Here is a 57,671-nt window from a genome sequence, read left to right as displayed (position 1 = left end):
CGGCGGCGGATGGCGTCGGCGCGCGAACGTCGGCCACGAAGTCGCTGATCGAGACGTCGGTTTCATGGCCAACGGCGCTGACAATGGGCGTCACGCAGGCATCCACGGCGCGGGCCACGGCTTCTTCGTTAAAGCACCAGAGGTCTTCCAGCGAGCCACCGCCCCGGGCCAGGATCAACGCGTCGAAGCCACGGGCATCCGCCAGCTTCAGGGCGCGGACAATCTGTGCCGTCGCTTCGCGGCCCTGTACGGCGGTGGGAATCAGCGTCAGTTGCACTTGCGGCGCACGGCGGCGGAATACGCTGATGATGTCGCGGATCACCGCTCCGGTCGGCGAGCTGATGATGCCAATACGTTGCGGGTGCGCCGGCAATGGCACTTTACGTTCGGCACTGAACAAGCCTTCGGCGCTGAGTTTTTCCTTCAAGGCATCGAAGGCCAGGCGCAGCGCGCCGTCACCCGCTGGCTCCACGGTGTCGAGTATCAGCTGGTAATCGCCGCGTCCTTCGAACAACGAAACTTTGCCGCGCACCTTGACCGCCAGGCCGTCCTTCAACGCTTGGCGCACTCGCGCGGCGTTCTGCCGGAACAGCGCGCAACGCACTTGGGCGCCGCTGTCCTTGAGGGTGAAGTAGACGTGGCCGGAGGCAGGACGGGCGAGGTTGGAGATTTCGCCTTCGACCCAGATGTTGCTGAACACATCTTCGAGCAACACCCGCGCGCGGCCGTTGAGCTGGCTGACGGTGAGGACTTCGCGGTCCAGGCCGAGTCTTGCAAAGGGATCTTTAATCATGGGGCGCAGTTTAAAGGCATTTGGTGGGCAATCTCCATGATCCGGCATAAATCCGTTGTGGAAGGTTTTTTTGTGGCAGCGAGTTGGCTCGCACAGGGTTAAAGTCGTCAGCGGTAATCAAGGATGACAAGGGGAATGAGCGTGGTTGAGTTGTTGACCCAATGGCCATTCGGCGCCATGGACTGGTTGATCATCGGCGCGGGCATCGCCCTGGCCTACATCGTATTCGGCATCGCCGGTTTCGGTACGGCGCTGGTCGCCGGGCCGATTCTGATTCTGTTCATGCCATTGTCGAAAATCGTGCCGCTGTTGGTGTTGCTGGATTTTGTCGCGGCGTTCGGCAACCTGTTGCCCTCGCGACGGGATGTGGCGAAACCGGAGTTGCTGCGGTTGCTGCCGTGCATGGCGCTGGGCTGCACCCTCGGGGTGATTTTCCTGCTGAACCTGAAATCCGATCTGTTGCTGCTGCTGATGGGGGTGTTCATCAGCGCCTACGCGGTCTACAGCCTGTGGATAAAAGTCCGACCGGAACAGTTGTCCGCCGCGTGGGCGGCGCCGATGGGGACAGTGGGCGGGATGTTCGGCGCGTTGTTTGGCAGTGGCGGTTTCTTGTATGCGATCTACCTGAACAGTCGGCTGCCCAAGGATGAAGCGCGGGCGACGCAAAGCGCGCTGATCAGTTGCAGCACCGTGGTGCGCTTGAGTCTGTTTGCGGTCGCAGGCGTGTATGCCGAACTGCCATTGCTGGTGTTGGCGCTGTGTCTGCTACCGGCAATGGCGCTGGGGTTGTGGATTGGCCGACGGCTGACCAAGCGCTTGTCCCGCGAGGCGTTCGTGCGGTTGGTGACCTGGTTGGTGCTGGCCAGCGGGATTGCCTTGATCGGGCGTTACCTCAGCACCTGATGCGCGGCGCTCTTGTAGGAGCATGGCTTGCCCGCGATAGCGATCTCACGGACGCCATCGCGGGCAAGCCTTGCTCCTACAGGAAAGCAACATGTGTCAGCTCAGTATCAATCGTTGTACTGGCTTAGCAACCGCTCAAGCCGCGCGCTAAGGCGTCGTTTGATTTCGGTTTCGATGTGCGGTGCGAAGTCGTCGATCACGTCTTGCATGATCAGTTGCGCGGCGGCGCGCAGTTCGCTGTCGAGGTACAGCAGCGCATCGCCGTTCTTCTCGGCACTTGGCGCTGGTTGAGCGGCGGGCCTGGGGGGAGGTGTCGGTGCGATGGTCGGCGCAGGTTCGCTGACGGTGTCGAACAACATTGGGATCTGTTCCTGGTCACCGTCCTCGACCGTGTCGGTCAGCAGCGGTGGTTGCAGGTTGTCATCGCCGAGCAATTGGCGGATCGACTCAAGGTCGTCCAGCAGATGCGCGGACTTTTGCAGCGGTTTTGGAGTGTCCATCGGAATGCTCAGAGTCGCTGTAAACGGTGATCTTGCAGAGGATAGCCCTGTTCGCGGTAGAAACGGAAACTCTCCCGCGCGGCCGCTTTGATCGTCGGATCTTCAACCACCACTTCCGCCACGCGGGCGAAGCGCTGGGCAAAGGCCGGGACTTTCAGGTCGAGGTTGACCAGCAGGTCCTGATGCTGACCGCAGTCGTCACCCAGACCCAGGACAATCAAACCGTCCGATTCACTTTCAGCAGGGCCGTGGGGCACAAAGCTTTCGCCCTTGAAGGCCCACAGGCGTGCATCGAGATCATCACGCTGGGCGGCGTCGCTGCAATGCAGGTAGACGCGGTGGCCCATGCGCCAGGCTTTTTCGGTGAGCTTGCAGGCGAAGTCCAGGCGTGCCGAAGGATCGGCACTGGGCAGGATGTAAAAGTCGACTTTGGTCATTGCGGTTCCTGAGCCGGGGCGGCGTCAGCCGAAGCGACGCCGCCCAGGTTCATTGGTTTCAGGCTTTGGCGCGATCCAGCAGGTATTGGGTCAGCAGTGGAACCGGGCGGCCAGTGGCGCCCTTGTCCTTGCCGCCGCTGGTCCAGGCTGTGCCGGCGATGTCCAGGTGTGCCCAGTTGAGGTTCTTGGTGAAGCGCGACAGGAAGCAGGCCGCGGTGATGGTGCCGGCTTTCGGGCCGCCAATGTTGGCGATGTCGGCAAACGGGCTGTCCAGTTGTTCCTGGTATTCATCGAACAGCGGCAGTTGCCAGGCGCGGTCGTCGGCAGCCTGGCCGGCGCTCAGCAGTTGGCCGATCAATTCGTCGTTGTTGCCCAGCAGGCCCGAGGTATGGGAGCCCAGGGCAACCACGCAGGCGCCGGTCAGGGTGGCGATGTCGATCACCGCTTGCGGCTTGAAACGCTCGGAGTAGGTCAGGGCATCGCACAGCACCAGACGGCCTTCGGCGTCGGTGTTGAGGATTTCCACGGTCTGGCCGCTCATGGTGGTGACGATGTCGCCCGGACGCGACGCGTTGCCGCTCGGCATGTTCTCGGCGCACGCCAGGATGCACACCAGGTTGATCGGCAGCTTCAGTTCGAGCACGGCACGCAGGGTGCCGAACACGCTGGCGGCGCCGCCCATGTCGTACTTCATTTCATCCATGCCGGCACCTGGCTTGAGGCTGATGCCGCCGGTGTCGAAGGTGATGCCTTTACCGACCAGCGCATATGGCTTCTCGGATTTCTTGCCGCCGTTGTATTGCATGACGATCAGGCGTGGCGGCTGGGCGCTGCCCTGGCCTACGGCGTAGAACGAACCCATGCCCAGGGCCTTGATCTTCTTCTCGTCGAGGACTTCGACTTTCAGATCCTTGAATTCCTTGCCGAGGTTTTTCGCCTGCTCGCCGAGGAAGGTCGGGTGGCAGATGTTCGGTGGCAGGTTGCCCAGGTTACGGGTGAAGGCCATGCCGTTGGCGATTGCGGTGGCGTGGGTCACGGCGCGCTGGACTTCAGCCTGGGCGGCCTTGATGGTCAGCAGGGTGATTTTCTTCAGGGCACGCGGTTCGGCTTTCTGGCTCTTGAACTGATCGAACTGATATTCGCCGTCCACCAGGGTTTCGGCCAGCAGACGGGTCTTGCCGTAGCTGTCGCGGCCCTTGACCACAACTTCGTCCAGGGCCAGCACGGCGTCGCTGCCGCCCAGGCCTTTGAGGGTGTTGAGGATGCCGGCGATGGTTTTGCGGAACGGACGGTCGCCCAGCTCTTCATCCTTGCCCACGCCCACCAGCAGCACGCGTTCGGCTTTGAGGTTCGGCAGGCTGTGCAGCAACAGGCTTTGGCCAACTTTGCCCGCCAGGTCGCCGCGCTTCAGAACGGCGCTGATGGCGCCACCGCTGAGTTCGTCGAGTTGTTTGGCGACGGCGCCGAGCTTGCGGCCTTCGCTGACGGCAACCACCAGGGTGGCGGTCTTCAACGTTTCCGGGTTAACGCTTTTTACAACCAGTTCCATGTCCGGGTCCCTGAATTTGATAGTCAACACGCAAGCGCTCGACAAGTGTGTATGTCGCTCGCCTATAAATAGAAAGGCGCCGGTCGTGACCGGCGACGAAGGCCGCAGTTTGAACCTCGCTACCGGCGCCTGACAACCCTCGGTTGTACGATCTTCAGCGCTTTGACAGCCTGCTCGCGCGGTGCGAAGTGACAGGCGCGATCAATCACAGGATAATGCGCCATCTTTTTTTCGGCGGCTCTGCATTAGAGCTGTCTGATATGTTTGCTTGTTTGGCCGCCTTAGCCTGACAACCCTGGAGTGTCTGGTTTGATCGTCTTCCGTTATCTATCCCGCGAAGTCCTGTTGACCTTGAGCGCCGTCAGCGCCGTGCTGCTGGTCATCATCATGAGTGGGCGCTTCATCAAATACCTCGCCCAAGCCGCTTCGGGTCAACTGGATCCGGGGTCGCTGTTCCTGATCATGGGCTTTCGCCTGCCGGGCTTCCTTCAACTGATCCTGCCATTGGGCCTGTTCCTCGGGATTCTGCTCTCTTACGGTCGCCTGTACCTCGAGAGTGAAATGACCGTGCTTTCGGCCACCGGCATGAGTCAGCAGCGCCTGTTCCGCATGACCCTGTTTCCAGCCACGCTGGTGGCGCTGGTCGTGGCATGGTTGAGCCTGAGCCTGGCGCCACAGGGTGCCAATCAGTTTCAACTGTTGCTCAACAAACAGGACGCCCTGACCGAGTTCGATACCCTGGAGCCGGGCCGTTTCCAGGCGCTGCGTGACGGCACCCGGGTGACCTACACCGAACAGTTGTCGGATGACCGCATCAACTTGGGCGGCGTCTTCATTTCGCAGAAAAACATCAGTTCCGACAAGAAGGATCGCGGGATCTCCGTGCTGGTGGCTGAGAAGGGCCGCCAGGAAATTCGCCCCGACGGGAACCGTTACCTGATTCTCGACAATGGCTATCGCTACGACGGTAACCCAGGGCAGGCCGATTACCGGGCGATCAAGTACGACGAGTACGGTGTGTTGCTGCCCAAGCCGGATGTCAGTGACGAAGTGACCGACCGCGACGCGATGACCACCACCTCGTTGCTCGGCAGTGACGACATTCGCTCCCGTACCGAACTGCAATGGCGCCTGTCCCTGCCATTGCTGGTGTTTATCGTGACCTTGATGGCGGTGCCGTTGTCGCGGGTCAATCCGCGCCAGGGTCGTTTCCTCAAGTTGTTGCCGGCGATTCTTCTGTATATGGCTTACCTGACCATCCTGATTGCCGCTCGCGGCGCGCTCGAAAAGGGCAAGATTCCACCTGCGCTGGGCTTGTGGTGGGTGCACGGGATATTCCTGGCCATTGGCCTGGGCCTGCTTTATTGGGAGCCTCTGCGCTTGAAGATGGCGAGTCGCCGCAGCGCGCTGGAGGTGGCCCGTGGTTAAGCTCGATCGCTACATCGGTAGCAGCGTATTCATGGCGATCCTTGCGGTATTGGGGATCATTCTTGGCCTGGCAACCCTGTTTGCGTTCATTGACGAGATGAGCGATGTCAGCGATACCTACACCCTGGTCGACGTGCTCAGCTATGTGTTGCTGACGGCGCCGCGGCGTCTGTATGACATGTTGCCGATGGCGGCACTGATCGGCTGCCTGATCGGCCTCGGCAGCCTGGCCAGCAACAGTGAACTGACCATCATGCGCGCGGCTGGCGTATCGATCGGGCGGATCGTTTGGGCGGTCATGAAGCCGATGCTGGTACTGATGCTGGTGGGGCTGCTGATTGGCGAGTACGTCGCGCCGGCAACCGAAAGCACCGCTCAGGCCAACCGTTCGCTGGCTCAGGGCAGTGGCGATGCGCAGAGTGCCAAGCATGGCCTGTGGCACCGTCAGGGTGACGAGTTCATTCACGTCAACTCCGTGCAGCCCAACGGCTTGCTGTATGGCGTGACCCGCTATCGCTTCGATGATCAGCGCCACATGCTGTCTTCCAGCTTCGCCAAGCGTGCGGAGTTCGACAAGGATCACTGGCAGCTGAGCGACGTCACCACCACACTGTTCCACGAAAAGAGCACGGAAGTGGTCAGTACGCCGGTCGAGCGCTGGGATGTGGCGTTGAGCCCGCAGCTGCTGAGCACCGTGGTCATGGCGCCCGACTCGCTGTCGATCACCGGCCTGTGGGGTTACATCCACTATCTGGCGGACCAGGGCCTGAACAATGGTCGCTACTGGCTGGCATTTTGGGTCAAGGTGTTGCAGCCACTGGTCACCGCCGCCCTGGTATTGATGGCCATCTCTTTCATCTTCGGCCCATTGCGCTCGGTGACCCTCGGTCAGCGAGTGTTCACCGGTGTACTGGTGGGGTTCACCTTCCGCATCGCCCAGGATTTGCTGGGGCCTTCGAGCCTGGTGTTCGGTTTCTCGCCGCTGTTTGCGGTGCTGGTGCCGGCCAGTGTCTGTGCCCTGGCCGGGCTCTGGCTGTTGCGTCGCGCCGGTTGATGGCAGCCTCTTGCTGATCTCGCTGATGATAAAAAACGCCCCTGTCGCAAGACCGGGGCGTTTTTGTACAGGCCGTCCGGCCTGCAAACGTGACGCTTGCACCGGGGATCAGGTACAATTCCCGGCTATTTTTCGGCGGGCTATGCCTGCAGCCTTTTTGAGTGTTGATCCGTGAGTGATTTGAGTCATATCCGCAATTTCTCCATCATCGCCCACATTGACCATGGCAAGTCGACGCTGGCCGATCGCTTCATCCAGATGTGCGGCGGCCTGGCCGAGCGTGAAATGGAAGCCCAGGTACTGGATTCCATGGATCTTGAGCGTGAGCGCGGGATCACGATCAAGGCCCACAGCGTTACTCTGTATTACAAAGCCCGCGATGGCATCACCTATCAGCTGAACTTCATTGATACCCCGGGCCACGTTGACTTCACCTACGAAGTCAGCCGCTCGCTGGCAGCCTGTGAAGGCGCACTGCTGGTGGTCGATGCCGGTCAAGGCGTTGAAGCGCAGTCGGTTGCCAACTGCTACACGGCCATCGAACAGGGCCTGGAAGTGATGCCGGTGCTGAACAAGATCGACCTGCCACAGGCCGATCCGGACCGTGTCAAAGAAGAAATCGAAAAAATCATCGGCATTGATGCCACCGACGCGGTCACTTGCTCTGCCAAGACCGGTCTGGGCGTCGATGAAGTGCTTGAGCGTCTGGTCACCACCATTCCTGCGCCGACCGGCAACATCGAAGATCCGCTGCAAGCGTTGATCATCGATTCCTGGTTCGACAACTACCTGGGCGTTGTCTCCCTGGTGCGTGTGCGTCACGGCCGGGTGAAGAAGGGCGACAAGATTCTGGTCAAGTCCACCGGCAAGATCCACCTGGTGGACAGCGTCGGCGTATTCAACCCGAAACACACCGCTACCGTTGACCTGAAGGCCGGCGAAGTAGGCTTCATCATCGCCGGGATCAAGGACATTCACGGCGCGCCAGTGGGCGATACCCTGACCTTGAGCTCGACGCCGGACGTCGACGTACTGCCAGGTTTCAAGCGCATCCAGCCGCAGGTCTACGCCGGTCTGTTCCCGGTCAGCTCCGACGACTTCGAAGATTTCCGCGAAGCGCTGCAAAAGCTCACCCTGAACGACTCGTCGCTGCAGTACACCCCGGAAAGCTCCGACGCCCTGGGCTTCGGCTTCCGTTGCGGCTTCCTCGGCATGCTGCACATGGAGATCATCCAGGAGCGCCTGGAGCGCGAGTATGACCTGGACCTGATCACCACCGCACCGACAGTAATCTTCGAGCTGCTGCTCAAGACCGGTGAGACGATCTACGTCGATAACCCGTCGAAACTGCCGGACTTGTCTTCGATCGAAGACATGCGCGAGCCGATCGTGCGTGCCAACATTCTTGTGCCGCAAGAGCACCTGGGTAACGTCATTACCCTGTGCATCGAAAAACGCGGCGTGCAGGTCGACATGCTGTTCCTCGGCACCCAGGTTCAAGTGACCTACGACCTGCCGATGAACGAAGTGGTGCTGGACTTCTTCGATCGCCTGAAATCCACCAGCCGCGGCTATGCTTCGCTGGATTATCATTTCGATCGTTACCAATCGGCTAGTCTGGTGAAACTGGACGTGCTGATCAACGGCGACAAGGTCGATGCCCTGGCGTTGATCGTGCACCGTGACAATGCGCACTACAAAGGTCGCCAGTTGACCGAGAAGATGAAAGAACTGATTCCGCGGCAGATGTTCGACGTGGCAATCCAGGCCGCCATTGGCGGGCAGATTGTGGCGCGGACAACCGTCAAGGCGCTCAGAAAGAACGTATTGGCCAAATGCTACGGTGGTGACGTCAGCCGTAAGAAAAAGCTGCTGGAAAAGCAAAAGGCCGGTAAAAAACGCATGAAGCAGGTCGGTAACGTGGAAATTCCACAAGAAGCCTTCCTTGCCGTGCTCAGGTTGGATAGTTAGGTCCTATGTCACTAAATTTCCCGCTGTTGCTGGTCATCGCCGTGTTCGTCTGCGGCCTGTTGGCGTTGCTTGATCTGTTGATCCTGGCGCCGCGTCGGCGTGCCGCCATTGCCTCCTATCAGGGCAGCGTCAGCCAGCCGGACAGGGTGGTTGTCGAAAAGCTGAACAAAGAACCGCTGCTGGTTGAATACGGCAAGTCGTTCTTCCCGGTGTTGTTCATCGTGCTGGTGCTGCGTTCGTTCCTGGTGGAACCGTTCCAGATTCCTTCCGGTTCGATGAAGCCGACCCTGGACGTTGGCGACTTCATTCTGGTGAGCAAGTTTTCCTACGGGATCCGCCTGCCGGTGATCGACAAGAAAATCATCGAAGTCGGCGAGCCGCAGCGCGGCGATGTGATGGTGTTCCGCTATCCGAGCGATCCGAACGTCAACTACATCAAGCGTGTAGTGGGCCTGCCGGGGGATGTAGTGCGTTACACCGCCGACAAGCGCTTGTTCGTCAACGGCCAGTCGATTGCCGAGCAATTGGTCGGCTCCGAGCCGGGCACGCTGGGCAGTGCCGAGCTCTACAAGGAAAAACTCGGCATCGCCGAGCACCTGATCCGCAAGGAAATGAGCCGCTACCGCGCCGCACCGGATCGTTCCTGGACGGTGCCTGCCGGGCACTACTTCATGATGGGCGACAACCGCGACAACTCGAACGACAGTCGCTACTGGGATGATCCGAGCATTCCCAAGGATCTGCTGGGCATGGTTCCCGACAAGAACATTGTCGGCAAGGCCTTTGCAGTCTGGATGAGCTGGCCGGAACCCAAACTCAGTCACCTGCCGAATTTCTCGCGGGTTGGCCTGATCAAGTAATCAAACACGGCGCTGTTGAACACAGCGCCGAATGCATTTCTGGAACCGGCACAATCGGCGCCAGATGCATGAAGCCAATGATATTCAGGACGTTATTTTTGAACACAGCGTTAATTGTCCCAGGCCTGCGCCAAATTCCGGCGATGGCGGTGGAATCCAACCACGAACTCAGCGTGGGTAAACCGTGAGCGTCTCCTTAAGCCGTCTCGAGCGTCAGCTCGGCTACACCTTCAAGGATCAGGAACTGATGGTCCTGGCCCTGACTCATCGCAGCTTTGCCGGGCGCAACAATGAGCGCCTGGAATTCCTCGGTGATGCCATCCTCAATTTCGTTGCAGGCGAAGCGCTGTTCGATCGCTTCCCGCTGGCCCGCGAAGGTCAATTGTCGCGTTTGCGCGCGCGTTTGGTGAAAGGTGAGACCCTGGCCGTACTGGCTCGTGGTTTCGATCTGGGCGAGTACCTGCGCCTGGGTTCCGGTGAGCTGAAGAGTGGCGGATTCCGTCGCGAATCGATTCTGGCCGATGCCCTGGAAGCACTGATCGGTGCGATCTATCTGGATGCCGGCATGGAAGTGGCGCGCGAGCGCGTGCTGGCCTGGCTGGCTGGAGAATTCGAAGGCCTGACGCTGGTCGACACCAACAAAGACCCGAAAACCCGCCTGCAGGAGTTCCTGCAGTCCCGTGGTTGCGAACTGCCGCGTTACGAAGTGGTGGATATCCAGGGTGAACCGCATTGCCGGACGTTCTTCGTCGAATGCGAAATCATCTTACTGAATGAAAAAAGCCGAGGTCAGGGTGTGAGTCGTCGTATTGCCGAACAGGTAGCGGCCGCCGCAGCACTGATTGCCCTGGGTGTGGAGAATGGCAATGACTGATACAAACGCAACTCGCTGTGGCTATGTTGCCATCGTCGGCCGTCCCAACGTGGGCAAGTCCACGCTGCTGAACCACATCCTGGGTCAGAAGCTGGCGATCACTTCGCGCAAACCGCAAACCACCCGCCACAACATGCTCGGTATCAAGACCGAAGGTGACGTGCAAGCGATCTACGTCGACACCCCGGGCATGCACAAGGGTGGCGAGAAGGCCCTGAACCGCTACATGAACAAGACCGCTTCGGCGGCGTTGAAAGACGTCGACGTGGTGATCTTCGTGGTCGACCGCACCAAGTGGACCGACGAAGACCAGATGGTCCTCGAGCGCGTGCAGTACGTCACCGGCCCGCTGATCGTGGCGCTGAACAAGACTGACCGCATCGAAGACAAGGCCGAGCTGATGCCGCACCTGTCCTGGTTGCAGGAACAGCTGCCGAACGCTCAGATCATTCCTATCTCGGCCCAGCACGGTCATAACCTTGATGCCCTGGAGCGCGTGATCGCCGATCACCTGCCGGAAAACGATCACTTCTTCCCGGAAGATCAGATCACCGACCGCAGCAGCCGTTTCCTCGCCGCCGAACTGGTACGCGAGAAAATCATGCGCCAGATGGGCGCCGAGCTGCCGTACCAGATCACCGTCGAAATCGAAGAGTTCAAGCAGCAGGGCAAGACTCTGCACATCCATGCCTTGATCCTCGTCGAACGTGACGGCCAGAAGAAAATCATCATTGGCGACAAGGGCGAGCGCATCAAGCGTATCGGCACCGAGGCGCGCAAGGACATGGAGCTGTTGTTCGACTCCAAGATCATGCTCAACCTGTGGGTCAAGGTGAAGGGTGGTTGGTCCGATGACGAGCGCGCTTTGCGTTCGCTGGGTTACGGCGACTTGTAAATCAACACGGGGCGACTGTGGGAGCGGGGCCTCTGTGGCGAGGGCGCTTGCTCCCGCTCGACTGCGAAGCAGTTGTAATCCCTGCCATTGTGTTTTCCCTGAAACACTGAGGTGCACGGTTTTGGGGCCGCTTCGCAGCCCAGCGGCAGCAAGCTCCCTCGCCACAGTGGATCTCCAGAGTTTCGAAAACTGATGTCAAGCAGCCCGCCTCCCGCCCAACCCGCCTACGTCTTGCACTCCCGCGCCTACCGCGAAAGCAGCGCGTTGGTCGACTTCCTCACGCCGCAAGGTCGGTTGCGGGCGGTGTTGCGCAGTGCGCGGGGCAAGGCCGGGACATTGGCGCGGCCGTTCGTGCCGCTGGAAGTCGAGTTCCGGGGCAGGGGCGAGCTGAAGAATGTCGGGCGCATGGAGAGTGCCGGTGTCTCCACCTGGCTCAATGGTGAAGCGCTGTTCAGCGGCCTTTATCTCAATGAATTGCTGATTCGTCTGCTGCCCGCCGAAGACCCGCATCCCGGCGTTTTCGAACACTACGCCGCGACCTTGCTGGCCCTGGCCGAAGGCCGTCCGCTAGAGCCGTTGCTGCGTTCGTTCGAATGGCGCTTGCTTGATGATCTCGGTTACGGTTTCTCGTTGAGCACGGACATCCATGGCGAGCCCATCGCTTCGGACGGCCTCTATCGGCTGCAAGTCGATGCCGGGCTGGAACGGGTCTACCTGCTGCAACCGGGGTTGTTCAATGGCGCTGAACTGCTGGCCATGGCCGAGGCCGACTGGAGTGCGCCGGGTGCTTTATCCGCAGCCAAACGCCTGATGCGTCAGGCGCTGGCCGTGCATCTGGGCGGGCGACCACTGGTTTCCCGCGAGTTGTTTCGAAAGCCGTAAATTCCCCGTGTATGCTGTGCACCGAACTTTCTCTTCTTCTGGAGCGCTTTCCGTGACCACCAGCACCCGCATTCTTCTTGGCGTGAACATCGACCACGTTGCCACCTTGCGTCAGGCCCGGGGCACTCGCTACCCCGACCCGGTCAAGGCGGCACTGGATGCGGAAGAGGCGGGCGCCGATGGCATCACCGTGCATCTGCGCGAAGACCGTCGGCACATCCAGGAACGCGACGTGCTGCTGCTCAAGGACGTGCTGCAAACTCGCATGAACTTCGAGATGGGCGTCACCGAAGAGATGATGCAGTTCGCCGAGCGTATCCGCCCGGCGCACATTTGCCTGGTGCCGGAAACCCGTCAGGAGCTGACCACCGAAGGCGGTCTGGACGTAGCGGGGCAGGAGGAGCGGATCAAGGCGGCCGTTGAGCGTCTGTCGAAGATCGGCGCTGAAGTGTCGCTGTTCATCGATGCCGACGAGCGCCAGATCGAAGCCTCGCGCCGCGTTGGCGCCCCGGCGATCGAATTGCACACCGGGCGTTATGCCGATGCCGAGACGCCGACCGAAGTGGCTGAAGAGCTCAAGCGTGTGGCCGATGGCGTGGCGTTTGGCCTGGCCCAGGGGCTGATCGTCAACGCCGGCCATGGCCTGCATTACCACAACGTCGAAGCCGTGGCGGCGATCAAGGGCATCAACGAGCTGAATATCGGCCATGCGCTGGTGGCCCATGCGTTGTTCGTCGGCTTCAAATCGGCGGTGTCGGAGATGAAGGCGCTGATTCTGGCGGCTGCTCCCAAGGCATAGGCTTACGCCTCTCGTTCCCACGCTCTGCGTGGGAATGCTGACCTTGACGCTCTGCGTCAGCTCTTGAAGCGGAACGCGGAGCGTCCCTGGCGGCATTCCCACGCGGAGCATGGGAACGATCAAATTCAGAGTGGGGCTGGCTCTTGGGCCGGTTTGGACTTGTCGATCCCCGGCACGAGCAGTTTGCCTTCGGCGACCTGATCGCCTTCAAGCTGCGGCTGCGTGACCCAGGTCAGGATGTCGTAGTAGCGACGGATGTTCGCCACGAAATGCACCGGCTCGCCGCCACGGGCGTAGCCGTAACGGGTCTTGCTGTACCACTTCTTTTCCGACAGGCGCGGCAGGATTTTCTTCACGTCCAGCCATTTGTCCGGGTTCAACCCTTCCTTGGCCGCCAGTTTGCGGGCGTCATCGAGGTGACCGCTGCCAACGTTGTAGGCCGCAAGGGCAAACCAGGTGCGGTCCGGTTCCTGGATCGAGTCGTCCAGTTGCTCCTTCATGTAAGCCAGGTATTTGGCGCCGCCCATGATGCTCTGCTTCGGATCGAGGCGGTTCGACACGCCCATGGCCTGAGCGGTGTTCTGGGTCAGCATCATCAGGCCACGTACGCCGGTCTTGGACGTAACAGCCGGTTGCCACAGTGATTCCTGATAACCGACCGCCGCCAGCAGGCGCCAGTCGACTTTCTCGATTTTGGCATAGGCCTTGAAGTGCTTTTCGTACTTGGGCAAACGTTGCTGCAAATGCTGGGCGAAGGTGGTGGCGCCCATGTAGCCGAGCACGTCGACGTGTCCGTAGTAACGGTCCTTCAGGCGTTGCAGGGTGCCGTTTTTCTGAACCTTGTCCAGATAGTCGTTGATTTCGTTGAGCAGGCTGTTGTCATCGCCTGGCGCGACAGCCCAGCTTTGGTTGCTGGCGTCACCCAGGTCGAAGGCAACCCGGATATTGGTGAAATACACCTGGTTCATCGCCACTTCGTTGGAGTCGACCAGGGTCAGGTCGATCTGGCCTTCGTCAACCATGCGCAACAGATCGACTACTTCTACCTGGTCGGACTCTTCGTATTCGATGCCGGGAAATTTCTTTTTCAGCTCGGCCAATTGCCCGGCGTGGGTGCTGCCCTTGAGCACCATGATTTTCTTGCCCACCAGGTCCTTGGCATCAGTAGGTCGCGACTGGCCGTTGCGATAAATGACCTGCGGGGTGACTTCCAGATAGGAGTGGGAGAAGCGCACCTGTTTCTTGCGCTCTTCGCTGCTGACCAGTCCGGCCGCCGCCAACACCGGGCCATTGGGCTTGCCCACCTGGTTGAACAGGTCGTCGAGGTTGTCGGCGGTCTCGATCTTCAATTCGACCCCCAGATCGTCGGCGAAGCGCTTCACCAGCTCGTATTCGAAGCCGGTTTCACCGTTGCGATCCTGAAAGTAGGTGGCGGGGCTGTTTCGGGTAACCACCCGCAGCACACCATCCTCCTTTACGCGCTCGAGCGTGTTGGGTTTATCAACACAGCCACCGAGCATCAGGAAGAGTCCGGTTGCGATCAGCCATTTGGCGTACCGCGGACGCAAAGCCGTTGGGGAAAACATCTGCGCAGTATACGCAAAGGACCACGGACGCCATATCTCGACAGCGAAGGGCTTGTCTGCTAGAGATCACAAAACCGGCCGAAACCCCGCAGGAATGGGACTTGTGTGCTTTTTGTTACAGTAAAAATAAGCGCTCGTCTCACCGCGGATTAACCTGACTTTCGAGGCAGAAACACAGATCGATACTCGAGTGCAACCGTGCGTAGCGTTTCGGGTGATGTCGCGGGCTGTTTAGGCTAGAATGCACGGCCTCAAAGCACACCCCTTCCCGAGGCTGTCCCGAAGATGTTGATCCTGCGCGGCGCTCCTGCCCTTTCCGCCTTTCGCCACAGCAAGCTCCTTGAGCAACTGAGCCAGAAGGTTCCGGCTGTCAGCGGCCTGTATGCTGAATTCGCTCACTTCGCCGAAGTTACCGGCGTCCTGACCGGCGACGAACAGCAGGTGCTCGCGCGCCTTCTGAAGTACGGTCCAAGCGTTCCGGTCCAGGAGCCGACCGGTCGTCTGTTCCTGGTGCTGCCGCGTTTCGGCACCATCTCGCCGTGGTCGAGCAAGGCCAGCGACATTGCTCGCAATTGCGGCCTGACCAAGATCCAGCGCCTGGAGCGCGGCATTGCGTTCTACGTTGCCGGCCAGTTCAGCGATGCTGAGGCGCAACTGATTGCTGACGCTCTGCACGACCGCATGACCCAGATCGTCCTGGGCAACCTTGAGCAAGCCGCCGGCCTGTTCAGCCATGCCGAGCCAAAGCCGCTGACCGCGATCGACGTGTTGGGTGGCGGCCGTGCCGCGCTGGAAAAAGCCAACACCGAGCTGGGCCTGGCCTTGGCTGAAGACGAGATCGATTACCTGGTCAACGCCTTCGTTGGCTTGAAGCGCAACCCGCACGACATCGAACTGATGATGTTCGCCCAGGCGAACTCCGAGCACTGCCGTCACAAGATCTTCAACGCCAGTTGGGACATCGACGGCGAGAGCCAGGAAAAAAGCCTGTTCGGCATGATCAAGAACACCTACGTGATGCACAGCGAAGGCGTTCTGTCGGCTTACAAGGACAACGCTTCGGTGATCGTCGGCTCCGTGGCCGGGCGTTTCTTCCCGGACCCTGAAACCCGCCAGTACGGCGCGGTGCAGGAACCGGTGCACATCCTGATGAAAGTCGAGACGCACAACCACCCGACCGCGATTGCTCCGTTCCCGGGCGCATCCACCGGTTCCGGCGGCGAGATCCGCGACGAAGGCGCAACCGGTCGTGGTGCCAAACCCAAGGCTGGCCTGACCGGTTTCACCGTCTCCAACCTGCAGATCCCTGGCTTCGAACAGCCGTGGGAAGTGCCGTACGGCAAGCCCGAGCGCATCGTTACCGCGCTGGACATCATGATCGAAGGCCCGTTGGGCGGTGCTGCGTTCAACAACGAATTCGGTCGTCCGGCCCTGACTGGCTACTTCCGTACCTTCGAACAATCGATCACCACCCCGCACGGTGACGAAGTTCGCGGTTACCACAAGCCGATCATGCTCGCAGGCGGCATGGGCAACATCCGTGAAGAGCACGTCAAGAAAGGCGAGATCGTCGTCGGCTCAAAGCTGATCGTGCTTGGCGGCCCGGCGATGTTGATCGGCCTGGGTGGCGGCGCCGCTTCCTCCATGGCCACCGGCACCAGTTCGGCAGACCTGGACTTCGCTTCCGTACAGCGTGAAAACCCTGAGATGGAGCGTCGCTGCCAGGAAGTCATCGACCGTTGCTGGCAACTGGGCGACAAAAACCCGATCAGCTTCATCCACGACGTGGGTGCGGGCGGTCTGTCCAACGCCTTCCCGGAACTGGTCAACGACGGCGACCGCGGTGGCCGTTTTGAACTGCGCAACATTCCAAACGACGAGCCGGGCATGGCCCCGCACGAAATCTGGTCCAACGAATCCCAGGAACGCTACGTTCTGGCGGTCGGCCCGGCTGATTTCGAGCGCTTCAAGGCGATCTGCGAACGTGAGCGTTGCCCGTTCGCCGTGGTCGGCGAAGCGACCGCCGAACCGCAACTGACGGTCACCGACAGCCACTTCGGCAACAGCCCGGTGGACATGCCTCTGGAAGTGCTGCTGGGCAAAGCCCCGCGCATGCACCGTTCGGTAGTACGTGAAAACGAGCTGGGCGACGATTTCGATCCGTCGACCCTCGACATCGCCAATTGCGTCGAGCGCGTCCTGCATCACCCGGCCGTCGCGAGCAAGAGCTTCCTGATCACCATCGGCGACCGCACCATCACCGGCCTCGTGGCCCGTGACCAAATGGTCGGCCCGTGGCAGGTCCCGGTGGCCGACGTGGCCGTCACCGCCACCAGCTTCGACGTCTACACCGGTGAAGCGATGGCCATGGGCGAGCGTACTCCGCTGGCTCTGCTGGACGCTCCGGCGTCGGGCCGCATGGCCATCGGCGAAACCCTGACCAACATCGCGGCCTCGCGCATCGGCAAGATCTCCGACATCAAACTGTCGGCGAACTGGATGTCGGCGGCCGGTCACCCGGGTGAAGACGCGCGCCTTTACGACACAGTGAAAGCGGTCGGCATGGAACTGTGCCCTGAGCTGGGCATTACCATTCCGGTGGGCAAGGACTCGATGTCCATGGCCACTCGCTGGAACGATGAAGGCGTCGACAAATCCGTCACTTCGCCAATGTCGCTGATCGTTACCGGTTTCGCGCCAGTGACTGACATCCGCCAGACCCTGACCCCGCAACTGCGCATGGACAAGGGCACCACCGACCTGATCCTGATCGACCTTGGCCGAGGCCAGAACCGCATGGGCGCTTCGATTCTCGCCCAGGTGCATGGCAAGCTCGGCAAGCAGGCTCCAGACGTCGATGATGCCGAAGACCTGAAAGCCTTCTTCGCGGTGATCCAGGGCCTCAATGCCGACGGTCACCTGCTGGCTTACCACGACCGTTCCGACGGTGGTCTGCTGACCAGCGTCGTGGAAATGGCGTTCGCCGGTCACTGCGGCCTGAGCCTGAACCTCGACGGCCTGGCGGAAACCTCCGCCGACATCGCTGCGATCCTGTTCAACGAAGAGCTGGGCGCGGTGATTCAGGTTCGCCAGGACGCTACCCCGGATATCCTCGCGCAGTTCAGCGCTGCCGGGCTGGGGGATTGCGTGTCGGTGATCGGTCAGCCGATCAACAACGGTCAGATCAACATCACCTTCAACGGTGACACCGTGTTCGAAGGCCAGCGTCGTCTGTTGCAACGCCAGTGGGCCGAAACCAGCTACCAGATCCAGCGCCTGCGTGACAACGCCGACTGCGCCGATCAGGAATTCGACGTGCTGCTGGAAGAAGACAACCCGGGCCTGAGCGTCAAGCTCAGCTACGACGTCAACCAGGACATCGCCGCGCCTTACATCAAGAAAGGCATTCGCCCACAGGTTGCCGTGCTGCGTGAGCAGGGCGTCAACGGTCAGGTGGAAATGGCGGCGGCGTTCGACCGTGCCGGTTTCAACGCGATCGACGTGCACATGAGTGACATTCTGGCCGGCCGTGTCGACCTGAACGAGTTCAAGGGCCTGGTCGCTTGCGGCGGCTTCTCCTACGGTGACGTATTGGGTGCCGGTGAAGGCTGGGCGAAATCGGCGCTGTTCAACAGCCGTGCCCGCGATGCGTTCCAGGGTTTTTTCGAGCGTAACGACAGCTTCACCCTCGGCGTGTGCAACGGTTGCCAGATGATGTCCAACCTGCACGAGTTGATCCCGGGCAGCGAGTTCTGGCCGCACTTCGTGCGTAACCGTTCCGAGCAGTTCGAAGCCCGTGTGGCGATGGTGCAGATCCAGGAATCGAACTCGATCTTCCTGCAGGGCATGGCCGGTTCGCGTATGCCGATCGCCATCGCTCACGGCGAAGGTCATGCCGAGTTCTCCAGCGAAGAAGCCTTGCTGGAAGCCGATCTGTCCGGTTGCGTGGCGATGCGTTTCGTCGACAACCACGGCAAGGTCACCGAAACCTACCCGGCCAACCCGAACGGTTCGCCGCGTGGCATCACCGGTTTGACCAGCCGCGACGGTCGCGTAACGATCATGATGCCGCACCCGGAGCGTGTGTTCCGTGCCGTGCAGAACTCGTGGCGTTCGGAAGACTGGAACGAAGACGCACCTTGGATGCGCATGTTCCGTAATGCTCGCGTTTGGGTGAACTAAGCGCTGTGTACAAGCTCTGCTTTTTTGTTCCTGACAGTCATGTCGAAGTGGTCAAAAGCGCCGTATTCGCCGCCGGTGGCGGACGGATCGGTGCTTACGATCACTGCGCCTGGCAGGTGTTGGGCCAAGGCCAGTTTCGTCCATTGGACGGCAGCCAGCCGTTCATTGGCGAAGCGGGGCAGGTCGAACGGGTGGAGGAATGGAAAGTTGAGCTGGTGGTGGCCGATGAGTTGATTCGCCCGGTAGTGGCGGCTCTGAAACACAGCCATCCCTACGAGACGCCGGCTTACGAGGTGTGGCGGTTGGAGGATTTTTGATTCTTCTGCTGCTCAAATGAAAAACCCGCTGAAAGTGATTTCAGCGGGTTTTTTATTGCTCAGGATGATCGTTCCCACGCTCTGCGTGGGAATACAGCCCGGGACGCTCCGCGTCCACGCCAGAGCCGAACGCGGAGCGTCCGTTGAGGCATTCCCACGCAGAGCGTGGGAACGATCAAATTTTTGCTGTGACGGTCAGGGCCCCATCGCTGGCAAGCCAGCTCCCACAAGTTTTGTGGTTACCACATTGACTGTGGATATCCCGGAACACTGTGGGAGCTGGCTTGCCAGCGATGGCGGTCTGTCCGGCAGCCCACAGCTAAACCTTGGCACTCACCTCACTGCGATTGACCAACGCCTCGAGCGCATCACTCAGGCTCGGCGCCTTGTCGCCAATCAACAGATGCCAGATGCCGCCTTCCAGCGGGCTGATTCCCTGACAGCCCAACGCTTTCAAATCACACTCCGACAACGCCTTGCCATCCGCCAGTTGCAGACGAATGCGGGTCATGGCCACGCAATCGAGTTGCAATACATTGTCGCCACCGCCCAAAGCGTTCAGCCATTGCCGGGCTTCAGATGCCGCCACCGTAGCTGCGGGCGGTGCGTCGACTGCGACTGCCGGGGTTGAGATCAGCGCGCGACCCAGCGCCGGCATGGCCAGGCGAATTTCGTCGGCAATGCTGTCGGCCATCGGCCCGACCACCACTTGCAAACTGCCACCCTTGCCCGGACGCACCACGGCCATGGCACCCAGTGCTTTCAAATCGGCGTCCGAAGCCTTGTTGCGATCAACCATGTCCAAGCGCAGCCGAGTGGTGCAGGCGCCGACGGTGATCAGGTTTTCGGCGCCGCCCAAGGCCTTGATGTAAGCCGCGGCCCGCTCGTTGTCGGCCACTGCGACCTGCGCGGCGCTCGCGAGACCTTCACGCCCCGGGGTTTTCAGGTCGAAGCGGCGGATGCAGACATCAAACACCAGGTAATAGATGACGGCATAGGCCAGGCCCACCGGGAACACCAGCCAGCCGTTGGTTGACTTGCCCCAGCCGAGGATCATGTCGATGAAGCCACCGGAGAAGGTGAACCCCAAATGGATGTTCAGCGCGTTGGTGATCGCCATCGACAGGCCGGTCAACAAGGCGTGCAGCAAAAACAGCAACGGCGCGAGGAACATGAAGGCGAATTCGATCGGCTCGGTCACGCCGGTCAAAAATGCGGTCAACGCCATTGACAGGAAGATCCCGCCCATGACTTTGCGTCGCTCGGGCAGGGCATTGCGGTACATCGCCAGGCAGGCGGCGGGCAGGCCGAAGATCATCACCGGGAACATGCCGGTCATGAATTGGCCGCCCTTCGGGTCACCGGCAAAGTAGCGCGACAGATCGCCGGTCACCAGCGCTCCGGTGGTCGGGTCGGTGAAGTTGCCGAACACGAACCACGCCATGTTGTTGAGGATGTGGTGCAGCCCGGTGACGATCAGCAGGCGGTTGAACACGCCGAAAATGAACGCGCCGAAGCTGCCGCTTTCCATCATCAGGGTGCCGAAGCCGTTGATACCCTGCTGGATCGGCGGCCAGATGTAGCCGAACACCACGCCCAACCCGACGGCGGCGAAGCCGGTGACAATCGGCACGAAGCGCCGACCGCCAAAGAACGCCAGATACTCCGGGAGCTTGATGTCCTTGAAACGGTTGTACAGCGCGCCGGCCATCAAGCCACTGACAATCCCGGCGAGCATGCCCATGTTGATGCTCGCATCCAGCACCTTGAGCGTGGAGATCATCACCAGATAACCGATGACCCCGGCAAGGCCCGCCGTGCCGTTGTTGTCCTTGGCGAAACCGACGGCGATGCCGATGGCGAAGATCATCGCCAGGTTGGCGAAAATCACTTGGCCGGCGTCATGGATGATCGCGATGTTCAGCAGATCGGTGTCGCCCAGGCGCAGCAACAAACCGGCAATCGGCAGGATCGCGATCGGCAGCATCAGCGCGCGGCCGAGGCGTTGCAAGCCTTCGATGAAAAGTTGGTACATGGCGGTTCTCCCTGGATTCTTGTTTTTTGTTGTCGAGAGCTCAGCTCAACGGCCAATGCTGATGACAGGCGTGACGCACCGCGCCGGCGCTGCTCAGTTTCAGCAGGCCCTGACTGATGCGCCGACACTCATTGGCGTCGAGGTGACGCACGCGGTCCTTGATTTCGCCGACCTGCACCGGGCTCACCGACAGTTCGCTTACGCCCAGTCCGATCAGCACCGGTGTGGCCAGCGGATCGGACGCCAATGCTCCGCACACCCCGACCCAGCGCTTGTGCTGTGCAGCACCGGCGCAGGTCTGGGCAATCAATCGCAGCAACGCCGGGTGCAGCGCATCCACGCGTGAGGCGAGGCCGGCGTGGTCGCGGTCCATGGCCAGGGTGTATTGCGACAGGTCGTTGGTGCCAATGGACAGGAAGTCCGCGTGTTCGGCCAGTTGTTCGGCCAGCAGCGCGGCGGCCGGGACTTCGATCATCACGCCCAGCTGCGGGCGTTGCGTCAGGCCCAATTCGTTGCACAGGGCATCGAGGCGCTGGCGGATGTGCAGCAGCTCATCGACCTCGGTCACCATCGGCAACAGGATGCGGCAGCGCGACAACGGTGAGACGTGCAGCAGGGCGCGCAATTGCTGGTCGAGGATTTCCGGACGGGCCTGGGCCAGGCGAATGCCGCGCAGACCGAGCACCGGATTGGCCTCGGCGGGCAGTGGCAGGTAGTCGAGCTGTTTGTCGCCGCCAACGTCGATGGTGCGGATGATCACGGATTTGTCGCCCATGGCATCCAGTACTGCTTGATAGGCGTGATGCTGTTCGTGTTCGTCCGGTGCAGTGTGGCGATCGACGAACAGAAACTCGGTACGCAACAAGCCGACGCCGTCGGCGCCGTTGGCCAGGGCGTGCGCCGCTTCCTCACTGGAAGCGACATTGGCCGCGACTTCGATGTGCAGGCCATCGAGGGTTTGCGCCGGCGTGTGCGCTTGGGCCTGTTGCTCGGAGCGACGTTGTTGCCGGTCCAATTGAACCTGGCGCACCTGCGCCAAACGCTCGGCGCTCGGTGCCAGTTCGAGGCGACCGCCATCGGCGTCCAGCACGACTTCTTGACCCTGTTGCTGAACCAGCAACGACGCGCCCAGCGCGACCATGCACGGCAAGCCTTTGCCCCGCGCAAGAATCGCCACGTGGGAGGTTGCACCGCCTCCGGCCATGCACAATCCGGCTACGCCTTGCTGGCTCAGTTGCAGCAGATCGGAGGGAGTCAGTTCATGGGCGGCAACAATGGCGCCGGGCGGCAAGTCGTAATGCCAGGCTTCACCGAGCAGGGCGCGCAACACCCTTTGCTTGAGGTCGCGCAGGTCGTTGGCGCGTTCGGCCAGCAGAGCGCTGCCCAACTGCTGGAGCACCTCACATTGCGCGTCGATCGATTGGCTCCAGGCGTGGGTCGCGGCAATGCCGAGATCGATCGCATGATGGGCGGCATCGAGCAATGCCGGGTCCTCCAGCAAGGCGAGGTGCGCGGCAAAAATGGCTTCTTCGTCGGTGTGTTTGTGTTTTCTGGCGTGGGACAGGGTGTCGGCGATTTCGCTGTGCACTTGGGCCAACGCGGTGTCGAGGGTTTGTCGCTGTTGCGCTGGATCATTGTGCCCGGCATCCGCAGGCAGGCTGATCGCGCTCAAGCGAAACAACGGCCCGCCGACCAGCCCCGGCGCTGCGCATACACCGTGCAGGACACCCGCTTCAGGCTCGCGGTTGCGCTGCGATGTCGGCACTGGCGCGGCGGCGTGGTGCTCCTCGGCCAGCGCCGTGGACAAGGCAATCAACAAGGCTTGCAGTGCGGCTTCGGCGTCCGGTCCCTGACAACTGACTTGCACTTCGTCCTGCTCGCCGATCGCCAATCCCATCAGCCCGATCAGGCTGTCGCAGTTCGCCGATTTGCCAGCGAAGTGCAGCTGCGACTTGCTCTTGAAGCCTTGCGCGGTCTGACGAATCAGCGCGGCCGGCCGTGCGTGCAGACCGCCACGGTGGGCGATATGGATGTGACCGCTCAATACTTCGCCGGCAAGTTCAGCTTCATTCAGTGCACCGGCTCCCTGGCGGCGAATGATGTGCAGCAACGGCTCACCGACCTTCACTGATTTGAGCGTGATGGGGCGCGCCTGAAAATCCTGGCTATTGGTGAGAATCAGCAAGCTGACCAGGCTTTTGCACTGTTGCGCGACTTTGTCCTGATCGTAGCGCAGCAGTGGCTGGCCGTTGGCGACCCGCGCACCTTCCTGCACCAACATGGAAAAGCCCTGGCCTTGCAGCTCGACCGTATCCAGACCCAGATGCAGCAGCAGTTCGGCACCATTGTCGGCCCGCAGGGTCACGGCGTGCCCGGTGCGTGCGACGTGCACCACAACACCGGCACACGGCGCGTGGAGGGTATCGTTCAGCGGATCGATGGCAATCCCGTCGCCCATGGCGCCGCTGGCGAACACCGCATCCGGGACTTTGGCGAGCGTGAGCACCGGGCCGCTGAGCGGGGCGCTGAGGGTCAGCTCTTTATTGTTTTTGTGCATGGCTCGGTCTCATCAGGAAGTTCAAACGTTCCCCTGTAGGAGCGAGCCTGCTCGCGATGGTCGCCAACGATTACGCTGGGAACCTGACACTGCGCGGCGTTCTCAGGTCCATCGCGAGCAGGCTCGCTCCTACAAGGAATCTCTTAATGCGTGCGCGTGACTTTGCTCAAGTGCCGCGGCTGGTCCGGGTCCATGCCGCGAGCGACGGCCAGGCTGGCGGCCATCACGTAGAAACTCTGGATCGCCAGAATCGGATCAAGGGCCGGGTGCTCTGCGCGGGTCAGGGTCAGGTCGCGTTCGAGCACGTCATCCGGCGCGGCGAGCAATACGCGGGCACCGCGTTGGCGCATGTCCGTCGCCAGGCTCAGCAAACCGGCCTGCTCGGCGCCCCGTGGGGCAAACACCAGCAGCGGGTAGTTGTCGCCGATCAACGCCATCGGGCCGTGACGCACTTCGGCGCTGCTGAAGGCTTCGGCTTGAATGGCCGAGGTTTCCTTGAACTTGAGCGCGGCTTCCTGGGCAATGGCGAAACCGGCACCACGGCCGATCACCATCAAGCGCTGACAATCGCGCAGGGCCTCAATGGCCGGGCTCCAATCCTGTCGTGCGGCATCGCGCAAGCCTTCGGGCAAGGCCTGGCCGGCGTCGAGCAATTCGCTGTCCTCTTTCCAGTGGCCGATCAACCGCGCGCTGGCGCTGAGGGTGGCGATGAAACTCTTGGTGGCGGCGACGCTGCTTTCTGTACCGGCCAACAACGGCAGGCTGAATTCGCAGGCGGCTTCCAGCGGCGAGTCTGCGGCGTTGACCATCGATACACTCAACGCGCCGCGTTTGCGCAACAGGCGCAGGCTGTTGACCAGATCGGGACTTTGTCCCGATTGCGAGAAGGCGAACGCGACCTGGCCGCTGACCTTCAACGGCGCCTGCTGCATGGTCACCACCGACATCGGCAGCGACGCCACTGGAATGCCCAGCAGTTGCATGGTCAGGTAGGCGAAATAACTGGCTGCGTGATCGGAGCTGCCGCGAGCCACGGTCATGGCCACTTGCGGCGGCTGGCGGCGCAGGCGACCGGCGATCTCGATCATTTGCGGGTCGAGTTGCTGCAGTTGGGCTTGCACGGCCTCGAACGAGGACAGCGCCTCCTCAAGCATTTTTGAAGTCAATGTCTTCTCCTTCGACCATGACGGCGGTCAGTTTCAGTGAGCGATCCAGTCGCACGCAGTCGGCCCAGGCACCCGGTTGCAAGCGCCCGCGGTCGGTGATGCCGAGGTAGTCGGCGGGGAATTGCGACAGGCGTTGCGAAGCCTCGGCGATCGGCAAGCCGATCTTCACCAGGTTGCGCAGGGCCTGATCCATGGTCAGCGTGCTGCCGGCCAGCGTGCCGTCGGGCAGGCGAACACCGCCCAGACATTTGGTCACGGTATGGCTGCCGAGCTTGTATTCGCCGTCAGGCATGCCGGCGGCGGCGGTCGAGTCGGTCACGCAATACAGGCACGGGATCGACCGCAGCGCCACGCGGATGGCGCCGGGGTGCACGTGCAGGAGATCGGGAATCAATTCGGCGTATTTGGCGTGGGCCAATGCCGCGCCGACGATCCCCGGTTCGCGGTGATGCAACGGGCTCATGGCGTTATAGAGATGGGTGAAACTGCTGGCGCCGGCTGCCAGTGCGGCGACGCCTTCCTCGTAACTGCCCAGTGTGTGGCCGATCTGCATGCGGATGCCACGGGCGCTGAGAGCTCTGATCAGCGCATCGTGACCGGCGATTTCCGGGGCGATGGTGATCACCCGGATCGGCGCCAGCGCCAGATACGCTTCGACTTCGGCCATCAGCGCGGTGTGGGCGAAATTCGGTTGCGCTCCCAGTTTGCCGGGGTTGATGTACGGGCCTTCGAGGTGCACGCCGAGGACCCGGGCGCTGCCTTCTGGCCGCTGCTCACAGAACTCGCCGACGGCTTTGAGCACGCGCAAGATTTCCTCGCTCGGCGCGGTCATGGTGGTGGCCAGCAACGATGTGGTGCCGAAACGCACATGGGTTTTGGTAATGGTTTCGAAGGCCGGCGCGCCCTCCATGATGTCTTTGCCACCACCGCCGTGTACGTGCAGGTCGATGAAACCCGGCAGCAGGTAAGCCAGGTCATTGTCTGCCGGATCGCAGGGTTCGCCTTCGATGGAGACGACCTTGCCGTGTTCGTGAACCAGCCGGCCGCGAACCCAGCCTTGGTTGGTGAGGATGTTGTCTTCGGACATGTCGGAATCTCGTTGTTTGGCGGCAGCGGTGGGTCAGCGACGCAGCTCCGCGACAAAGTCGTAGTAGTCGTTACGGCAGTAGGTGTCGGTGACTTCGATGGGCGTGTTGTCTTCGAGGTAGCCGACCCGGGTCATCAGCAACATGGCGGTGCCAGGAGCAATACCCACCAGTGCGGCGAATTCGTCCGAGGCGTTGATCGCCTGAATGTGCTGCAACGCGCGCACGATCGGTTTGCCGATGCCGTCGAGGTATTCGTAGAGGGAGGCACCCACTGCCTGCGGCTTGGGAATGATCGAGGCGGGCAGGGTGCTCATCTCGATGGCCATGACCGTGTCGTCGGCTTTGCGCAGGCGCTTGAGGCGCGCGACTTTGTCGTTGGGTGAAAGGCCGAGGCGGATCAGTTCTTCGTGGGTGGGCAGGGTGATTTCCCGTTCCAGCCATTGCGAGCCGGGTACGAAGCCCTTGAGCCGGAGCATTTCGCTGAAGCCCGACAGGCGCGACAACGGTTGTTCCAGGCGTGGTGTGATGAACGTGCCGGAACCCTGGTTGCGGCGGATCAGGCCTTGTTCGAGCAGCACTTCCAAGGCTTTGCGTGCGGTGACACGGGAAATGCCGAGCATTTCGCTGAGGTTGCGTTCCGACGGCATCGCCTGTTCGGCTTTCCACTGGCCGGCATGGATCGCCGTTTCCAGATTGCGCGCCAGTTGCAGGTACAGCGGCGTCGGTTGAGTGTCGTCGGGGCGCAGGGCCTGGAGGTCGTTCATGTTTGGCTGTCCGAAACGTATGTAGGAATTGTCGCTCGGGTGTGCCGGAAAACTAATACCACTTGCATACCATGTCAACGCACTGGCCAGGCTTTGGACGCAGCTAAGCGGGCCTGGACGGCCGAGCAGACCAGGCGTTGGTATCAAGTGGTATTAGGGGTGGGAAATGGAGAAGCAAAGATCGCAGCCTTCGGCAACTCCTGCAGGAGCAAATGGTATTCACCCTGCAGGAGTTGCCGAAGGCCGCGATCTTTTGAATTTATTTTTCGGGGGCGACCGATGGTCGTCGGAATTACGGGCGGATTTCGATCATCGTGCCGTCCGGCACCAGGTTCCAGACTTCGCGCATGTCCATGTTGCGCATGGCGATGCAGCCGTCAGTCCAGTCCAGGGTGTGGAACAGTTGTTCAGGGTTGTCTTCGGTGTCCGGAGTGCCATGGATCATGATCATGCCACCGGGATCGACACCTTCGCGTCGCGAACGGGCCGAGTCGCTGATGTTCGGGTAGGAAATGTGCATCGCCAGGTTGAATTTTTCACTGGTCTTGCGCCAGTCGAGCCAATAGAAACCCTCTGGCGTGCGTTTGTCGCCTTCCATCAGTTTCGGTCCCTTGGGACGTTTGCCCAGGGAAATGCGATAGGTCTTGATCGGCTTGCCGTCATTGATCAATTGCAATTGATGAGCGGACTTGAGAACCAGAACTTTCTCGATGACCTTGCCGTTCAGGGTTTCCACGGCAGAAGCGTGGGACACCGAGATAACCGACAAACAGAACAGGGCAAGCAACCAGCGCATTGAAACGATTCCCCAGAGAGGTGTCGCGACTATTTATTTATAGATGTTTTTGTAGGGAGCTGCCGCAGGGCACGATTTGCAGCGGCTACGAATGATACCAAAGTGGCATCAACTAATGGCAGGCTGAACAAGCGGCGGGATCGATTCGGACCGTACGGGGTAGACCTCGGTCCGCCGATCAGCGAAGAAGCATTCTAAGGTACGGCCCACCGTGCGAAAAGCCAGCTCGTCCCATGGAATGTCCGCTTCGTCGAATAGTTGCACTTCCAGGCTCTCGGGACCGGCGGCAAAGTCCAGGTCCGCCAGTTCGGCGCGGAAAAACACATGCACCTGGCTGATGTGCGGCACATCGATGAGGGTGTAGATGCTCAGGTTGCGCACCCGGGCGCAGGCTTCCTCGGCGGTTTCGCGGATGGCGGCCTGTTCGATGGTTTCACCGTTTTCCATGAAGCCGGCGGGCAGCGTCCAGTAACCGCGACGCGGCTCTATCGCGCGGCGGCAGAGCAGGACCTGGGTGCCCCAGGTCGCGACGCAGCCGGCGACGATGTTGGGGTTCTGGTAGTGAATGGCCTGACAACTGTCGCAGACAAACCGCAGGCGCGAATCGCCTTCGGGAATGCGTTGGGTCACCGGGTTGCCGCACTGACTGCAAAATTTCATGCTTGGGTTCCTGAATGCTGCGCCTATCTTGGCGTGCGGCGGTGTCTGTCGGCAAGTTGTCGTTTCGCGACACGCCACTGTCCGGGGGGTTGGGCGACCGCAGCGATTGGTGCATGATGCAGCGTAAGGCACAGATCGAGAACACTCATGCTGGACGAGCTACTGCATCGGGTAAGTAATCACACACCGCGTACGCTGGAGACTGACCTGCGTTTCCCCGAGGCCGCCGTACTGGTGCCTATCACCCGCAGTGACGAACCGGAACTGGTACTGACCCTGCGCGCCAGCGGCCTCTCGACCCATGGCGGCGAAGTCGCCTTTCCCGGCGGTCGTCGCGATCCTGAAGACCCCGACCTGATTTTCACCGCCCTGCGTGAAGCCGAGGAAGAAATTGGCCTGCCACCGGGACTGGTCGAAGTGATCGGCCCGCTGAGCCCGTTGATCTCCCTGCACGGCATCAAGGTCACGCCTTATGTCGGCGTGATCCCGGATTTCGTCGAGTACCGGGCCAACGATGCGGAAATCGCCGCGGTGTTCAGCGTGCCACTGGAGTTTTTCCGCAAGGACCCGCGCGAACACACCCATCGCATCGATTACCAGGGGCGCAGTTGGTACGTGCCGAGTTACCGCTACGGCGAGTACAAGATCTGGGGGCTGACGGCGATCATGGTCGTCGAGTTGATCAATCTGCTCTATGACGCGAAAATCAGCCTGCATCAGCCACCCAAAAGCTTCATCAATACCTGAAGCCATCGTTCGAATGGCCGGAAACGCGGCTGCCTGAGCTGTGAGGAAACCACAAATGAAATACCGCCTGGGCGACGCCCGCGTCGAAACCCATCCACAGAGCTGGGTCGCACCCAATGCCGTGCTGGTGGGCAAGGTCAAACTGGAAGAGGGCGCCAATGTCTGGTTCAACGCCGTGCTGCGCGGCGACAACGAATTGATCCTGATCGGCAAGAACAGCAACGTCCAGGACGGCACCGTGATGCACACCGACATGGGCTATCCACTGACGATCGGCACCGGCGTGACCATTGGCCACAATGCGATGTTGCATGGCTGCACCGTGGGCGATTACAGCCTGATCGGGATCAACGCGGTGATTCTCAATGGCGCGAAGATCGGCAAGAACTGCATCATCGGCGCCAATTCGCTGATCGGTGAAGGCAAGGAAATTCCCGACGGTTCGCTGGTCATGGGCTCGCCTGGCAAAGTCGTGCGCGAGCTGACCGAACCGCAGAAGAAAATGCTCGAAGCCAGTGCTGCACATTACGTGCACAACGCTCAGCGCTACGCCCGCGACCTTGTCGAGCAGGAAGAATGACGGTTAGCGAACGCCCGGTGGCATCGCCCTGCGTGAGCATCTGTGCGCTGGACGACGATGACATCTGCACCGGTTGCCAGCGCACCGTCGAAGAAATCACCCGTTGGAGCCGCATGGACAACGACGAACGCCGCAAGGTGCTGGGGTTGTGTCATGAGCGGGCCAAGGCCAGTGGATTGGTGTGGATGTTGCCGACTAAATCCGATAGCTGAATGGTGTGGGCTTTCGTGGCGAGGGAGCTTGCTCCCGCTGGGCTGCGAAGCAGCCCCAATCCATCTGGTATAGCCCGTTCATTTCAGGGCCGCTTCGCGCCCCAGCGGGAGCAAGCTCCCTCGCCACAGGTTATTTGTGTACCGAAGATGAAGTACCCTGTGCACAAAATTGACAGGTACTACTGCTCCCATGCTCTTCCTGATCGCCTACATCAGCAGCGTCGTGCTGATCAACTACGCCTTTTCCACTGCGCCACACCTGGACATCATCTGGTCGGCCTGGGGCGGGCTGGTGTTTGTGTTGCGCGACATGGTGCAAACCCGCTTCGGCCACGGCGCGATTGCGGCGATGCTGGCCGCGCTGGTGCTGTCTTATGTCACGTCCGATCCATCCATTGCACTGGCCAGCGCTACGGCGTTCGCGGTGTCCGAATGCATCGACTGGCTGGTGTTCAGCATCACCCGGCGCCCGTTGCATGATCGCCTGTGGATAAGTTCGGCCCTGAGCATTCCCCTCGATACCTTTATCTTCTTCGGCATGATCGACGCGCTGACGCCTGGGGTGATCATCACCGCGCTGGGCTCGAAGTTCGCCGGCGTCACGGCCGTGTGGCTGATCATGGCCTGGCGTCTGCGCAAACAGGCTGTCGTCAGCTGAAGTTCATGTAAAATGCCGCGCTTTCTCCCCATGGGAAGCGCGCCAGCCGTCGCATCCCTCGATGATCCGCTCCTTGAGGACCTTCAGATGACCCGTATCGGAACTCCATTGTCGCCCACCGCGACCCGCGTATTGATGTGTGGCTGTGGCGAATTGGGCAAGGAAGTGGTGATCGAGCTGCAACGCCTGGGTGTTGAAGTGATTGCCGTCGACCGTTACGCCAACGCGCCGGCCATGCAGGTGGCGCACCGCAGCCATGTGATCAATATGCTCGATGGCGCGGCCCTGCGTGCCGTGATCGAAGCCGAGAAGCCGCACTTCATCGTGCCGGAAATCGAAGCCATCGCGACCGCGACCCTGGTCGAGCTGGAATCTGAAGGTTTCACCGTGATCCCGACCGCGCGCGCCGCGCAGTTGACCATGAACCGTGAAGGCATCCGTCGCCTGGCCGCCGAAGAGCTGGACCTGCCGACCTCGCCGTACCACTTCGCCGACATCTTCGAGGATTACCGCAAGGCGGTCGAAGACCTCGGTTTCCCGTGTGTGGTCAAGCCGGTCATGAGCTCGTCGGGCAAAGGCCAGAGCCTGTTGCGCAGCGCCGATGACGTGCAGAAAGCCTGGGATTACGCCCAGGAAGGCGGGCGTGCCGGTAAAGGTCGGGTCATCATCGAAGGCTTTATCGATTTCGATTACGAAATCACGCTGCTGACCGTTCGCCACGTTGGCGGCACCACCTTCTGCGCGCCGGTCGGCCACCGTCAGGAGAAGGGCGATTACCAGGAATCCTGGCAGCCTCAAGCCATGAGCCCGATTGCCCTGGCTGAATCCGAGCGCGTTGCCAAAGCGGTGACTGAAGCCTTGGGTGGCCGTGGTCTGTTTGGCGTCGAGTTGTTCATCAAGGGCGATCAAGTGTGGTTCAGCGAAGTCTCGCCGCGCCCTCACGACACTGGTCTGGTGACTTTGATCTCTCAGGACCTGTCGCAATTTGCCTTGCACGCTCGGGCGATTCTGGGTCTGCCGATCCCGTTGATCCGTCAGTTCGGCCCATCGGCCTCGGCGGTGATTCTGGTGGAAGGGCAGTCGACCCAGACTGCTTTCGCCAACCTCGGCGCAGCGTTGAGCGAACCGGATACCGCGTTGCGTCTGTTCGGCAAGCCTGAAGTCAATGGTCAGCGCCGCATGGGCGTGGCACTGGCGCGCGACGAGTCAATCGAAACCGCTCGCGCCAAAGCAACCCGTGCTTCGCAGGCGGTGGTCGTAGAGCTGTAAAAACCGCACTCACGGGCCTATACCTTCTATGGGCTCGCCGCAATTTACTGTAGGAGTGAGCCTGCTCGCGATAGCGATTTCATAGTCGACATTGATGTTGGCAGGCACTCCGCTATCGCGAGCAGGCTCGCTCCTACAGGGGTTGTTGATCGTTTCCCCTTCATCAAAGCTCCAGGCCTGTACCCCATGAATTCGCAAAGCATCATCGTCCCGAAAATCTCCACGCTGCCGGTGCACGAGCCCCGGGCGCGGGCGATTGTGCGTTGGCTGGTGCGCAAGAACATCATCCACGAAGAACTGACCACCTGCGGTCGTACCGGCAATCGCATGGCCCATGCCATCGGCGACGGTGCGCGCGCGGTGGTGCTGCATCCGGAAGCCTTGCCGTTCGGTGAGCCGGTCAACGGCCTGGAAATCGTCACCAAGCGCTGCATCTATACGCCGGCCAAGGGTTTCCTTGAGGAAGCGGGCTGCGCCGAATGCCGCAAGGAAATTGGCGAAGCACTGTTCGAAAGCCTCGAAGACTGGATGCCAGGGCGCACCGACAACTTCACCTGCCCCGAATGCGGGCACGAAGACGATATCAACGGCTTTCTGTTTTTGCAGGAATGCGCTTTCTCCAACCTGGGTTTCATCTTCAATAACTGGGCTGAAGCCGGGTTCAAGCAGAGCTTTCTCGACGAATTCGCCGATTGGCTCGATCAGCCGGTGAGTTGGGTCAAAGTCGAACTGTAGGTGCGGTTGATCCAGCGTGCACCCTTCTGTAGGAGCAAGGCTTGCCCGCGATGGCGTCCTCAAGATCGCCATCGCGGGCAAGCCTTGATCCTACGGACAACCGTTCGGCCGAACATCGCAAGCGGCCCCGGTTCTCGGAGAATTTCGGTTCTCGAAGCCCCGTCGATCACCGCGTCGAGAATAGACAGAGTTTTACATTGAACCCGAGGGGGTGTCTGACTATAATGGCGCGCTTCCATTTTCCCGCTCGGGAGCCCCCGCGATGCTGCGTATCAGCCAAGAAGCTCTGACATTCGACGACATTCTCCTAGTGCCCGGTTATTCCGAGGTGCTTCCTAACGAAGTCAGTCTCAAGACCCGCCTTACCCGTGGCATCGAACTCAATATTCCATTGGTTTCTGCCGCCATGGACACCGTCACTGAAGCCCGTCTGGCGATTGCCATGGCTCAGGAAGGTGGTATCGGCATCATCCACAAGAACATGACCATCGAGCAGCAAGCTGCCGAAGTGCGCAAGGTCAAGCGTTACGAAGCCGGTGTGGTCAAGGACCCGATCACCATCGACGCCGACGCCACCGTGCGCGAGCTGTTCGAACTGACCCGCATGCACAACATCTCCGGCGTTCCGGTGCTGCACAATGGCGACCTGGTCGGCATTGTCACCTCCCGTGACGTGCGTTTCGAGAACCGTCTGGAAGCCACTGTCCGTGAAGTGATGACGCCTAAAGAGCGTCTGGTCACGGTCAAGGAAGGCGCCGACAAGAACGATGTGCGTGAACTGCTGCACAAGCACCGCATCGAGCGCGTGCTGATCGTCGACGACAAATTCACCCTCAAGGGCATGATGACCGTCAACGACATCGAAAAAGCCAAGGCCTACCCGCTGGCCAGCAAGGACGATCAAGGTCGTCTGCGCGTTGGCGCTGCGGTCGGCACCGGTAAAGACACCGGTGACCGCGTAGCTGCCCTGGTCAATGCCGGCGTTGACGTCGTCGTGGTCGACACGGCTCACGGTCACTCCAAAGGCGTGATCGACCGCGTTCGCTGGGTCAAACAGAACTTCCCGGAAGTGCAGGTCATCGGCGGCAACATCGCCACCGGCGCTGCCGCCAAGGCCCTGGCCGAAGCCGGCGCTGACGCAGTCAAGGTCGGTATCGGTCCTGGCTCGATCTGCACCACCCGTATCGTCGCCGGTGTCGGCGTTCCGCAAATCAGTGCCATCGCCAACGTCGCCGCTGCCCTCGAAGGCACGGGCGTGCCGTTGATCGCCGACGGCGGCATCCGTTTCTCCGGTGACCTGTCCAAGGCCATCGTGGCCGGTGCTTCCTGCGTGATGATGGGCTCGATGTTCGCCGGTACCGAAGAAGCGCCGGGCGAGATCGAACTGTTCCAGGGGCGTTCGTACAAGGCTTATCGCGGCATGGGTTCGCTGGGCGCCATGTCCCAGGCTCAAGGTTCCTCCGACCGTTACTTCCAGGACTCTTCGGCAGGCGCCGAGAAACTGGTGCCGGAAGGTATCGAAGGGCGTGTGCCTTACAAAGGCACCCTGAGCGCGATCATCCACCAACTGATGGGCGGCCTGCGTTCCTCTATGGGTTATACCGGCAGTGCCGACATCGAAGAAATGCGCACCAAGCCTGAGTTCGTGCGGATCACCGGCGCTGGCATGGCCGAGTCCCACGTTCACGACGTGCAGATCACCAAAGAAGCGCCAAACTACCGCGTAGGTTGAGCCTTCAAGCAACAAGTTAAGCAACCGGGGCTGTTTTATTCAGCCCCGAGTTGTTTCTGAATCACGACTGTTTCTGAATGACTTAGACGAGACTGAATCATGGCCCTCGATATTCACGCTCACCGTATCCTGATCCTCGACTTCGGTTCCCAGTACACCCAACTGATCGCCCGTCGCGTGCGTGAAATCGGTGTGTACTGCGAACTGCATCCGTTCGACATGGACGAGGATGCGATCCGCGAATTCGCACCTAAAGGCGTCATCCTCGCTGGCGGCCCCGAGTCGGTCCACGAAGCCAACAGCCCTCGCTGCCCGCAAGCCGTGTTCGACCTGGGCGTGCCGGTCTTCGGTATCTGCTACGGCATGCAGACCATGGCCGAGCAACTGGGCGGCAAGGTTGAAGGTTCCGAGCTGCGTGAGTTCGGTTATGCCCGTGTCGACGTGGTGGGCAAGAGCCGCCTGCTCGACGGCATCGAAGACCACATCGACGCCGATGGCCTGTTCGGCCTCGACGTGTGGATGAGCCACGGTGACAAGGTCACCAGAATGCCGGAAGACTTCCACATCCTGGCCAGCACCCCGAGCTGCCCGATCGCCGGCATGTTCAGCGATGAGCGTCGTTACTACGGCGTGCAGTTCCACCCGGAAGTGACCCACACCAAGCAGGGCGGCCGCATCCTGTCGCGCTTCATCCTCGACATCTGCGAGTGTGAAGCCCTGTGGACCCCGTCGAAAATCGCTGAAGACGCCATCGCCCAGGTTCGCGCCCAGGTGGGCACCGACAACGTATTGCTCGGTCTGTCCGGCGGTGTCGACTCCTCCGTGGTTGCCGCGCTGCTGCACAAAGCCATCGGCGACCAGCTGACCTGCGTGTTCGTCGACAACGGCCTGCTGCGTTTGCACGAAGGCGAGCAAGTGATGGCCATGTTCGCCGAGAACATGGGCGTCAAGGTGATCCGCGCCAATGCCGAGGAGCAGTTCCTCAACAACCTGGCCGGCGAAGCTGACCCGGAGAAGAAGCGCAAGATCATCGGCCGTACCTTCATCGACGTGTTCGATGCCGAATCCTGCAAGCTGGACAACATCAAGTACCTGGCGCAAGGCACCATCTACCCGGACGTGATCGAGTCGGCTGGCGCGAAAAGCGGCAAGGCGCACGTGATCAAGTCGCACCACAACGTGGGCGGCCTGCCGGAAGAGATGAACCTGAAACTGGTCGAGCCACTGCGCGAACTGTTCAAGGACGAAGTCCGTCGCCTGGGCCTCGAGCTGGGCCTGCCGTACGACATGGTCTACCGTCACCCGTTCCCGGGCCCGGGCCTGGGCGTACGGATCCTCGGTGAAGTGAAGAAGGAATACGCCGACCTGCTGCGTCGCGCCGACCACATCTTCATCGAAGAACTGCGCAAGGCCGACTGGTACCACAAGGTCAGCCAGGCATTCGTGGTGTTCCAGCCGGTGAAATCGGTTGGCGTGGTCGGCGATGGCCGTCGTTACGCCTGGGTCGTGGCCCTGCGTGCCGTGGAAACCATCGACTTCATGACCGCGCGTTGGGCACACCTGCCTTACGAACTGCTGGAAACCGTATCCGGCCGCATCATCAATGAAATCGAAGGCATCTCCCGCGTTACTTACGACGTGTCGAGCAAGCCGCCAGCGACCATTGAGTGGGAATGATCCCGCGCCGTTCTTGACGGTTTGATCGCCAGTAAAAGGCCGTGTGAACCCTGTTCGCACGGCCTTTTTGCGTTTCAGACACCGGGGAGTCGAACGGGGGCCAAGCCCATCCTATGCAGCGCTGAACTCAATCCCTCGGTAGTTGCAAAACGTCGTCCGCTGATCTCCCAGGAATCCCGTTCGATGTAATAGCCGCCTGCATCATGTTTGATGGGCGTGCGAACGAGTTTCCCCCAGGTCACGATGCCGTTGTTGGTGACGGTTCTGCTGCGATGAACCAGTATGGGTTCACCGGTACTGGTGCTGAGGGTGTACATGCCAGGCCTGGGCAGGCCATCCTCCAGTCTTTGTGCAAGCACCACGCTTGGCGGCGTCGGGATTTGCAGCAACAAGTCATTTTTGGCGAACCCGGGCGGCTGTCCCGGTCGTGGCACGTCGGACACCCCCGGGTCGACCTTGATGCCGCCGAGCTCGTCCGCGCCGACACTTTCAATACGCAGGCCGATGCTGCCCTCAAGTTCGCTGACACCCGCTACCCCGCCATAGGTATTGGCGTGGCTGTTCCCGACCAACGCCACCCAGCGATGAGCGCCTCTGGCCGCCTGGTCGGCGCTGATGACCTGTTGGGCGAAAAAATTCATCATTTTTTGCCGGAAGTGGATATCGGCCCCCTGAATGCCGGCGCTGCGGTAACTGGCCAGGCAGTCGATGGCTTGCACGCGGATACGGTTTTGTTGCGCTGCCCTGACCACCTGTTCAAACGTGAATTGTTTGCTCGGGTCGGTCGAGAAACCAGCATCAAGATCCTTGAGATAACGTTCCAGATCCTCGGACATTACCCCGGTGCGGTTGAACGCATCGAGATCCGCTTGATGGAAATCGGTGAGCAGATGCTCCATGTACAGGGTTTTGACTTTTTGTTTTCGCAGCACGCTCATGTTTTCGATCAGAAACTGTTTGCTGCCCACGCTGGAGTGACCTTCACCGATGACCAGGCTTTGTGAGCGTTTGAAAATGACTTTGATGATGTCCTTGAACCTGGCATTCGCAACGAACGACGGGATCGCCGGCCTAGGTGGCAACTGGGGTTGCGGCAGGGAATAAAACGACACGGCGTCGTCGTATAGCCTTCGGCGCAGTCTTTTGAAGGCTTCCAGCTCATCGGCCGGCTTGTTGGGATTGATAAAGCCGTCCTTCAAATCTCCCTTTGCCTCCAAACCATTGGCTGCCTTTTTGAGGGCTGGCTTGATGTCCTGTGGCACATCGTATGCCGTCGCGGGGGCATCAAAGTCCGGAAGGGCCGGCTCGGCCCTGGCGAACAGATCGGAGAACCAGCCACCACCCGCCAGACCGGGACGCGTAATCGGCACCCAAGCACCCGTTTCATCCAGGTACACCGGTATGTTGCGGTAAAAGGAGTGGGGATTGACCGGGTCAATGATTGTCCAGCCATTCAGTTCGTTGCTGTAGCGGACCTGATAGAAACTGTCATCGATGGCAATGTAATTCCCCCCTGTTTCAGGCTGATAGATACCTTGGAACTTGCCTTCTTCGCTGACGGGAGAATAGCCGTCGAGAATCTCGTTGGTTTCAAAAGGAGCCAACAGGCCGGTATCTCCCGGGGTGGGTTGGATGGATTCGATGGGCAGTTGCACCGGGGGGCTCGGCGACTTCACATCTTCCCCGGGCGTGATTGCTGCTTCTGTTTCCGCTTCGGCTTCCGCTGCTTGGGCGAACTCGCTTGCCCCTATCAGGAACGGCAGGTTGAATAGGATGTCCACGCTGCCAAGGATGGCGCCTTTCACTGCAGCCTTGCGTTCGGCCTGGGTCGTGGCGTTAATGGCTTGATCGATGTGCAGGCCGACATTGGCAATGCCCGCGCCTATGACCACCAGCGCCGCTGGCCATGCCGCTGCGGCCATCGGCCCAAAAACGCGATTGAAAGCGTTGAGATAGCCGATCCACAGCTTTTTGCGCAGCTCTGCATTGGAGTGCAGCAGGTAATCGGCGTCGCTCAACATGCGCTCATGGGTGGACTGGCTCATATGGGTGAAAGCATCGCCGTTGATTATCTCGCCACGGTAGTGAAGCAAGTGGTGGTCGTTGGCGGTGTTTTCATCCGGTAGCACGTCGTACTCATGGGTGAGGCCGACGTTTTCATATTCGGTGTTCTCCAGGAAGTGGATGATCAGGCCAACGCCGGTGAAATTGGCGAGCTTTTGCCCCAGCGACGTGGGCTTTTCCTGCTCGATGTCGCGTTCTTGCTGTTTGAAATGCATGAGCATGCGTTCACGGCCTTCGGCGTCCTTGACCTCATTGACCAGCCATTCGTGCAACGCCTCGACGTTATGGAAGGCGTGAAAACCCTGGGCTTCGCCTGGAACGTAGAGAATGTTCAGGTCACTGCCGTCAGTGATGCTGAACATGTCCGTCGACACGAACTCGTCAATGCAGAACTTGCGAATCGTCAGACCATTGCCGGCGGGTGATTCGTCCAGCAACATCTGCCGGGTCAGCGGTCTGCCCAGATTGCCGGCGCAGGCGCTGAGCACCAGGGTGAAGTGCTCACCAGACAGATGTCCGTGTTCGTAGTCTTCAATGGCCTTGGCGATGAACGTGCATTTGGCCAGCGCGCGGAAGTTGGCGCTGTGTTTTTCCCAGAACGCCGCGACGGCGGTTTTGTAGCGATCAGCGAAATTGATGTCCCAGAAGGCTTTCAGCACGTCGCTGGCATGCAGGCGCACTTCGTTGTTTTCATCGTAACTCTCGGCATCGTCACCCACCCGGTAAAAGCCGCCGTAGAGATCCAGCAGGTCGGCATTGTCCTGGTCATGGACGCTGAAGCGTTGCATGACCAATTGCGGGAAGGTCATGGATTCCTTGGGTTTTTCCAGGATGTGCTGCCAGCCGGTAAAGGCCCTGGAGCTGCTTTGGGCACCATGGAACCGGTGCCACCAGACCGTGTCCGGTGTGAGGTCGGTGATGTGATAGCGAATGAGGATGTCCTGGGCGATCTGATACGCCATGGCGTACAGGTCGGGGCAGTCGTCGACCAGTTCGGGGATCAGGGCTTGAAGCGCCAACCCGTCGGCAGAGTTGAGCAGCGTGATTTCTTGAGTATCGTCCATGATATTTTCATCGAAGAGGTGGTAAGGCCGCTCACTGTCTCAAGGAGCGGCGTTTTTCATTGTGCAGGCTGCTGGCTAGCGCTCGGCCTGCTCATGAGGGCTGTGGGCGAGCGTTTCCCAGTTTCCTTCTGAATCCAGGCGAACCGGGATCGAGTCCGAGAGCGTCGTCGGGTGTTCCGGGTCGATGATGGCCCAGTTTCCTGTGCCGCTGAGGTCCGTTTCGTAGCGTACGTAGTAAGGTTTGTCGTCCAGCATGATCGCTGTCGAAGGGACGGAGTCGAGCTGGTAAATACCCTGGTACTTTCCGGGTGTGCTTTCGGGCGTCATGCTCTCGAGCAGCTCATTGGCCTGCCAGTTGTCCGGAATGACCGTTCGTTTCGGCGCTCCAGCCACATTCGTGAAGGCTTCACTCAGCGTTGCCGCGCTCTGTGCCTCGCCTTTGAGCACCGTCTCAGTGGCGCCCGCTTGAGACAGTTCCCCGGGGCTCTCAGGGGCAGGCCAACCCATGAGCTTCATGCCTTTGGACGCCAGCCGTTGATTGAGTGTGTCGAGGCTATCGAAAGGCTGGAAATCGAAGTCCGGCCAGACAGGGGACGCCAAGGTGAATTGTCCATCAGCCATTCTCTGGAGGGTGGTTTCGGCAATTTGTGCATTGGCATCGCGATAGATAAGTTTGATGGTGCTGTTTGAGCGCTGGAACGTGTACATGCCCGATTTTGCCAGCAGTGTTTTCAGTGCTCTTGGGGGGCGATAGGCCCAAGGGGTTTCGACGGGCACACGCCATTGCGCAACCACCAGATCTTGCTCGGCTCCGGGGTCGTTCAGCCCCTCTTCGACGTTGTAGACCGGGGAATCCGGATAGTCGCTGTACTCCAGTGCCAGGCCGGGATCGGATGTTATGGCCTGCGCCGATCCCGGGACTAAATCATCTACGCGCACACTCACGGCGTCCGTCTGCTCACTGATACCTGCATAGTTTCTGAATGACGTCAGGTTTTCCCGATCGACCAATGCGATCCAACGACCGGGGCCACGCGTCGACTCATTCAGTTGAATCACTTCGCTGGCGAAAAAACTCCTCGCCATTTGTTGTTGTGGCTCCAGGTTCACATGTCCGTTGATGTTGTAAGTAATCGCACAGTCGATGGCTTGAACCCTGACCTTTTGCGCATTGGCGGCTTTGACCAGGGACAGGACATTGAATTTGCCCTCGGGGTCGTTGCCTGCCTTCAGATCAAGTGTCGTCAAGTAGGTTTCGAGATCTTGCGGCATCTGGCCTGTTCGCGCGAAGGTGTCCAGATCGATTTGATTGGCGTTAGTCAGAAGCTCTTGCAGGTAAATAGTCTTCAACCCACGCCTGGCGAGCTCCGGCATGTTTTCGATAAGAATTTGTTTGCTGCCGATACTGCCTCGTGTCTCGCCCAATACCAGGCCAGGTTTTTGTGCGAACGCCGTTTCAAACAGTTCCGTTCGGCTACCGATCACCGTGGGGGAGGACGCCCTCGCGCGGTAGGAGGCCGGGTTAGCGTGGTAGTAGCGCTCGGCATCTGCAATCAAGCGCGCTCGTGAGGTGGCCTGGCGCTGTGCGAATCGACTGACACGGACCTGCTCGCCAGCGGCATTGCGCACGGTCACATATTCATCGGGACCGCCGAGCGCCCATTCCCGCATGCCGGGTGTCTCCAGTTTTTTTACATAGGTTCCTGGCGTTTGTGCCCATGCCTGGGCATCGGGTTGGCTGCTGACACCTTCAGTCCCGTCGGGCGGTGTCTCCATTCCGCCTCTAAGACCTGTTCGAGGCGCGAGTTCCCATTGACCTTCGGCGTTCAGTCGCACGGGTATCGAAGAGGTGAACCCGTCGGGGTTCGCCGGATCAATGATCGCCCACGTACCCCCACCGTTGACATCAGCTTCGTAACGTACGAAGTACTCACTGTTATTGAGGCGGATTGCAGTCGACGGATTCGAGGACAGGCGATAGGTTCCCAGGAACTTGCCGGGGGTCCGCACCAGGTTTTGCTCATCGAGCAGTATCGGGATTTTGTAGTTTTGCGGTGGCGACTCTACAGCGGCTGTCCCTGTCAGATCGTTGTTCTGTGCTGTCCGGCGAGGATCAATCAACTCTTCTGCCTGAGCATCGAACAGTTCGGTATCAGCGCCTGGATTCGCTTGCGGCGTGTCGGGCACTTGCACCGCTTCGCCCACCTCGGCGTCCACTTCGGCGCTGGCTTCCAGCAACGGTCCTGTACCTTTGAGAAACGGAAGGTTGAACAGGGTGTCGATGCCACTGAGGACCGCGCCGATGATGCCGGCTTTACGGTCCTGGCGGGTCTTGCCGTTCACCGCCTGATCGATGTTCAGTCCCATGTTGGCCAGACTGGCACCAATGACTGGCAGGGCCACGGGCCAACCGACGACGGCCATCGGCCCGAAAACCCTCACGCCGGCACTCAGGTAGCCGATCCACAATTTCTTGCGCAGATCGCTGTTGGAGGTAAGCGACAGGCTGGCCTCGGCGAACATGGCTGCCTGGGTTGAGTCGGTCAGCCAGCGGAAGGCATCACCACGGATGATCTGATTTTTTGCATTGATCAGATGATGATCCTGCTTGCCCCAGGTGCTGACCAGGCGGTTCATGATGTCCGGGATGTTGTCGGAAATCAGTTGCCGATCCGCCAGGCTGAAGTGGCTCAGGAATGTCTGTCGGGTCGGGCTTCTGTTCATTTGCAGCAGCACCCAGAAATGCATATCCATGGGTGTTTCCAGCACCTGGAATGACTTTGTGTCACCGGGGAGGTAGAGAATCTGTCTGCCTTCGGGACCAACGATGCGCAGAATGTTGTTGGCGACGTAGCCCGCCATGTCCAGTGTGCGAATGGTTGAGCCGCCGGTGATCGAGTAATCGCTTTTCAGCATTTGCAGGCTGGCGGGGGAGGTGACCGGGCCGCAGGTGGCCTGGATAACCTGCCGCAGGTTTTCATCGCTCAGCTGTCCGCCTTCATTGGCCTCCAGCGCTTTGACCAGAAAGGTGCATTTGGCGAGGGCCTGGAAATCGACCGACGAAGTGTTCCAGAACGCCTTGAGTCTGGCGGTGTAAAGCGAGCTGAAATCGAGGTTCCAGAAATACTTCAAGACGTCATTGCCATGCAGGCGAACTTCGTTGGTTTCATCGAAGTCTTCGGCTTCCGGGCCAGCGGTGTAAAAGCCGCCATAGAGGTCCAGCAAGTCAGCGTTGTCCTGATCGGTGGCGCGGAACCGGTGGATCACGAGTTGCGTCAGGGTGGTGGATTCGTGGGGTTTTTCCCGAATGTGTTGCCAGCCGGTAAACGATCTGGAACTGCTTTGCGCCGCTTTGAATCGGTGGAAATAAATGAGGTCCGGGTCGAGGCCGGCAATGCCCTGTTGCTTGAGCAGCTCGCTGGCGACTTCGCTTGCCATGTCTTGCAGGCCCGGGCAGGACAGGATCACCTTGTTGGCAATGGCCTTGAGCGTTGCTTTGTCTGCTGCGTTGGACAACGGACGGGATTCGGTTGAGTTCATCAGCTCTCGTTCCTTGAGAAAAAGTGAGCCGAAGATGCCCCTTACGCTCGAGCAATGTGCACTACATAGTTACGCCCGTTTGCGATTCGATTTCCGGTAGGCGCCAGTCTTTACCTCGTTCCGTTTCAGCCTGAATGTCCGATACCGCGCTGCGTCTATCCGCCGCGCCGCCCTTACTGTTTCTCATCCGCAGGTGTATCGTATTCGCCTTTTGCGGGCTTGGGCCTGCCGCGTTCAAGTGAGGTAGTTGAGTTCATGTCCTTTACCCGTCGCCAAATCCTCGGTGGCCTGGCCGGTCTTGTTGTCGTTGGCGTGGGGGCCGGTGGCGCGTCGCGCTATTGGTTGGGCAAGATGGCCGATTCGGACGCGGGCCACGACTATGAGTTGATCGCTGCACCGCTGGACGTCGAACTGGTGCCCGGCCACCAGACCCAGGCCTGGGCGTTCGGCCCGTCGGCGCCGGGCACCGAGTTGCGCGTACGTCAGGGCGAATGGCTGCGGGTGCGTTTCATCAATCACCTGCCGGTGGCGACCACCATTCACTGGCACGGTATCCGCCTGCCGCTGGAGATGGATGGCGTGCCCTACGTTTCCCAGCTTCCGGTGTTGCCGGGCGAATATTTCGACTACAAATTTCGTGTCCCGGATGCCGGCAGCTACTGGTATCACCCGCACGTGAACAGCAGCGAAGAACTGGGGCGCGGGCTGGTCGGCCCGCTGATCGTCGAAGAGCGCGAGCCAACCGGTTTCAAATACGAGAAGACCTTGAGCCTCAAGAGCTGGCATGTCGACGAGGTTGGCAATTTTGTCGAGTTCAGCATCCCCCGGGAAGCGGCCCGGGGTGGCACGGCAGGACGCTTGTCGACCATCAATGGGGTTTCGCAAGCCGTGATCGAATTGCCCGCCGGGCAGATCACCCGCGTGCGTTTGCTGAACCTCGACAACACCCTGACCTATCGCCTGAACATTCCCGGCGTCGAAGCGCAGATCTACGCGCTGGACGGCAACCCGATCGAGCCACGGCCGCTGGGCAAGGAATACTGGCTCGGCCCCGGCATGCGCATTTGCCTGGCGATCAAGGCACCGCCGGCCGGTGAAGAACTGTCGCTGCGCAACGGCCCGGTGCGCCTCGGGACACTCCGTTCGGTCGCCAACAGCGATGCGCCAACCGAGTGGCCAGCGGCGCTGCCCGCCAACCCGGTGGCCGAGCCGGACCTGGCCAATGCCGAGAAACTCAACTTCAATTTCGAATGGGTCGGTTCGGTGTCGGTGAACGTCGACAACGGCAAGCCGCCCAGCCTGTGGCAAATTAACGGCAAGGCCTGGGACATCACCGACAAGACCTGCGCCGACCGCCCGATTGCCAAACTCCAGAAGGGCAAAAGCTACATTTTCGAATTGAAGAACATGACCCAGTATCAGCATCCGATTCACCTGCACGGCATGAGTTTCAAGGTCATCGCCTCGAACCGGCACAAGGTGATTCCGTACTTCACCGATACTTACCTGCTGGGCAAGAACGAGCGCGCGCAAGTGGCGCTGGTGGCGGATAACCCCGGGGTGTGGATGTTCCATTGCCATGTGATCGACCACATGGAAACCGGCCTGATGGCCGCTATCGAGGTGGCATGATGCGGCAGATTCGACCCGCGGCGATCATCGACCGCAGCCGTGATCGCGACTTCATGCGTGAAGCGCTGGCGCTGGCCGCCCAAGGCGCGGCCCTCGGTGAAGTACCGGTGGGCGCCGTGTTGGTGCAGGATGGTGAGATCATCGGTCGCGGCTTCAATTGCCCGATCAGCGGCAACGACCCGAGCGCCCACGCCGAGATGGTCGCGATCCGCGCTGCCGCCCAGGCCGTCAGCAACTATCGCCTGCCGGGCAGCACGCTCTACGTCACGCTGGAGCCGTGCAGCATGTGCGCGGGCCTGATCGTGCATTCGCGCATTGCGCGGGTGGTGTACGGCGCGCTGGAGCCCAAAGCGGGGATTGTGCAGAGCCAGGGGCAATTTTTTACCCAGGGCTTTTTGAATCACCGGGTGTTGTACGAAGGTGGGGTGTTGGCGGAAGAATGCGGGGCGGTGCTCAGCGAATTCTTCAAGGCCCGCCGGGCAAAACCAACAATCTGAAAACCGCATCAATTCCTGTGGGAGCTGGCTTGCCAGCGATGACGTCGTCACATCAAACATTGATGTCGACTGAAACACCGCTATCGCTGGCAAGCCAGCTCCCACAGGTTTTTGCAGGGGCTGGAAGGAAAGGTTACTTCTTCGCGACGATCACTGCCCGCATCGGCGCCGGCAGCCCTTCAATCGTCTTGCTGTGATCTTCCGGATCAAGGAAATCGCTCAACGATTGATATTTCATCCACTCCGTCCCGCGCTGCTCTTCAACGGTGGTGGTGCTCACGTCCACGCATTTCACATCGCTGAACCCGGCACGGCGCAGCCACAACTCCAGCGCCGGCACCGAAGGCAGGAACCACACGTTGCGCATTTGGGCGTAACGGTCTTCCGGCACCAGCACCTGGTGCTTGTCACCTTCGACTACCAGCGTCTCCAGCACCAGTTCACCGCCCTTGACGAGGCAATCCTTCAGTGCCAGCAAATGCTCGATCGGCGAGCGGCGGTGGTAGAACACGCCCATGGAGAACACCGTGTCGAAGCCTTCGAGGTTCGGCGGCAGGTCTTCGAACGGGAAGGGCAGGTGCCAGGCATTCGGTTCGGACAAGTAGCGTTGCACTGCCTGGAACTGGCAGAAGAACAGCCAGTTCGGGTCGACACCGATCACGCTGTCCGCACCGGCGCCGAGCATGCGCCACATGTAATAGCCGTTGCCGCAACCGACATCGAGAATGCGTTTGCCCTTGAGGTCCAGGTGCGGGGCCACCCGCGACCATTTCCAGTCCGAACGCCACTCGGTATCGACATGCACACCGAACAAGTCGAATGGCCCCTTGCGCCACGGCGACAAACCCATCAGCGCAGTGCGCATCTGTGCGCGGGTTGCGTCGTCGCAATCGGTGTCCAGTTTCAAACCGTTGAGCAAATCGACGACCTTGGGCTGAATCTTCGGCAAAGCGTCCAGCGCGCTTTGCCAGCGCTCCAGATCGCCATGTCCTTTTTCCATTTTCTTGTCGAGTTGCGCCTGCAAGGTGTTGGCCCAATCGGCCAGCGGCGTGCCGGCCAGACGGCGGGCGAGGGGGGACAGATCAATCATGGCAAGGCAATCAACGAGGCAAAGTTAAGACACTGGAACCACGGCACGACTTTCGAGAACCCGGCCGCCAGCAGGCGTTCGCGGTGTTCTTCGAGGCTGTCGGGCTTCATGACGTTTTCGATGGCGCTGCGCTTCTGGGCGATTTCCAGTTCGCTGTAGCCGTTGGCGCGTTTGAAGGCGATGTGCAGGTCGGTGAGCAGCGCGTGCTCCTGCTCGTCTTCAAAGCGCAGTTTTTCCGAGAGGATCAATGCCCCACCGGGCAGCAGCGAGTGGCGGATGCGACTGAGCAATGCGCTACGCTGGTCCGGGGCGATGAATTGCAGGGTGAAGTTCAGTGCAACCACCGAGGCAGGCTGGAAGTCGAGGGCGAGGATGTCGCCTTCGATCACCTCGACCGGCAGCAACTCCTGGAACATCGAATCCTGGCCGTTGAGGTACTCGCGGCAGCGCTCGACCATCGCCGCGGAGTTATCCACAGCGATCACCCGGCAACCCTCGGTGCGCACATGCCGGCGCAGCGCCTGGGTCACTGCGCCGAGCGATGAGCCGAGGTCATACAGCACGCTATTGGGCTGAGCGAACTGCGCGGCGAGCACGCCGAGGTTTTCGACAATGGTCGGATAACCCGGCACCGAGCGCTTGATCATGTCCGGGAACACCCGTACCACGTCTTCGTTGAAGGCGAAGTCAGGCACCTGGGCCAAAGGCTGGGCGAATAGGCGATCGGGTTCTTTGCTCACGGCGGTTCCAGCGGCGTAGGTGGAAAAGGCCGGCATTTTAGCCAAGTTGGCGCGGGGATGCGCGGGTTGTCTGATAAACCGCTGGAGTTCACTCCGGTCAACGCAAAGAAACACCATTGTGGCGAGAGAGCTTGCTCCCGCTCGGCTGCGCAGCAGTCGCAAACCCGGCTGGTGGGGTGAATCTGTTGACGCGCGGTTGAATGGTTTCGGGGCCGCTTCGCAGCCCAGCGGGAGCAAGCTTCCTCGCCACAATGGTTAGCGTGATCTTTGGGGGAACGCCGAGGCAGTGATCCCCCATTGCCCCAGCCAGTAGCTGAGGATAATCACATAAGGGGCAGCATCAAATGGCATCACAAACCGGCTGATGCCAATCACGCTGTCGGAGAACACGAACGCCACCGCGCCCGCTGCCGCCAGCAGCGCAGAGCGTTTGGGCACGTCGGTCCCGAGTCGGGCCAGGGCGCGCCAGAGCATGGCGCTGATGGCTGTGCCATAGACAATCACGGGCACCAGCAATGGGCCGAGGCCGTTGGAAATCAGAATCCCCAGCAGGACGACGCCGACACCGAGGGCCAGCACCAGCGGCAGCACGGCCAGGCGTCGGCAATCGCTCAGATACGCCTTGAGATAGGCCAGGTGCGCAACCAGAAACGCACCCAATCCAAACACGAACAAATCCCCCGGCCATGCCAACAACACATCGCCCAGCAGGGAAAAAATCAGACCGAGGCTGATCCAGCGGCGGTACTCACCGGGCGGCGCATCGTGCAGCCAACCGAGCAGAGCCAATACGGGCAACGGCTTGACCAGCAGGCAGAGCATCGCAGCATGCACGCTCAAGCCATACAGGAACGTCAGCGCGCCCATCAGTGCCAGAATCAGCCAGCCCACGATCAGTTGACCGAGACAGTGCAGTCGAAGGAATCAACCGGCAGCACTTCCGGCGCCCATGGTTGTTGTGAGGTCAGGCGCAAACGCCCGGTGCCAGCGGCGAAGGCTTGAAAACGCCAGGTCGATACGCCTGCAGCGCCCACCACACCGGCATCTTCGGGGTTTCGATAAACCTCTGGCCCCAGCGGGCGCAACACGCCACCGGCCGAATCCTGGATCGTCCAGCGGTAGCCGGTGGTGGGATTGCTCGGCAAGGTCAGGATCAGGTTTTGCCCAGCACTGAGTTTCACCGGGCATTCGCTTTGTTTCTCCACCGTCACGTTATGTTTCGGTTGCGTGGCGCAAGCGGCCAGCAAGGCGAGTACGAGAGGGACAAACAGACGAATGGGGGACATAGGGTCAGTAGCTCCGGCGTTCACGACGAACGGCGAGCATAACCGAGATGAGACAAAGTGTGACCAGAGCCTTGGAGAAGAATGTTGGCAAATCAGGCTCTGGTTTGGAGGGAATGGTGAGGCTGATTAAGGATGTAAGCCCGTAATGTCGAGCTCACCTTCGATTTCGAGCTTATCGTGACCATAGAATTTCAGGTTAAATGTTAGTTGATACCTTTTAGTCGAATTATTTAAGTTGGCCGTGAAAGTTCCTTCGTATGCAGATTGCATAGAGCTTCCGCTGTGATACTCAACGGAGCGCAAATACCCTCCCCGCACAAAGTTCTGTTGTCCGCTTGGCGTGGCTTCATCGATAACCAACAGGAAAAACCTTGGATCTGGAAGGGCGAAGTTGATGTGCGCCTCAATTTTAATCCAATTGTCATCGCGGCTTGCGAAAACTACCTCGGAACTGAAGAATTCCTCATTGTTTCTCTTAGCCTTGAGGTAACCGGTAGCTTCTGATCGAGTAGCCTGTTTCAGGTTGGTCATGGAGTGTGCCTGTCAGTAACTAGGAATGATTTGAATTGAAAAGTTAGCATCACACCTTTTGAGAGGATACTGTCAAATGTGCTAGTTTTTTAGATTTAAATTGCGGTGCTAGTTGATCTTTTTATACTTAATAGTTCAATTCGCAAGGTGTTGATCAAATGCACAAAAAAAGACCAGGCAATAGCCTGGCCTTTTTGGTATTGGGTTGCCGGCTTAGAACAATACCTTAGCCACATCCGCAAACCGCTTGGCAAAGTGCACGGTAATGCCTTCTTTGAGATATTCCGGCAGCTCTTCGAAATTACCGCGATTGGCCTCGGGCAGAATCAGCTCGAAGATTTTCTGCCGCCGCGCCGCAATGACCTTTTCGCGCACCCCGCCAATCGGCAGCACATGCCCGGTCAAGGTGAGCTCGCCGGTCATGGCCACGCCTTTTTTCGGTGGCTGGTTGCGTGCCAGCGACAACAGCGCACTGGCCATGGTCACACCGGCGCTCGGGCCGTCTTTCGGTGTTGCACCTTCCGGCACGTGCAGGTGCACAAAGGCTTCATCGAAGAATTTCGGGTCGCCGCCAAACGACTTCAGATTGGAGCTGACGTAGCTGTAGGCGATCTCCGCGGACTCCTTCATCACATCGCCCAATTGCCCGGTGAGCTTGAAGCCGCGGTTAAGGGTATGGATGCGGGTGGCTTCGATCGGCAAGGTCGCGCCGCCCATGCTGGTCCAGGCCAGTCCGGTGATCACGCCCGTTCCCGACAACACTTGTTCATTGCGGAACACCGGTTTGCCAAGGGACGGTTCGAGGTCTTTCGGGCCGAGCTTGATCACCGCTTTGGGATCGTCGAGCAGCTTCATCACCGCTTTGCGAACCAGCTTGCCGAGGTTTTTCTCCAGCTGACGCACCCCGGCTTCACGGGCATAACCGTCGATCAAGGCTTTGAGCGCATTGTCGCTGATGCTCAGGCTGCCTTTGGATACGCCAGCCTTCTCCAGCTGTTTCGGCCACAGGTGACGCTTGGCGATGGCGACTTTTTCTTCGGTGATGTAGCCCGACAGGCGAATCACTTCCATCCGGTCGAGCAACGGGCCGGGGATCGAATCCAGGGTGTTGGCAGTGCAGATGAACAGCACTTTCGACAGGTCCATGCGCAGATCGAGGTAGTGATCGAGGAATTCGACGTTCTGCTCAGGGTCGAGGGTTTCCAGCAACGCCGAGGCCGGGTCGCCCTGGTAGCTTTGGCCCATCTTGTCGATCTCGTCGAGCATGATCACCGGGTTCATCACTTCGACGTCTTTGAGCGCCTGCACCAGTTTGCCCGGCTGTGCGCCGATGTAGGTGCGGCGGTGGCCCTTGATCTCGGCTTCGTCACGCATGCCGCCGAGGCTGAAGCGGTAGAACGGGCGCCCGAGGGATTCGGCGATGGATCTGCCGACACTGGTTTTACCCACGCCCGGTGGCCCCACCAGCAACACGATGGAGCCGCTGATCTCGCCTTTATAAGCGCCGACTGCGAGGAACTCGAGGATGCGGTCCTTGATGTCGTCGAGACCGGCATGATGGTTGTCTAGCACCTTGCGCGCATGCTTGAGGTCGAGTTTGTCCTCGCCGTACACGCCCCATGGCACCGACGTCGCCCAGTCGATGTAGTTGCGCGTTACTGCGTACTCCGGCGAACCGGTCTCGAGGATCGACAGTTTGTTCATTTCCTCTTCAAGGCGTTTCTGCACCTGCGCGGGCAGCACTTTGCCGACCAACCGCTGTTCGAACTGCTCGAGGTCGGCGCTGCGGTCGTCCTTGGTAAGACCCAGCTCCTGCTGGATGACCTTCAGTTGTTCCTTGAGGAAAAACTCGCGCTGGTGCTCGCCGATCTTGCGGTTTACTTCAGCGGAGATTTCTTTTTGCAAACGCGCGACTTCGACTTCCTTGCGCAACATCGGCAGGACTTTTTCCATGCGCTTGAGCATGGGCACGCAGTCGAGCACTTCCTGCAGCTCGCTGCCGGTGGCCGAGGTGAGCGCAGCGGCGAAGTCGGTCAGCGGTGACGGGTCGTTGGGGCTGAAGCGGTTGAGATAGTTCTTCAGCTCTTCGCTGTACAGCGGATTGAGCGGCAGCAGTTCCTTGATCGCATTGATCAGCGCCATGCCGTAGGCCTTGACCTCGTCGGTCGGCTCGGTGGGCTGGTGCGGGTATTCGACTTCCACCAGATACGGCGGGCGATGGTGCTTGAGCCAGGTTTTCAGGCGAACCCGGGTCAGGCCCTGGGCGACGAATTGCAGCTTGCCGTTCTCGCGACTGGCGTGATGCACCTTGACCAGCGTGCCGTACAGCGGCAAGGCCGAGGTGTCGAAATGGCGCGGGTCTTCCTGGGGCGTGTCCATGTAGAACAGGGCCAGGGAATGGTGATCGGACTTGGCGACCAGATCGAGGGTCTCGGCCCACGGCTCTTCATTGACGATGACCGGCAGCACCTGGGCCGGGAAGAACGGTCGGTTGTGGATCGGGATGATGTAGACCTTGTCCGGCAGGTTCTGGCCGGGCAGGGCAAGGCCTTTGCCGGGAGTGTGGTGGGTGGCGTTTTCCGGGTCTGCGTATTCGCTCGGGTCTTCAGGGAATTCTTGCTGGTCGCTCATGGGGGCACCTGCGCAATGGGTATGGGTCTTAGATGGGGCAGGTTGGCGGTGGTTTCAATGCATGCCTTGGCGTTAATGAATCATTCGAAGGTGTGTTCAGCAGGGATTCAGGTTAGCTGGACTGTGGCGCGGCGCATTGATTCAGGGGAGAGAAAACCTGTCCACAGTGCACAGTCCTGTTGCGCCAAGGACGCACCTGACTGTTCTGCCAGTTCAAATCAGTGGTTCGTCAGTTGCCCCGGATCAGCGCAAAGTTTCTCGGTGACGAGGCGCTGATCGTGTGCAGTCTTCGCGAATCTGCAAGCCATCGACGGCCAATGGCGCTTCGATTCTGCGGTATCGCGACAACTCCGGTAGCGCGGGTGCGCCGATCACCAGAAGTGCGCCGGCCTGGTCCCCCGAGAGCGCGCCGGCGCCGCAGATTTTCGCCGCGCCACCGGCCTTTTCGATGACCCGAATGAGTTTGGCGATATTCCTTGGCACCACGCCGAGGCTTTCCAGCGCGGCTTCGTATTCTTTGAGCAGGTGCTTGAGTGTCGCGGGCATCAGGACCGGCCGCTGCAGCAGCGCCCGGAAGCGTTCAGCGGTGTGACGCATGCGTTTTAAAAGTGCATTGTCGGGGCCTTCGAGCCGTTGGCGGGTGGCGGCGATGACTTGTCCGGTGGTCTCACGGGCGGCGCCGGTGTCGTAGAGTTGTACGTCACGCAACTGCAACCACGCCGTGCTTTTAGGCCAGGCGATCAGTTTGAAATTGCCATCGGCCATGGGGCGCCGCTCGACCGTCGAACCCAGCAGGCTGGTGTTGTGATCGATCCCTGACGGTTGGCCGTGCTGGTAACGTTCGATGCTCATCGCCACCGATTCCAGCGGGTGCTGTCGCGGTTGCAAATCGAAGAATCGCAACAGCGCCGCGGCCAGACTGACAGCCAAGGCACCTGAGCTGCCAAATCCGCAATGGATGGGAATGGTCGACTCCACCCGCACGGAAAATCCCCGCCATTGATTCGGTGTCAGCTTGCGCAGAATTACGCCAATGGCACATTTGACCAGGTAATCGGCGTCGATTTTTCCAGTGAGGGTAAAGCCCGGGATACGCAATTGGGCCTCGCGACTCGGGTAGTCGAGCAATGTTGCCAGTGTGTAACAGCGATGATGGTCAAGACCGGGCAGCTGCAACTCTATGTATTGGTCGTTACGGGGGCGCACTTGCACGTCGCAATACAGGCCCAGAGATGTGGCGATTGCCGGACAACCGTGAAGGAGGGCGTGCTCGCCCATCAGGATGATTTTGCCGGGTGCGCGGGCTTGTATGGTGGTGGCTGTCATGGTTCAGCTTCCCGGCTTTCGCATGTTGCCGTTTGCATGTCGGGCGCGTAGCGGCCTTGCAAGGCCTGATTGGGTGTGAGGCATGAAGGCTCCGCGGGTCATCCATGAGTACGTGTTCACGGTTGATGATGCGCAGCGGAGAAACGGAAAGATACTGTGAAAGTTGACAGTTTTTTAGAACGATTGGCGATTGATCGGTACGCCTCATCAAGTAGCAGACCAGGCCCGGACACACAGACAAAAAAGGCGACTCCCTCTCAGGAGTCGCCTTTTCCGGTTAACCGCCGTTAAAACTTATTCCGACAGTTTGTAAGCAATCACATAGTCACCCTGTTTGGTGCCCAGTGAACCATGACCGCCGGCGACGACGAGCACGTATTGCTTGCCGTCCTTGCCGGTGTAGGTCATTGGCGTGGTTTGTGCGCCGGCCGGCAGGCGGCCTTCCCACAGTTGCTTGCCGTTTTTCACGTCGTAGGCGCGCAGGTACTGGTCGAGGGTGCCGCTGAGAAAACCGACGCCACTGGCGGTGGTGAAGGTGCCGCCCAGGCTTGGCACGCCCATGCTCAGCGGGATCGGCACCGGCGAGCTGTCGCGCACGGTGCCGTTCTTGTGCATCCAGATTTTCTGCTGGGTCGTCAGGTCGATGGCGGCGACATAACCCCACGCCGGCGCCTGGCAAGGCAAGCCCATCGGCGACAGCAGCGCTTCGAGGACTACGCCGTAGGGCGCGCCCTTGTTCGGCTGCACGCCTTCGGTTTCGCTTTTGCGCGGGCCTTGGGCGGCGATTTCAGCGGCCGGGATCATTTTCGATTTGAAGGCCATGTAGCTCGGGTTGACGAAAGCGATCTGACGCACCGGGTCAACCGAGATACCGCCCCAGTCGAACACCCCGAAGTTGCCTGGATAAACAATCGAACCCTGCAGCGATGGCGGCGTGAACGGACCGTCGTAGCGCATGGATTTGAAGTCGATCCGGCAGATCAGTTGGTCGAACGGCGTCACGCCCCACATGTCGCGCTCTTGCAGCGGTGGCGGCATCAGGTTGAGGTCGGATTTCGGTTGGGTCGGCGAGGTATGATCGCCTTCCACCGCGCCTTGCGGCACCGGCACTTCGTTGATCGGCACGATGGCCTGGCCGGTGCTGCGATCGAGCACGTAGATGCTGCCTTGCTTGGTTGACGCCAGGACGGCCTGCTTCACGCCATCGGCGGTTTTCAGGTCCATCAGGGTCGGCTGACCACCGACGTCCATGTCCCACAGGTCATGGTGGGTGAACTGGAAGTGCCAGCGCACCTTACCGGTGGCGATGTCCAGAGCGGTCAGGCCCGCGGCGTGCAGTTCCGATTCAGGGGTACGCGCGCCACCGAACTGGTCCGGGGTCTGGTTACCCATCGGCAGGTAGAGCATGCCGAGTTTTTCATCGACCGCGAACATCGACCACATGTTCGGCGAGTTACGGGTGTAGACCTTGCCTTCGGCAATCGGCGTGGTGTCGTCCGGGTTGCCGCTGTCCCAGTTCCACACCAGTTTGCCGGTGTGCACGTCGAACGCACGGATCACGCCGCTTGGCTCGTCGGTGGAGACGTTGTCGGTGACGTGACCGCCAATCACCACCAGGTCCTTGGTGACCGCTGGCGGCGAAGTGGAGTAGTAACCACCGGCCGTGAAGCCGCCGATGTTGGCGCGCAGGTCGACCTGGCCTTTGTCGCCGAAGTCTTCGCACATTTTGCCGGTGTCGGCGTTGAGGGCGATCAGGCGGGTATCGGCGGTTGGCAGGAAGATCCGGCGCGGGCAGACACTGGCCACCGGTGCGCTGGCGCTGCCGGTCGGGCTCTGCTCGGAGGCGTACACCGCGTCATCGTGATAGGTCACGCCACGGCAGGTCATGTGCGCCCAACCCTTGAAGTTCGCCGCGTTCTGCGTGGAGAGCTTCGGATCGAAACGCCAGATTTCCTTGCCGGTGTCCGGGTCCAGCGCAATCACCTGGCTGTGCGGCGTGCACACGTACAGCATGCCGTTGACTTTCAGCGGGGTGTTTTCGGCGGTGGTTTCGCCCGGGTCGTTCGGCCCTGGCAGGTCGCCGGTGCGATAAGACCAGGCTTGCACCAGTTTGTGCACGTTCTGCGGGGTGATCTGCGCCAGTGGCGAGTAACGGTCACCGTGGGCGCTGCGGCCGTAGGAGTTCCAGTCACCCTCCGGCATGGCCGGGGCGGTGTTGGTCATGCCATCGACGCTGTCGCGGTCCAGTTGACCCTTGATTTCACCGGGGTTGGTGAACTGGCTGGCCAACGCGGTAACGCCAGCGAGCACCACGGCCACACCCAGCGCGCCGGTGCCCATCGGTGCGGCACCGTCACGCAGCAACGGACGACGAAACCACGGCAGCAACATCACCAGGCCCAGCGCAAACAGCATCGCCAGGCGCGGCACCAGTTGCCACCAATCGAGGCCGACTTCCCACAATGCCCATACGGTGCTGGCGAACAGCACCAATGCGTACAGGCCCAGTGCGGCACGGCGGGCCAGCAACAACAGGATGCCGGTCAACGCCAGGCCGATACCGGCCAGCAGGTAGTACAGCGAGCCGCCGAGCATGCTCAGCTTGATCCCCCCGGCCAGCATGGCCAGGCCCATTAGCAGAAGCAGTATGCCAAGCAGGCTTGGCCATAGACGGCTTCGACCCAAGGCACCATCAGTGCTCATAGTGTGATTCTCCGTGACGTTTCAAGTAGTCCCGCGCAAGTTCACTGTAGATGACGATCCTGTGCGGGCAGGGTTCAGATAAAAACCGGTTGGTTGATGCCATTCCTGTAGGAGCGAGGCTTGCCCGCGAAGACGGTGTGTCATTTGGCATTGAGGCTGCCTGACCCACCGCCATCGCGGGCAAGCCTCGCTCCTACAAGGGCTTTGCTTGTTTTTTAGAACGATGACTGGATCTTGATCCCGCCGATCAGCGCGTCATCGACGTCGTTCACGCCACCCGGGTGGCGGATGTATTGCAGGTTCGGGCGCACGGTCAGCCAGTTGTTCACATGAACGCCGTAATAAAGTTCGGCGCTGTATTCGGTGTCTTGCGGCGGCAAGTAGGCTGGATCGTCGTAGTCGAAAACCGCGTGGGCCTGGTTGGTTGCCTCGGAGTTCTTGCGATACGCCGGGTTGACGTGCACGCGCGCCATGGCGAAACCGATATCGTCCCTGGCGCGAGCGTCGAACAGGCCTTTGTAGACGACGCCGGCCTGGACGTAGTTGTCGATGGCGTTGGTTTTCTTGTCGTGCATCGTGCCGTTGGCGAACACGCTCAGGCCGCGGGAGTGGTCGCTGGCGATGCTGGTGATCTGCTGCTGGATGCCGAGCCACACACCGTGCTTGCTCGATGCACTGCGGTAGGCTTCGCCACTCAGGGCGGCGGGCTGGCCATTGCTGTCTTTGTAGACGTCGGTGGCGTTGGCGTTGCTGTAGTAATAACCGGCGCGGTACTCACCCGGCAGGCCATTGAGCCTGGGCGTCCACACCAATTCCACCGGGAGAATCGCGCCTTGGGTGCCGCTGCCACTGAGCTTGAAGCCGTTGTCGCGATCAAGGTTCGACGGGTTTTGCTCGTACACGCCGACTTGTGCGTACAGTTCGGGCGTCAGGTGATACTTGACCCGCATCGCCCACTGGCTGACCGGCCAGTTGTACCAGATGTCCCCCGCCCAGTTGCCGACCTGCGAGCCGCAAAATGCCAGGTTCTGGAAATCGCACGGGAAGCTGTTGAAGTCTTCGCCTTCACCGAAGCGGCCGACCTTGATGTCGAGTTGCTGATCGAAGAATTTCTGCTGATACCACATCTGTGTCAGGCGCCAGGTCTGGCCGCGGCCCCAGACTTCCTGGGCCGATGTGAAGCCGCCGACACGCGGATCGTTGATGCGGTCGTTGCTGATGTTGTTGCCGCTGCGTTCGGTGATGGTCAGCTGAAATTCGGCGTCGTCCCAACCGAGTATCTTTTGCAGGTCCAGGTGCGTACCCAGACCAAACTGGTCGCTGTAACGCGCCGTACGGTCGTGATCGTAACCACCGTGCAGATTGCTGCCCATTTCACCGGTGTAATCGATTTTGAAGTCGTAGCCCTTTTCCGCCAGTTCTGTACGCGTGCCGTTCCAGTCGCCGAGCATCCACGGTGAATCGCTATCGAAGGCCGGGGCAGCCTGGGTACAAGTGGCAAGGCCAAGCGCGGTGCAGCCACCGAGCATTTTCAGGACTTTTCGACAGGCGACCGGCATTGAGACAGCGCTGTCTTGGGGGGAAGGGAAATCAGGCATAGAAGGAAATTCTTAATCTTTTTCTAAGGAATGAACGACGCGTAGCAAGATGGATGAAGCGTTTCAGCGATAGCGGGGCGCAAGCATAATGTTCTGTTACAAATAGAGAAAGCGCTTTTCCTGACATGCATCCTTTCTGAATTGGTAACAGTCACCACCTATTACTGTAGGAGCGAGCCTGCTCGCGATGAATTCAAGAGCGCCGCGAGGCGTCTGCAATCCAGCGTTATCGTTGACGACCAACGCTGACAGGCTCGCTCCTGCAAGGGGCCGCAATTCACCTACATTTAGCGAATAGCGCATGCAGCGCTTCCACCGCAACAGCCGCTCGGCTAAGGTGCGCGGCTTCCCCATTCCAACATCGCTGAAGGCCCGGCATGACCGAACAGAACAACGACCCGCTGCATGGCGTCACCCTGGAGCAGATCCTCAATGCCCTGGTCGAGCACTACGAATGGTCGGGGCTGGCCGAACGCATCGATATCCGCTGCTTCAAGAGTGACCCGAGCATCAAGTCGAGCCTGACGTTCCTGCGCAAAACCCCGTGGGCACGGGAGAAGGTCGAGCGCTTGTACGTGAAACTGATGCGTACCAAGCGACCGCTCTGAACATGTTCAAGGCGCCTGCCGTGCGACGTCGTTTCGTGGCCGTGGCTGCCATCCTCGGTTGGGCCGGTTTGAGCATCCAGATGTACCTGATCTTCCATTCACGCTGGACGCTGGGTGCCAGTCTGCTGGGTGGGCTGGTGAGCTTCTTCAGCTATTTCACCGTGCTGAGCAATACGCTGGTGGCCACAGTCCTGACCTGTGAACTGACTTCGCGCGAGTCGGCTGTGCGTCGCTGGTTTTTACAGCCATGGGTCAGCAGCGGCATCGCCGTGAGCATCGTCGTGGTCGGGCTGGTGTACAGCCTTTTATTGCGCCATCTATGGCATCCCGAAGGTTGGCAATGGCTGGCCGATGAGCTGATGCATGATGTGATGCCAGGGTTGTTCCTGGTTTACTGGTTGTGTTGCGTACCCAAGGGATTTTTGCGCTTGCGCCATATCGCCCTGTGGATGATTTATCCGCTGGTGTACTTCGGCTATGCGCTGTTGCGCGGGCATCTGCTGGCGGTTTATCCCTATCCGTTCATCGATGTCGAGAAGCTGGGTTATCCACAGGTGTTCGTCAATGCCGGAGGCTTGTTGCTAGGGTTCGTGCTGACTTCAGTTTTGCTGATTGGGCTGGATCGTTGGCGAGCGGCGAGATGCTGAACGCTTTT

Annotated in this window: 46 protein-coding genes (1 of these 46 running past the window's edge); 23 read left to right on the top strand and 23 right to left on the bottom strand. The window is 60.2% G+C overall.

Annotated elements, in window-relative coordinates; genetic code table 11:
- Nucleotides 1-793 carry the 5' portion of an exodeoxyribonuclease VII large subunit gene (gene xseA, locus D8U73_RS22160; RefSeq protein ID WP_056855174.1) on the bottom strand. Its footprint begins 587 nt before the window's first position, so only the first 793 of its 1,380 coding nucleotides appear in the window; it begins with the start codon at nucleotides 791-793; its stop codon lies off the left edge, out of view.
- Between the two features lie 135 nt (nucleotides 794-928).
- On the opposite strand from xseA, the gene D8U73_RS22155 reads away from it, so the two are divergent.
- Nucleotides 929-1,696, top strand: a complete 768-nt coding sequence (locus D8U73_RS22155; protein WP_130905809.1) for a sulfite exporter TauE/SafE family protein — start codon at nucleotides 929-931, stop codon at nucleotides 1,694-1,696.
- A 107-nt stretch (nucleotides 1,697-1,803) separates the two neighbouring features.
- On the opposite strand, the gene D8U73_RS22150 is transcribed toward D8U73_RS22155, so the two are convergent.
- From D8U73_RS22150 to D8U73_RS22140, 3 genes are read right to left on the bottom strand one after another with little or no spacing between them, the layout of a single operon-like run.
- Nucleotides 1,804-2,196, bottom strand: a complete 393-nt coding sequence (locus D8U73_RS22150) for a hypothetical protein (protein ID WP_056855176.1) — start codon at nucleotides 2,194-2,196, stop codon at nucleotides 1,804-1,806.
- 8 nt (nucleotides 2,197-2,204) lie between these two features.
- Nucleotides 2,205-2,633, bottom strand: coding sequence for a DNA polymerase III subunit chi (locus D8U73_RS22145; RefSeq protein WP_056855177.1), 429 nt, complete (start codon nucleotides 2,631-2,633; stop codon nucleotides 2,205-2,207).
- A 58-nt stretch (nucleotides 2,634-2,691) separates the two neighbouring features.
- Nucleotides 2,692-4,182 (bottom strand): leucyl aminopeptidase, encoded by a 1,491-nt coding sequence (locus tag D8U73_RS22140; protein WP_056855178.1) that lies wholly within the window; start codon nucleotides 4,180-4,182, stop codon nucleotides 2,692-2,694.
- Nucleotides 4,183-4,491: 309 nt separating this feature from the next.
- Between D8U73_RS22140 and lptF the strand changes: the two genes are divergently transcribed.
- The 8 genes from lptF to pdxJ all read left to right on the top strand — a co-directional run bounded on the left by lptF (nucleotide 4,492) and on the right by pdxJ (nucleotide 12,945).
- On the top strand, nucleotides 4,492-5,610 hold the full coding sequence (lptF, locus tag D8U73_RS22135; RefSeq protein WP_056855179.1) for an LPS export ABC transporter permease LptF: 1,119 nt from the start codon (nucleotides 4,492-4,494) through the stop codon (nucleotides 5,608-5,610).
- Nucleotides 5,603-6,664 carry an LPS export ABC transporter permease LptG gene (gene lptG, locus D8U73_RS22130; protein ID WP_056855180.1) on the top strand — a complete coding sequence of 354 codons (1,062 nt, stop codon included), beginning with the start codon at nucleotides 5,603-5,605 and terminating at the stop codon, nucleotides 6,662-6,664. Before lptF ends, lptG begins: the two co-directional genes overlap by 8 nt.
- Before the next feature lie 171 nt (nucleotides 6,665-6,835).
- The gene (gene lepA / locus D8U73_RS22125; RefSeq protein WP_056855181.1) at nucleotides 6,836-8,635 is read left to right on the top strand and encodes a translation elongation factor 4; all 1,800 of its coding nucleotides are present in this window, start codon (nucleotides 6,836-6,838) and stop codon (nucleotides 8,633-8,635) included.
- A gap of 5 nt (nucleotides 8,636-8,640) precedes the next feature.
- A complete protein-coding gene (gene lepB / locus D8U73_RS22120; RefSeq protein ID WP_056855182.1) occupies nucleotides 8,641-9,495 on the top strand; it encodes a signal peptidase I in 855 nt (284 codons plus the stop codon).
- Nucleotides 9,496-9,679: 184 nt separating this feature from the next.
- Nucleotides 9,680-10,369 (top strand): ribonuclease III, encoded by a 690-nt coding sequence (rnc, locus tag D8U73_RS22115; RefSeq protein WP_018927089.1) that lies wholly within the window; start codon nucleotides 9,680-9,682, stop codon nucleotides 10,367-10,369.
- Entirely contained in the window at nucleotides 10,362-11,264 is a 903-nt protein-coding gene (gene era, locus D8U73_RS22110) for a GTPase Era (protein WP_008056597.1), read from the top strand. The genes rnc and era overlap by 8 nt, the downstream gene beginning before the upstream one ends.
- Nucleotides 11,265-11,456: 192 nt before the next feature.
- Nucleotides 11,457-12,146, top strand: coding sequence for a DNA repair protein RecO (gene recO, locus D8U73_RS22105; RefSeq protein ID WP_130905808.1), 690 nt, complete (start codon nucleotides 11,457-11,459; stop codon nucleotides 12,144-12,146).
- A gap of 52 nt (nucleotides 12,147-12,198) precedes the next feature.
- On the top strand, nucleotides 12,199-12,945 hold the full coding sequence (gene pdxJ / locus D8U73_RS22100; RefSeq protein ID WP_130905807.1) for a pyridoxine 5'-phosphate synthase: 747 nt from the start codon (nucleotides 12,199-12,201) through the stop codon (nucleotides 12,943-12,945).
- A 125-nt stretch (nucleotides 12,946-13,070) separates the two neighbouring features.
- Here pdxJ and mltF read toward each other — a convergent pair whose 3' ends face one another.
- On the bottom strand, nucleotides 13,071-14,531 hold the full coding sequence (gene mltF / locus D8U73_RS22095; RefSeq protein WP_130905806.1) for a membrane-bound lytic murein transglycosylase MltF: 1,461 nt from the start codon (nucleotides 14,529-14,531) through the stop codon (nucleotides 13,071-13,073).
- 285 nt (nucleotides 14,532-14,816) lie between these two features.
- Here mltF and purL point away from each other — a divergent pair, with 285 nt between their 5' ends.
- Both purL and D8U73_RS22085 read left to right on the top strand, forming a co-directional pair.
- Nucleotides 14,817-18,713: a phosphoribosylformylglycinamidine synthase gene (gene purL / locus D8U73_RS22090; RefSeq protein ID WP_130905805.1), complete on the top strand. Its 3,897-nt coding sequence runs from the start codon at nucleotides 14,817-14,819 to the stop codon at nucleotides 18,711-18,713.
- A gap of 5 nt (nucleotides 18,714-18,718) precedes the next feature.
- Nucleotides 18,719-19,030: a YqfO family protein gene (locus D8U73_RS22085; RefSeq protein ID WP_130905804.1), complete on the top strand. Its 312-nt coding sequence runs from the start codon at nucleotides 18,719-18,721 to the stop codon at nucleotides 19,028-19,030.
- A gap of 319 nt (nucleotides 19,031-19,349) precedes the next feature.
- Here D8U73_RS22085 and nagE read toward each other — a convergent pair whose 3' ends face one another.
- The 7 genes from nagE to D8U73_RS22050 all read right to left on the bottom strand — a co-directional run bounded on the left by nagE (nucleotide 19,350) and on the right by D8U73_RS22050 (nucleotide 28,096).
- On the bottom strand, nucleotides 19,350-21,065 hold the full coding sequence (nagE, locus tag D8U73_RS22080; RefSeq protein WP_056855188.1) for an N-acetylglucosamine-specific PTS transporter subunit IIBC: 1,716 nt from the start codon (nucleotides 21,063-21,065) through the stop codon (nucleotides 19,350-19,352).
- 40 nt (nucleotides 21,066-21,105) lie between these two features.
- Complete coding sequence (ptsP, locus tag D8U73_RS22075) at nucleotides 21,106-23,622, bottom strand: phosphoenolpyruvate--protein phosphotransferase (RefSeq protein WP_130905803.1); 2,517 nt, start codon at nucleotides 23,620-23,622, stop codon at nucleotides 21,106-21,108.
- Nucleotides 23,623-23,765: 143 nt separating this feature from the next.
- Nucleotides 23,766-24,788: an SIS domain-containing protein gene (locus tag D8U73_RS22070; RefSeq protein WP_130905802.1), complete on the bottom strand. Its 1,023-nt coding sequence runs from the start codon at nucleotides 24,786-24,788 to the stop codon at nucleotides 23,766-23,768.
- Nucleotides 24,769-25,875 (bottom strand): N-acetylglucosamine-6-phosphate deacetylase, encoded by a 1,107-nt coding sequence (gene nagA, locus D8U73_RS22065; protein ID WP_130905801.1) that lies wholly within the window; start codon nucleotides 25,873-25,875, stop codon nucleotides 24,769-24,771. Before nagA ends, D8U73_RS22070 begins: the two co-directional genes overlap by 20 nt.
- A 33-nt stretch (nucleotides 25,876-25,908) precedes the next feature.
- A complete protein-coding gene (locus tag D8U73_RS22060; protein WP_056855192.1) occupies nucleotides 25,909-26,640 on the bottom strand; it encodes a GntR family transcriptional regulator in 732 nt (243 codons plus the stop codon).
- Nucleotides 26,641-26,932: 292 nt separating this feature from the next.
- Nucleotides 26,933-27,436 carry a L,D-transpeptidase family protein gene (locus D8U73_RS22055; RefSeq protein WP_056855194.1) on the bottom strand — a complete coding sequence of 168 codons (504 nt, stop codon included), beginning with the start codon at nucleotides 27,434-27,436 and terminating at the stop codon, nucleotides 26,933-26,935.
- Between the two features lie 108 nt (nucleotides 27,437-27,544).
- Entirely contained in the window at nucleotides 27,545-28,096 is a 552-nt protein-coding gene (locus tag D8U73_RS22050) for an NUDIX hydrolase (protein WP_056855195.1), read from the bottom strand.
- Between the two features lie 147 nt (nucleotides 28,097-28,243).
- Between D8U73_RS22050 and D8U73_RS22045 the strand changes: the two genes are divergently transcribed.
- The 8 genes from D8U73_RS22045 (at nucleotide 28,244) to guaA (ending at nucleotide 35,706) form a co-directional block, all read left to right on the top strand.
- Nucleotides 28,244-28,843 carry a CoA pyrophosphatase gene (locus D8U73_RS22045; protein WP_056855196.1) on the top strand — a complete coding sequence of 200 codons (600 nt, stop codon included), beginning with the start codon at nucleotides 28,244-28,246 and terminating at the stop codon, nucleotides 28,841-28,843.
- 55 nt (nucleotides 28,844-28,898) lie between these two features.
- Nucleotides 28,899-29,423 carry a gamma carbonic anhydrase family protein gene (locus D8U73_RS22040; protein WP_047538150.1) on the top strand — a complete coding sequence of 175 codons (525 nt, stop codon included), beginning with the start codon at nucleotides 28,899-28,901 and terminating at the stop codon, nucleotides 29,421-29,423.
- A complete protein-coding gene (locus D8U73_RS22035; RefSeq protein ID WP_130905800.1) occupies nucleotides 29,420-29,635 on the top strand; it encodes a DUF1289 domain-containing protein in 216 nt (71 codons plus the stop codon). Before D8U73_RS22040 ends, D8U73_RS22035 begins: the two co-directional genes overlap by 4 nt.
- A gap of 190 nt (nucleotides 29,636-29,825) precedes the next feature.
- Nucleotides 29,826-30,293 carry a VUT family protein gene (locus D8U73_RS22030; protein ID WP_056855198.1) on the top strand — a complete coding sequence of 156 codons (468 nt, stop codon included), beginning with the start codon at nucleotides 29,826-29,828 and terminating at the stop codon, nucleotides 30,291-30,293.
- An 87-nt stretch (nucleotides 30,294-30,380) separates the two neighbouring features.
- On the top strand, nucleotides 30,381-31,562 hold the full coding sequence (gene purT, locus D8U73_RS22025) for a formate-dependent phosphoribosylglycinamide formyltransferase (protein ID WP_130905799.1): 1,182 nt from the start codon (nucleotides 30,381-30,383) through the stop codon (nucleotides 31,560-31,562).
- Nucleotides 31,563-31,748: 186 nt separating this feature from the next.
- Entirely contained in the window at nucleotides 31,749-32,297 is a 549-nt protein-coding gene (locus D8U73_RS22015; RefSeq protein ID WP_130905798.1) for a sugar ABC transporter ATPase, read from the top strand.
- A 262-nt stretch (nucleotides 32,298-32,559) separates the two neighbouring features.
- Entirely contained in the window at nucleotides 32,560-34,029 is a 1,470-nt protein-coding gene (guaB, locus tag D8U73_RS22010; RefSeq protein ID WP_056855201.1) for an IMP dehydrogenase, read from the top strand.
- Between the two features lie 99 nt (nucleotides 34,030-34,128).
- Nucleotides 34,129-35,706, top strand: a complete 1,578-nt coding sequence (gene guaA, locus D8U73_RS22005; RefSeq protein ID WP_056855202.1) for a glutamine-hydrolyzing GMP synthase — start codon at nucleotides 34,129-34,131, stop codon at nucleotides 35,704-35,706.
- 74 nt (nucleotides 35,707-35,780) lie between these two features.
- Here guaA and D8U73_RS22000 read toward each other — a convergent pair whose 3' ends face one another.
- On the bottom strand, nucleotides 35,781-38,834 hold the full coding sequence (locus D8U73_RS22000; RefSeq protein ID WP_130905797.1) for a membrane-targeted effector domain-containing toxin: 3,054 nt from the start codon (nucleotides 38,832-38,834) through the stop codon (nucleotides 35,781-35,783).
- 75 nt (nucleotides 38,835-38,909) lie between these two features.
- Entirely contained in the window at nucleotides 38,910-42,374 is a 3,465-nt protein-coding gene (locus tag D8U73_RS21995) for a membrane-targeted effector domain-containing toxin (RefSeq protein ID WP_130905796.1), read from the bottom strand.
- A 255-nt stretch (nucleotides 42,375-42,629) separates the two neighbouring features.
- Here D8U73_RS21995 and D8U73_RS21990 point away from each other — a divergent pair, with 255 nt between their 5' ends.
- Complete coding sequence (locus D8U73_RS21990; protein WP_130905795.1) at nucleotides 42,630-44,006, top strand: multicopper oxidase family protein; 1,377 nt, start codon at nucleotides 42,630-42,632, stop codon at nucleotides 44,004-44,006.
- Nucleotides 44,006-44,503: a tRNA adenosine(34) deaminase TadA gene (gene tadA / locus D8U73_RS21985; protein ID WP_056855205.1), complete on the top strand. Its 498-nt coding sequence runs from the start codon at nucleotides 44,006-44,008 to the stop codon at nucleotides 44,501-44,503. Before D8U73_RS21990 ends, tadA begins: the two co-directional genes overlap by 1 nt.
- Nucleotides 44,504-44,636: 133 nt before the next feature.
- On the opposite strand, the gene cmoB is transcribed toward tadA, so the two are convergent.
- The 9 genes from cmoB to D8U73_RS21935 form a co-directional block, all read right to left on the bottom strand.
- On the bottom strand, nucleotides 44,637-45,593 hold the full coding sequence (cmoB, locus tag D8U73_RS21980; RefSeq protein ID WP_056855206.1) for a tRNA 5-methoxyuridine(34)/uridine 5-oxyacetic acid(34) synthase CmoB: 957 nt from the start codon (nucleotides 45,591-45,593) through the stop codon (nucleotides 44,637-44,639).
- Nucleotides 45,590-46,369, bottom strand: a complete 780-nt coding sequence (cmoA, locus tag D8U73_RS21975; RefSeq protein WP_177336589.1) for a carboxy-S-adenosyl-L-methionine synthase CmoA — start codon at nucleotides 46,367-46,369, stop codon at nucleotides 45,590-45,592. The genes cmoB and cmoA overlap by 4 nt, the downstream gene beginning before the upstream one ends.
- A 219-nt stretch (nucleotides 46,370-46,588) precedes the next feature.
- Nucleotides 46,589-47,224: a lysoplasmalogenase gene (locus D8U73_RS21965; protein WP_130905793.1), complete on the bottom strand. Its 636-nt coding sequence runs from the start codon at nucleotides 47,222-47,224 to the stop codon at nucleotides 46,589-46,591.
- 2 nt (nucleotides 47,225-47,226) lie between these two features.
- Complete coding sequence (locus D8U73_RS21960; protein WP_130905792.1) at nucleotides 47,227-47,619, bottom strand: protease inhibitor I42 family protein; 393 nt, start codon at nucleotides 47,617-47,619, stop codon at nucleotides 47,227-47,229.
- 126 nt (nucleotides 47,620-47,745) lie between these two features.
- Nucleotides 47,746-48,150 carry a hypothetical protein gene (locus D8U73_RS21955; RefSeq protein ID WP_130905791.1) on the bottom strand — a complete coding sequence of 135 codons (405 nt, stop codon included), beginning with the start codon at nucleotides 48,148-48,150 and terminating at the stop codon, nucleotides 47,746-47,748.
- Nucleotides 48,151-48,363: 213 nt separating this feature from the next.
- On the bottom strand, nucleotides 48,364-50,781 hold the full coding sequence (gene lon / locus D8U73_RS21950; protein ID WP_130905790.1) for an endopeptidase La: 2,418 nt from the start codon (nucleotides 50,779-50,781) through the stop codon (nucleotides 48,364-48,366).
- Between the two features lie 243 nt (nucleotides 50,782-51,024).
- Nucleotides 51,025-52,107, bottom strand: coding sequence for a hypothetical protein (locus tag D8U73_RS21945; protein WP_130905789.1), 1,083 nt, complete (start codon nucleotides 52,105-52,107; stop codon nucleotides 51,025-51,027).
- Nucleotides 52,108-52,401: 294 nt separating this feature from the next.
- Nucleotides 52,402-54,810 carry a glucose/quinate/shikimate family membrane-bound PQQ-dependent dehydrogenase gene (locus tag D8U73_RS21940; RefSeq protein ID WP_130905788.1) on the bottom strand — a complete coding sequence of 803 codons (2,409 nt, stop codon included), beginning with the start codon at nucleotides 54,808-54,810 and terminating at the stop codon, nucleotides 52,402-52,404.
- 215 nt (nucleotides 54,811-55,025) lie between these two features.
- Nucleotides 55,026-56,408, bottom strand: coding sequence for a carbohydrate porin (locus D8U73_RS21935; RefSeq protein ID WP_130905787.1), 1,383 nt, complete (start codon nucleotides 56,406-56,408; stop codon nucleotides 55,026-55,028).
- 377 nt (nucleotides 56,409-56,785) lie between these two features.
- On the opposite strand from D8U73_RS21935, the gene D8U73_RS21925 reads away from it, so the two are divergent.
- Both D8U73_RS21925 and D8U73_RS21920 read left to right on the top strand, forming a co-directional pair.
- Nucleotides 56,786-57,016 carry a VF530 family protein gene (locus D8U73_RS21925; protein WP_056855216.1) on the top strand — a complete coding sequence of 77 codons (231 nt, stop codon included), beginning with the start codon at nucleotides 56,786-56,788 and terminating at the stop codon, nucleotides 57,014-57,016.
- A 2-nt stretch (nucleotides 57,017-57,018) separates the two neighbouring features.
- Nucleotides 57,019-57,663: a Pr6Pr family membrane protein gene (locus D8U73_RS21920; RefSeq protein WP_130905785.1), complete on the top strand. Its 645-nt coding sequence runs from the start codon at nucleotides 57,019-57,021 to the stop codon at nucleotides 57,661-57,663.
- Nucleotides 57,664-57,671 lie beyond the last annotated feature (8 nt).

The organism is Pseudomonas sp. Sample_22, assembly GCF_004307635.1.
In the GTDB taxonomy this organism is placed as follows: domain Bacteria; phylum Pseudomonadota; class Gammaproteobacteria; order Pseudomonadales; family Pseudomonadaceae; genus Aquipseudomonas.
This window is presented reverse-complemented; position numbering and strand designations above follow the sequence as displayed.

Coding starts and splice junctions, on each gene's coding strand:
- ptsP (WP_130905803.1), bottom strand. CDS start 23,622: ATGCACAAAAACAATAAAGAGCTGACCCTCAGCGCCCCGCTCAGCGGC.
- nagA (WP_130905801.1), bottom strand. CDS start 25,875: ATGTCCGAAGACAACATCCTCACCAACCAAGGCTGGGTTCGCGGCCGG.
- D8U73_RS22155 (WP_130905809.1), top strand. CDS start 929: ATGAGCGTGGTTGAGTTGTTGACCCAATGGCCATTCGGCGCCATGGAC.
- D8U73_RS22150 (WP_056855176.1), bottom strand. CDS start 2,196: ATGGACACTCCAAAACCGCTGCAAAAGTCCGCGCATCTGCTGGACGAC.
- cmoB (WP_056855206.1), bottom strand. CDS start 45,593: ATGATTGATCTGTCCCCCCTCGCCCGCCGTCTGGCCGGCACGCCGCTG.
- D8U73_RS22030 (WP_056855198.1), top strand. CDS start 29,826: ATGCTCTTCCTGATCGCCTACATCAGCAGCGTCGTGCTGATCAACTAC.
- D8U73_RS22145 (WP_056855177.1), bottom strand. CDS start 2,633: ATGACCAAAGTCGACTTTTACATCCTGCCCAGTGCCGATCCTTCGGCA.
- D8U73_RS21990 (WP_130905795.1), top strand. CDS start 42,630: ATGTCCTTTACCCGTCGCCAAATCCTCGGTGGCCTGGCCGGTCTTGTT.
- guaB (WP_056855201.1), top strand. CDS start 32,560: ATGCTGCGTATCAGCCAAGAAGCTCTGACATTCGACGACATTCTCCTA.
- D8U73_RS21935 (WP_130905787.1), bottom strand. CDS start 56,408: ATGCCTGATTTCCCTTCCCCCCAAGACAGCGCTGTCTCAATGCCGGTC.
- recO (WP_130905808.1), top strand. CDS start 11,457: ATGTCAAGCAGCCCGCCTCCCGCCCAACCCGCCTACGTCTTGCACTCC.
- D8U73_RS21960 (WP_130905792.1), bottom strand. CDS start 47,619: ATGTCCCCCATTCGTCTGTTTGTCCCTCTCGTACTCGCCTTGCTGGCC.
- lon (WP_130905790.1), bottom strand. CDS start 50,781: ATGAGCGACCAGCAAGAATTCCCTGAAGACCCGAGCGAATACGCAGAC.
- guaA (WP_056855202.1), top strand. CDS start 34,129: ATGGCCCTCGATATTCACGCTCACCGTATCCTGATCCTCGACTTCGGT.
- D8U73_RS22040 (WP_047538150.1), top strand. CDS start 28,899: ATGAAATACCGCCTGGGCGACGCCCGCGTCGAAACCCATCCACAGAGC.
- D8U73_RS21925 (WP_056855216.1), top strand. CDS start 56,786: ATGACCGAACAGAACAACGACCCGCTGCATGGCGTCACCCTGGAGCAG.
- D8U73_RS21995 (WP_130905796.1), bottom strand. CDS start 42,374: ATGAACTCAACCGAATCCCGTCCGTTGTCCAACGCAGCAGACAAAGCA.
- purL (WP_130905805.1), top strand. CDS start 14,817: ATGTTGATCCTGCGCGGCGCTCCTGCCCTTTCCGCCTTTCGCCACAGC.
- era (WP_008056597.1), top strand. CDS start 10,362: ATGACTGATACAAACGCAACTCGCTGTGGCTATGTTGCCATCGTCGGC.
- cmoA (WP_177336589.1), bottom strand. CDS start 46,369: ATGCCGGCCTTTTCCACCTACGCCGCTGGAACCGCCGTGAGCAAAGAA.
- D8U73_RS22000 (WP_130905797.1), bottom strand. CDS start 38,834: ATGGACGATACTCAAGAAATCACGCTGCTCAACTCTGCCGACGGGTTG.
- mltF (WP_130905806.1), bottom strand. CDS start 14,531: ATGTTTTCCCCAACGGCTTTGCGTCCGCGGTACGCCAAATGGCTGATC.
- lepB (WP_056855182.1), top strand. CDS start 8,641: ATGTCACTAAATTTCCCGCTGTTGCTGGTCATCGCCGTGTTCGTCTGC.
- purT (WP_130905799.1), top strand. CDS start 30,381: ATGACCCGTATCGGAACTCCATTGTCGCCCACCGCGACCCGCGTATTG.
- D8U73_RS21940 (WP_130905788.1), bottom strand. CDS start 54,810: ATGAGCACTGATGGTGCCTTGGGTCGAAGCCGTCTATGGCCAAGCCTG.
- D8U73_RS22140 (WP_056855178.1), bottom strand. CDS start 4,182: ATGGAACTGGTTGTAAAAAGCGTTAACCCGGAAACGTTGAAGACCGCC.
- D8U73_RS22035 (WP_130905800.1), top strand. CDS start 29,420: ATGACGGTTAGCGAACGCCCGGTGGCATCGCCCTGCGTGAGCATCTGT.
- D8U73_RS22055 (WP_056855194.1), bottom strand. CDS start 27,436: ATGCGCTGGTTGCTTGCCCTGTTCTGTTTGTCGGTTATCTCGGTGTCC.
- tadA (WP_056855205.1), top strand. CDS start 44,006: ATGCGGCAGATTCGACCCGCGGCGATCATCGACCGCAGCCGTGATCGC.
- D8U73_RS21945 (WP_130905789.1), bottom strand. CDS start 52,107: ATGACAGCCACCACCATACAAGCCCGCGCACCCGGCAAAATCATCCTG.
- D8U73_RS21920 (WP_130905785.1), top strand. CDS start 57,019: ATGTTCAAGGCGCCTGCCGTGCGACGTCGTTTCGTGGCCGTGGCTGCC.
- D8U73_RS22050 (WP_056855195.1), bottom strand. CDS start 28,096: ATGAAATTTTGCAGTCAGTGCGGCAACCCGGTGACCCAACGCATTCCC.
- D8U73_RS21955 (WP_130905791.1), bottom strand. CDS start 48,150: ATGACCAACCTGAAACAGGCTACTCGATCAGAAGCTACCGGTTACCTC.
- D8U73_RS22045 (WP_056855196.1), top strand. CDS start 28,244: ATGCTGGACGAGCTACTGCATCGGGTAAGTAATCACACACCGCGTACG.
- D8U73_RS22015 (WP_130905798.1), top strand. CDS start 31,749: ATGAATTCGCAAAGCATCATCGTCCCGAAAATCTCCACGCTGCCGGTG.
- nagE (WP_056855188.1), bottom strand. CDS start 21,065: ATGTACCAACTTTTCATCGAAGGCTTGCAACGCCTCGGCCGCGCGCTG.
- D8U73_RS22060 (WP_056855192.1), bottom strand. CDS start 26,640: ATGAACGACCTCCAGGCCCTGCGCCCCGACGACACTCAACCGACGCCG.